Origin of the sequence: Mycobacterium sp. E342, from assembly GCF_001667665.1 — a bacterium.
Lineage (GTDB): Bacteria > Actinomycetota > Actinomycetes > Mycobacteriales > Mycobacteriaceae > Mycobacterium.
On record NZ_LZJM01000245.1, the window covers coordinates 1 to 41,876 of the forward strand.

The 41,876-nt window shown below is 67.3% G+C and carries 36 protein-coding genes and 1 pseudogene; 16 read left to right on the forward strand and 21 right to left on the reverse strand.

What is annotated here, in order from left to right; all coding sequences use genetic code 11:
* From A5692_RS19075 to A5692_RS19100, 6 genes are all read right to left on the reverse strand, one after another.
* Nucleotides 1–387, reverse strand: a 387-nt coding sequence (locus A5692_RS19075; protein WP_304528612.1) for a lipid II flippase MurJ, incomplete at its 3' end; no start/stop codon positions are given.
* Nucleotides 384–2,774: a hypothetical protein gene (locus tag A5692_RS19080; protein WP_068058648.1), complete on the reverse strand. Its 2,391-nt coding sequence runs from the start codon at nucleotides 2,772–2,774 to the stop codon at nucleotides 384–386. The genes A5692_RS19080 and A5692_RS19075, both read right to left, overlap by 4 nt.
* Entirely contained in the window at nucleotides 2,771–3,505 is a 735-nt protein-coding gene (locus tag A5692_RS19085) for an NUDIX hydrolase (protein ID WP_068058650.1), read from the reverse strand. Before A5692_RS19085 ends, A5692_RS19080 begins: the two co-directional genes overlap by 4 nt.
* Nucleotides 3,506–3,593: 88 nt before the next feature.
* Nucleotides 3,594–3,893 (reverse strand): hypothetical protein, encoded by a 300-nt coding sequence (locus tag A5692_RS19090; RefSeq protein WP_068058685.1) that lies wholly within the window; start codon nucleotides 3,891–3,893, stop codon nucleotides 3,594–3,596.
* An 11-nt stretch (nucleotides 3,894–3,904) separates the two neighbouring features.
* Nucleotides 3,905–4,231 (reverse strand): hypothetical protein, encoded by a 327-nt coding sequence (locus A5692_RS19095; protein WP_231984376.1) that lies wholly within the window; start codon nucleotides 4,229–4,231, stop codon nucleotides 3,905–3,907.
* Nucleotides 4,232–4,257: 26 nt separating this feature from the next.
* Nucleotides 4,258–5,745 carry a hypothetical protein gene (locus A5692_RS19100; protein WP_369830308.1) on the reverse strand — a complete coding sequence of 496 codons (1,488 nt, stop codon included), beginning with the start codon at nucleotides 5,743–5,745 and terminating at the stop codon, nucleotides 4,258–4,260.
* Nucleotides 5,746–5,937: 192 nt separating this feature from the next.
* On the opposite strand from A5692_RS19100, the gene A5692_RS19105 reads away from it, so the two are divergent.
* Entirely contained in the window at nucleotides 5,938–7,374 is a 1,437-nt protein-coding gene (locus tag A5692_RS19105; RefSeq protein WP_068058652.1) for a CCA tRNA nucleotidyltransferase, read from the forward strand.
* Nucleotides 7,375–7,380: 6 nt separating this feature from the next.
* Here the strand turns inward: A5692_RS19105 and A5692_RS19110 are convergent, their stop codons facing one another.
* The 3 genes from A5692_RS19110 to A5692_RS19120 are packed head-to-tail and all read right to left on the reverse strand — an operon-like array spanning nucleotide 7,381 to nucleotide 9,633.
* Complete coding sequence (locus A5692_RS19110) at nucleotides 7,381–8,094, reverse strand: hypothetical protein (RefSeq protein ID WP_068058654.1); 714 nt, start codon at nucleotides 8,092–8,094, stop codon at nucleotides 7,381–7,383.
* Between the two features lie 10 nt (nucleotides 8,095–8,104).
* Nucleotides 8,105–9,118, reverse strand: a complete 1,014-nt coding sequence (locus A5692_RS29190) for a hypothetical protein (protein ID WP_156766165.1) — start codon at nucleotides 9,116–9,118, stop codon at nucleotides 8,105–8,107.
* 17 nt (nucleotides 9,119–9,135) lie between these two features.
* Complete coding sequence (locus A5692_RS19120; protein ID WP_156766166.1) at nucleotides 9,136–9,633, reverse strand: hypothetical protein; 498 nt, start codon at nucleotides 9,631–9,633, stop codon at nucleotides 9,136–9,138.
* A gap of 126 nt (nucleotides 9,634–9,759) precedes the next feature.
* Here A5692_RS19120 and A5692_RS19125 point away from each other — a divergent pair, with 126 nt between their 5' ends.
* Together A5692_RS19125 and A5692_RS19130 are read left to right on the forward strand one after the other, a co-directional pair.
* Nucleotides 9,760–10,269 (forward strand): pullulanase, encoded by a 510-nt coding sequence (locus A5692_RS19125; protein WP_068058660.1) that lies wholly within the window; start codon nucleotides 9,760–9,762, stop codon nucleotides 10,267–10,269.
* Nucleotides 10,270–10,369: 100 nt separating this feature from the next.
* Nucleotides 10,370–10,699: a DUF2563 family protein gene (locus A5692_RS19130; RefSeq protein ID WP_068058661.1), complete on the forward strand. Its 330-nt coding sequence runs from the start codon at nucleotides 10,370–10,372 to the stop codon at nucleotides 10,697–10,699.
* A 40-nt stretch (nucleotides 10,700–10,739) separates the two neighbouring features.
* Here the strand turns inward: A5692_RS19130 and A5692_RS19135 are convergent, their stop codons facing one another.
* Together A5692_RS19135 and A5692_RS19140 are read right to left on the reverse strand one after the other, a co-directional pair.
* The gene (locus A5692_RS19135) at nucleotides 10,740–11,156 is read right to left on the reverse strand and encodes a hypothetical protein (RefSeq protein WP_156766167.1); all 417 of its coding nucleotides are present in this window, start codon (nucleotides 11,154–11,156) and stop codon (nucleotides 10,740–10,742) included.
* A 92-nt stretch (nucleotides 11,157–11,248) separates the two neighbouring features.
* Nucleotides 11,249–12,718 carry a serine/threonine-protein kinase gene (locus A5692_RS19140; protein WP_231984377.1) on the reverse strand — a complete coding sequence of 490 codons (1,470 nt, stop codon included), beginning with the start codon at nucleotides 12,716–12,718 and terminating at the stop codon, nucleotides 11,249–11,251.
* Nucleotides 12,719–14,038: 1,320 nt separating this feature from the next.
* Between A5692_RS19140 and A5692_RS28495 the strand changes: the two genes are divergently transcribed.
* From A5692_RS28495 to eccCa, 7 genes and pseudogenes are all read left to right on the forward strand, one after another.
* Nucleotides 14,039–14,557 carry a hypothetical protein gene (locus tag A5692_RS28495; RefSeq protein WP_082962888.1) on the forward strand — a complete coding sequence of 173 codons (519 nt, stop codon included), beginning with the start codon at nucleotides 14,039–14,041 and terminating at the stop codon, nucleotides 14,555–14,557.
* 1,474 nt (nucleotides 14,558–16,031) lie between these two features.
* A pseudogene (locus A5692_RS30460) lies at nucleotides 16,032–16,265 on the forward strand (DUF5632 domain-containing protein); the annotation flags it as partial.
* Between the two features lie 15 nt (nucleotides 16,266–16,280).
* Nucleotides 16,281–16,739, forward strand: a complete 459-nt coding sequence (locus A5692_RS30465) for a DUF5631 domain-containing protein (RefSeq protein WP_369830309.1) — start codon at nucleotides 16,281–16,283, stop codon at nucleotides 16,737–16,739.
* A gap of 93 nt (nucleotides 16,740–16,832) precedes the next feature.
* Nucleotides 16,833–17,777 carry a hypothetical protein gene (locus A5692_RS19150; RefSeq protein ID WP_369830306.1) on the forward strand — a complete coding sequence of 315 codons (945 nt, stop codon included), beginning with the start codon at nucleotides 16,833–16,835 and terminating at the stop codon, nucleotides 17,775–17,777.
* Between the two features lie 181 nt (nucleotides 17,778–17,958).
* Nucleotides 17,959–18,807, forward strand: coding sequence for a transglycosylase (locus A5692_RS19155; protein ID WP_068058693.1), 849 nt, complete (start codon nucleotides 17,959–17,961; stop codon nucleotides 18,805–18,807).
* Nucleotides 18,808–18,809: 2 nt separating this feature from the next.
* Complete coding sequence (eccB, locus tag A5692_RS19160) at nucleotides 18,810–20,297, forward strand: type VII secretion protein EccB (RefSeq protein ID WP_068058667.1); 1,488 nt, start codon at nucleotides 18,810–18,812, stop codon at nucleotides 20,295–20,297.
* 2 nt (nucleotides 20,298–20,299) lie between these two features.
* Nucleotides 20,300–24,505 (forward strand): type VII secretion protein EccCa, encoded by a 4,206-nt coding sequence (gene eccCa / locus A5692_RS19165; RefSeq protein WP_068058668.1) that lies wholly within the window; start codon nucleotides 20,300–20,302, stop codon nucleotides 24,503–24,505.
* Here the strand turns inward: eccCa and A5692_RS19170 are convergent.
* Both A5692_RS19170 and A5692_RS19175 read right to left on the reverse strand, forming a co-directional pair.
* Nucleotides 24,486–27,329, reverse strand: coding sequence for an RND family transporter (locus A5692_RS19170; protein ID WP_369830307.1), 2,844 nt, complete (start codon nucleotides 27,327–27,329; stop codon nucleotides 24,486–24,488). The two genes, eccCa and A5692_RS19170, sit on opposite strands and share 20 nt — an antisense overlap.
* Nucleotides 27,330–27,339: 10 nt before the next feature.
* Nucleotides 27,340–27,720 carry a hypothetical protein gene (locus A5692_RS19175; protein WP_068058669.1) on the reverse strand — a complete coding sequence of 127 codons (381 nt, stop codon included), beginning with the start codon at nucleotides 27,718–27,720 and terminating at the stop codon, nucleotides 27,340–27,342.
* A gap of 135 nt (nucleotides 27,721–27,855) precedes the next feature.
* Between A5692_RS19175 and A5692_RS19180 the strand changes: the two genes are divergently transcribed.
* On the forward strand, nucleotides 27,856–29,073 hold the full coding sequence (locus A5692_RS19180) for a sensor histidine kinase (protein ID WP_068058699.1): 1,218 nt from the start codon (nucleotides 27,856–27,858) through the stop codon (nucleotides 29,071–29,073).
* An 8-nt stretch (nucleotides 29,074–29,081) separates the two neighbouring features.
* Nucleotides 29,082–29,735 carry a response regulator transcription factor gene (locus A5692_RS19185; RefSeq protein WP_068058697.1) on the forward strand — a complete coding sequence of 218 codons (654 nt, stop codon included), beginning with the start codon at nucleotides 29,082–29,084 and terminating at the stop codon, nucleotides 29,733–29,735.
* A gap of 15 nt (nucleotides 29,736–29,750) precedes the next feature.
* Here the strand turns inward: A5692_RS19185 and A5692_RS19190 are convergent, their stop codons facing one another.
* The 7 genes from A5692_RS19190 to A5692_RS19220 all read right to left on the reverse strand — a co-directional run bounded on the left by A5692_RS19190 (nucleotide 29,751) and on the right by A5692_RS19220 (nucleotide 36,251).
* A complete protein-coding gene (locus A5692_RS19190) occupies nucleotides 29,751–30,032 on the reverse strand; it encodes a hypothetical protein (protein ID WP_156766168.1) in 282 nt (93 codons plus the stop codon).
* Between the two features lie 128 nt (nucleotides 30,033–30,160).
* Nucleotides 30,161–31,540, reverse strand: coding sequence for an SRPBCC family protein (locus tag A5692_RS19195; RefSeq protein ID WP_068058670.1), 1,380 nt, complete (start codon nucleotides 31,538–31,540; stop codon nucleotides 30,161–30,163).
* A 9-nt stretch (nucleotides 31,541–31,549) separates the two neighbouring features.
* A complete protein-coding gene (locus A5692_RS19200) occupies nucleotides 31,550–33,322 on the reverse strand; it encodes an amidohydrolase family protein (RefSeq protein ID WP_068058671.1) in 1,773 nt (590 codons plus the stop codon).
* Between the two features lie 117 nt (nucleotides 33,323–33,439).
* Complete coding sequence (locus A5692_RS19205; RefSeq protein ID WP_068058673.1) at nucleotides 33,440–34,576, reverse strand: phosphotransferase; 1,137 nt, start codon at nucleotides 34,574–34,576, stop codon at nucleotides 33,440–33,442.
* Nucleotides 34,577–34,672: 96 nt separating this feature from the next.
* On the reverse strand, nucleotides 34,673–35,293 hold the full coding sequence (locus tag A5692_RS19210) for a TetR/AcrR family transcriptional regulator (protein ID WP_068058675.1): 621 nt from the start codon (nucleotides 35,291–35,293) through the stop codon (nucleotides 34,673–34,675).
* 85 nt (nucleotides 35,294–35,378) lie between these two features.
* On the reverse strand, nucleotides 35,379–35,843 hold the full coding sequence (locus A5692_RS19215) for an ATP-binding protein (RefSeq protein ID WP_068058703.1): 465 nt from the start codon (nucleotides 35,841–35,843) through the stop codon (nucleotides 35,379–35,381).
* A gap of 30 nt (nucleotides 35,844–35,873) precedes the next feature.
* Nucleotides 35,874–36,251, reverse strand: coding sequence for an STAS domain-containing protein (locus A5692_RS19220; RefSeq protein WP_068058677.1), 378 nt, complete (start codon nucleotides 36,249–36,251; stop codon nucleotides 35,874–35,876).
* A 358-nt stretch (nucleotides 36,252–36,609) separates the two neighbouring features.
* Between A5692_RS19220 and A5692_RS19225 the strand changes: the two genes are divergently transcribed.
* The 3 genes from A5692_RS19225 (at nucleotide 36,610) to A5692_RS19235 (ending at nucleotide 39,330) form a co-directional block, all read left to right on the forward strand.
* On the forward strand, nucleotides 36,610–37,737 hold the full coding sequence (locus A5692_RS19225; protein WP_304528614.1) for a catalase family peroxidase: 1,128 nt from the start codon (nucleotides 36,610–36,612) through the stop codon (nucleotides 37,735–37,737).
* The gene (locus A5692_RS19230; RefSeq protein ID WP_082962880.1) at nucleotides 37,734–38,312 is read left to right on the forward strand and encodes a cytochrome b; all 579 of its coding nucleotides are present in this window, start codon (nucleotides 37,734–37,736) and stop codon (nucleotides 38,310–38,312) included. The genes A5692_RS19225 and A5692_RS19230 overlap by 4 nt, the downstream gene beginning before the upstream one ends.
* A gap of 124 nt (nucleotides 38,313–38,436) precedes the next feature.
* Nucleotides 38,437–39,330, forward strand: a complete 894-nt coding sequence (locus A5692_RS19235; protein ID WP_068058679.1) for a fructose bisphosphate aldolase — start codon at nucleotides 38,437–38,439, stop codon at nucleotides 39,328–39,330.
* A gap of 1 nt (nucleotide 39,331) precedes the next feature.
* Here A5692_RS19235 and A5692_RS19240 read toward each other — a convergent pair whose 3' ends face one another.
* Entirely contained in the window at nucleotides 39,332–40,408 is a 1,077-nt protein-coding gene (locus A5692_RS19240; RefSeq protein ID WP_068058681.1) for a DUF190 domain-containing protein, read from the reverse strand.
* Between the two features lie 771 nt (nucleotides 40,409–41,179).
* Between A5692_RS19240 and A5692_RS30470 the strand changes: the two genes are divergently transcribed.
* The coding region (locus A5692_RS30470) for a DUF732 domain-containing protein (protein WP_068058683.1) at nucleotides 41,180–41,876 on the forward strand (697 nt) is incomplete at its 3' end.

Consider the following 41,876-nt stretch of genomic DNA (forward strand, 5'->3'; position numbering starts at 1 on the left):
CGCCGCGCCGCCGTCGGGATCGCTCTGCTCGGCGCGGGCCAGCACCGGCACGAAGATGGCGGTGAAGGTCGCCTCGAGCACCAGCGCGGCCACCAGGTTGGGCAACTGGTTGGCCACCGAGAACGCGCTGGACAGCGCGGCGCCGAGGATGGCAGCCAGCAGCACGACCCGGGCGAACCCGGTGAGCCGGCTGACCAGCGTGGCGAAGGCCATCGCCCAGGACCGCGACACCAGGGCGGCGTCGGACAGCTCGGGCCGCCGGCGATCGATGCCCGCGGGGACGGGCGGCAGGGGACCCGTGGGCGGCGAGCCGGGAACCCGGGGCCGCCGCGGCGGCTGTGGCAGGGGGTGCTGTTGCGGTGCGGTCTGCCGGTGGACGGGTTTCATACTCGGTGCTCTTGTTCGACCCGATCGTCGGCCTTCGCGTGCTGGCCCGCGGATCTGGCGCCGGGTGGGTCGGGCCGGTCGAGGTCGGCCCGGTCGGGCTGGCCGCGGAAGCGGTGCCAAAGGCGGCGTCCGGCCAGCAGCACCAGCACGGCTGCGGCCGTCATGGTGATCGCGAACAGCACCTTGCCGTAGGCGTTGGAATGCACCGAAAGGCGCACGGGTTCGCCCAGCCGCAGGCCGTCGGGCGTTCGCAGCGTCACGTCGATGGCGACCCGCTGGGTGAAGTTCACCTCGATCGGCACCCGCAGCGGGAGGTAGCCCGGCGGTAGTTCGATCTGGCCGACGTCGGTGACCGTCATCCCGGGTGGGGCATCGACCTGCAGCCGCACGCGGATGGGAACCGCCAGGCCGTTGTGCAGCGCCAGCGGCAGCGGGCTGTGTTCGGTGGCCAGGGTGTAGGAGCCGCCCGGGTTGACGATGGTCACCGCGCCGAAGAGGTCGTTGATCGTCTTGCCGACGACGCCAAGGCGTTGCTGGGCCATCCCGTTACGGGTGTCGGGAGGCTCGGATTGGCTCAGCGCCCGCAGCATGTCCTCGCGCAGTGGGGCGGTGTACTGGATGCCGGTCAGCCCGGTGCGTTCGTCGGTGCTCAGCGCCGACGTCAGGCCCCACAGCCGGCCGACCTGGCCGGCGATGGCGCCGGTGACGTCGTCGCCGAATCGCCCGCGGGCGGAGGTGTAGGCGCCCACCGTTTCCGGCTGGTCGGTGTGGTCTTGTCCCGCCTGGTTGGCCTCGGCGATGACCGCCGGCAGCGGTCGCGGTACCGCCAGGCCCGACCGGATGGCGGTGGTGAGCGCCGTCAGGATGACGTGGGCGTCGTCGGCCTGCAGGTTCCACGTCGCCGGCGGGACCAGAAGCTGCGTACGCGGTGCATCGTCGTGGCGCAAGGCGTGCCAGAACATGGAGCCCAGGGCGTCCTGGCGGCGTGCGGTCGCCGAGTCGTGCGCGAGGCGCACGGTCAGCGAGGGGTCCAGGTAGGTCGGGATGGTCGGGGAGGTTCCCGCGCCGGCCAGCGCGGCGCCCACCGCCGGGTCGAAGGGGGCGACCACGACCTGCGGGGACAGCCGCCGCGGCACGGTGTCGACGGCGCCGTCGGAGGATCCCTGCGCATCGGCGGACAGGTCGGCGGCGGCGACGGCGACGGTGCTTTCGTTGGCGCCGAGCAGGTTGACCGCGCGGTTGGTCAACGGGCCGTCGGGCAGCAGCGTGGCGCCGCGGGCGGAGGGCACGTCCAGGATGCGGTCGACGATGCTGTTGACGGCGGTGGTGGCGGCGGCGCTCAGCCCGCGGTCGTTCACGCGTTGCAGGGCGTCCAGGTCGGCCTGGGCGTAGGGGAGCGGCGCGACACACGTGCGGTGGGCCAGCGCGCGCAACCGGTTGAGCCATTCGGTGGCGGCCGCCTGTCCGGCGCCGGGATGGGTTGGGGTGCCCGGCAGTTGGGCGGGACCCTCGGGCGAGTCGGACACCACGTAGCCGGCGGTCATCGCGTTGACCGTGACAAGCAGGTCGGGGTCGACGGCCAGACACAACGCGCGGCCGACGGCCCCGTCGGGGTCGACGTCGTGGCTGGTTGCGACTTCCGCCGCGGACAGCAGGATGTCCAGCCGGCCGCCGCCGGCGAGGGAGGTGGCGAGGTCGTCGTCGACCAGGCGCACCGGGATGGTGCCACCGGGCACGCCGGGGGCCAGCCTTGGCCTGTCGGCCAGCGGCCAGAGCATGGTGAGCCACACGGGTTTAGAGGTGTCGGGCGCGACGGCCGAGATCAGATCGGCGCCCTGGTCGGGTGGCACGCCAACCGCGGGCAGCAGGAATCGCGCGTTGTCGAGCCGGGCGGGGGCGCCGTAGTCGGGTGTGCCGTTGACGTTGACCAGGACCGGGTAGATGCCGGGTTTGTCGATGCCCAAAGACTGCTTGGTCAACGAGCGCAGCGGCGCGGACAGCGTGAAGCCGACTTCCTGCCCGCGTTGGAGCTCGGGAGCTACCGTGAGGAAGTCGGCGGCCGGTTGGTACTGGTCGGTGTCGCCGTCGAGGGTGGTCCGCAGGCTCGCGGATGCGGTGACCGCACCGGCGTGTTCGAGGCGGACCATCACGTCGCGGACGGGGCGGTCGCCGATGTTGGTCACCATGCCGCTGACGGTGACGACGGGCGGGCTGGACGTGGTGATCACGTCCGGGGTGACCTGGTCGATGCGGACCCGGACGAACGGCGTCACGCCGGGTTCGCCTGCGGCGGCACGCGGCATGACGGACGCGGTCAGCATCGCGAAGCCGGCCACGATGCCGATCACCGCCGCGAGGCGCAACAAGCACAGTCGGGATGCCGTCACGGCCCGGGCCCGTGGCCGTTCTTGCGGCTGGTCGCCGGCTTGTCGGCATGCCGGGTGCGCGAGTGTGTTTGCGGTCGGCGCCGCGGAGACGTGGGTGGCAGCGGCGGCAGGGCGGCCGGACCGTCGTTCTGCAGTTTGTCGATCAGTTCGTCGGCCACGCGGGCCAGCCGGCGTTCGTCGGCGTAGGCCAGTTTCGACGGCAGCTCGTGGATGGGCACCCAGGCCACCTCGGCCACCTCGAGGTCCTCGTCGGACAGTTCGCCGCCGGAGAAGCGCATGAGGTAGTGGTGCACGGTCTTGTGGACCCGGCGGCCGTCGGTGACGAACCAGTAGTCGATGCGTCCCAGCGCGGCCAGCACGCTGCCGCGGATGCCGGTCTCTTCGGCGACCTCTCTTATAGCGGTCTGTTCGGCGGTCTCACCCTGTTCAATGTGGCCCTTGGGCAGCGACCAGAGCATCCGCCCCCGCCGATCGACGCGGCCGATCAGCGCAGCGACCTGGGAGTGACGCGGGCCGTCGAGGCCGTCGATGACGAGCCCGCCGGCGGAGGTTTCGTGCACGGTGCGCAACCGGTCCGGTCCGCGGCGAGACGAACGGGATCGGCGCGAATTCGTCGTCGCCGGGTCGGCGGGCGCTTGGCCGTTGGTCTGGTTCTCGGTCGAACTCGCAGCGCCACGACCGCGCCGCCGCCCCCGGCGTCGACGTGGCTTGTGTTGTTCGCCGTCCGACACCCAAGCGATAGTAGCTGGCACGACATCGTCTCCCAGGACATACTCGCCGCTGGACGGGCCCGCGACGGCGCAGGGCGTATGTCTCTGGTCAGCTCGGGCCGATTGCATGGGCGATCGCCCAGGCGGCACCAAAGATGATCAGGGAAAGTGGCCCGGACACGCTACCGATGAGCATCCCCCGCCCGATCTGGCCCATTGTTCGGGGAGCGCGCATGACGACGGCGGCGATCGCCATGTAGATGGCGACCACCGGGAGGACGAACACGATTGAGTACGGCATGAACAGCCAGGTGGCGAACTCGACGACGAGGATATGTAGCACCGCCATCAAGAAGGTGATCGGACCGTAGGGAGACTTCGCTGCCCCGATCACCGATTCATCGGCCATCACGACACCTTTCAGCGCAAGACCAGGTAAGCGTAGGCGATCCCACCGATGAGAACGACCGCGGAAGATCCCGCAATGCTTAACGCGAGGCCATGATTGCGGGCCTTCGGCGAGCGCAGCAACGCGGCGGCGAGCGCAAGAGACACCAACGTCGTGATCACTGCGGCGGTCAGCATCCAGCCGCGTTCACCGTGTCCACTCTCCGTAGTGAAGAGGCCCTCGCCTAGCGCCCACATGGTGGCGAGCAGCACACCCAAGACGATCTGAACGACGAACGGCGCCGACAACGTCGCCGTGCGCCAGGCTTGGGCGTCGAAGTCACGAACTCGAAAAGGCATCCGTAGCCGCTTTCAGTTGTTCACGGTCATGCAGGAACTGCACTGCCTGTGGGCAAGGGAGGCACCGAGGGAATCTCGGTGACCGGGCCGAAGTCCGTGGGCGGCAGCGGAGCCGGCACGTCGTATTTCGGGTTCCACCCGCCGGTGTCGAATGGCGCGAACGCCTTGCCGCCCAGCGGACCGACATCGTGGTGCCCGGGCAAGTTGAACGCCGGTCCCCAAGATCGGCCAGACTGGGCGGGGTCGATAAGCACCGTGTGGGTGGCGCCGTTCGGCAAGTCCTGATACACCTCCAAGGAGGGGTAGTCGGTGCGCGTTCCGTTAATTTGCACCCCTCCTTGGCCGGGCGTGAAAACGAGGTCGCCATTGACCGTCACTGTATGGTCTGCAAACGGCCCGTTCGGGTCACTGGTAATGCCGGGCGCAAAGGGATTGCCCGCGTCGTATTTGATCCTGACCGATCCGTCTGGGAGTTGGGTCACGCTGCCTTTGGGTATGCCGACCTTCACCTGGCCTGGCCCGCCGGTCGAGGTTTCCTCCACTGAAGGATTCTGCCTTAAGACCACAATGCCGTTTTCATAGTCGATGTATGTGGTCACTTTGGTGTCTTCCGGGTCGAAATTGGGGTTCGGCCCCCGGTTGTTCCCGAGATCTCGGTTCCATGGCGGAAAGCTCGTCACGTCCCGTTGTTCGATCCATTGCGAGACTCGGACCACTCCTTGGCCTGGTACGGGGCGAATCTTCACCACTCGTACCTCCGACTTAGCACCCTTGAATTTCGGGTCGTAGGTTTGCGGGTCTAGAGCCGCCGCGGTCTCCCAGTCAGCCGCCGACGTCGGTTCCCGACCAAAGGCTTGCTTGAACGCCTCGATCTGGTTGCGACGCCGTTCTTCTGCGTCGTGCGGGGGTGCTTCCGGGATGTCGCCGTAGAGGGCTTGGACTGGTGGCTCGTATCCGTCTTGCTTGCGTAGGTTAGCCATCGACAGCTTCAGCTGCCGCGAATATTGATCGCGGACTTGAGTCAGTTTGTCGACCGACGACTGGGTGTCGTCGATCGCGTGCTTCTCGAGCCCGTTGATGTAGAGGTTCAGTAGCTGCCGTTCTGACTCTGTTAGCCGGGGATCCTTCTCCAGCTCGACGGCCTCACCGATTTGATCGTCGAGACCTTGCAGTAGTCCTTCCAGCGCTGAGATTTCGCCCCGTCCGGACCGTTGGGCCTCGGCTAGCGCAGCCGCGACATTCTCGAGATCGGCGCCGATCTTGGGCAATTGAGCAGCTTGCACTCCGAGTGACCGAGTGGTCCGCTGTACCTCGACCGCGTCATTGATCGGATTGCCGCCGCCAGGATGGATCCAGGCCTCATCGAAACGTTTTCGCGCCAGGTTGAATGCGGCTCCTGCTTCCCCCGTGGACTGGCCCGCATCATGAAACGCTTGCGCAAGATTCGAGACCTGGGCTGGCCGACCGATCTGCAATGTGTCGTTGATTTTCCACGGGTCGCCGCCCGCGAACATGATCAACGCGCCCTTGCTTATGTATCGGAGATGCACCGCATTACCCCGCCGTTCCACCCTTCCCGTAGCGCGTAACGCTACTACCGCACTTCGGTGGGTCAATTCACCGTCGTGCGTGCCAGCGACTTCCATGAGCACCTGCGGGGCTCCTCACACGGGCTCTTCGGCCCCGGCCTACTAGGCTGATCGAACGTGCCCGAAGCCGACGTGGAGCTGCTTGCCGCCGCCGCAGTTGCCTTGAACCAACACGCGCCGATGCTGCGCGAGTTGGGTTCGGCGTTTCAGGCCGCGGGGAGTGAGCTGTATCTCGTCGGCGGTTCGGTGCGAGATGCCGTGCTTGGCAGGCTGAGCCCCGACTTGGACTTCACCACCGACGCTCGCCCCGAGCAGGTGCAACAGATCTTGCGGCGCTGGGCCGACCACTTGTGGGACACCGGCATCGAATTCGGCACCGTCGGTGTCGGCAAGGGCGAACATCGCCTGGAAATCACCACGTTTCGCGCCGACGCCTACGACCAGGTCTCGCGCAAACCGGCGGTGCAATACGGCGAGCGCCTCGAGGACGATTTGGTGCGTCGCGACTTCACCGCGAACGCGATGGCCGTGCGCATCACGCCTGACGGGCCGGGCGAATTCCTCGATCCCCTCGGGGGGTTGGCGGCCCTGCGCGATCGGGTGCTCGACACTCCGGCCGCACCGGAGGTTTCCTTCGGCGACGACCCGCTGCGGATGCTGCGTGCCGCGCGGTTCGTCTCGCAGCTCGGGTTCGCCGTCGCGCCGCGGGTGCGCGACGCCATCGAGGCGATGGCCCCCGAGCTGTCACGGATCAGCGCCGAACGGGTGGCCGCCGAGTTGGACAAATTGCTCCTCGGCGACGACCCGGTGTCCGGCATCGACCTGCTGGTGCAGACCGGGATGGGCGAGGTGGTGCTACCCGAGGTCGGTGGCATGCAGATGGCCATCGACGAACATCACCAGCACAAGGACGTGTACCAGCATTCGCTGACGGTGCTGCGGCAGGCGATCGCGCTGGAGGACGACGGCCCGGATCTCGTTCTGCGCTGGGCCGCTTTGCTGCATGACATCGGCAAGCCCGCCACCCGGCGGCACGAAGCCAACGGCGGCGTGAGCTTTCACCACCACGAGGTGGTCGGCGCCAAGATGGTGCGAAAGCGGTTGCGGGCGTTGAAGTATTCCAAGCAGATGGTCGACGACGTCTCGCACCTGGTGTACCTGCATCTGCGGTTCCACGGGTACGGCGAGGGGAAGTGGACCGATTCCGCGGTGCGCCGCTACGTCACCGACGCCGGGCCACTGCTACCGAAACTGCACAAGCTGGTGCGGGCCGACTGCACCACCCGCAACAAGCGCCGGGCCGCCCGGTTGCAGGCCAGCTACGACCGGCTGGAGGCACGGATCGCCGAGCTGGCCGCCCAGGAGGATCTGGCGCGCGTGCGTCCCGACCTGGACGGCAACCAGATCATGACTCTGCTCGACATCCCCGCGGGCCCGCAAGTGGGCGAGGCGTGGCGATTCCTCAAAGAGCTGCGATTGGAGCGCGGGCCGATGACGACCGAGGAGGCGACCGCCGAACTGCTGAGTTGGTGGGGCTCGCGGGGGAACCCGTAACGGCGGTTAGGCGTCCGGCGCGTGCTGGGCGTGACGGCCCCTACCCATGGGCCAGCGTTGGCCCGCCCGGTAGCCGATGTAGTAACAGATGGGTGGTGCCAACCACAACAGGATGGACGCCACTGACGCGAGGAAGGCCTGTATGTGTTGACCGCGCGCGATCGGCAGCTTGCGGGAGCCGTCGTCGATGCCGGCTGAGGCCCCCATGACGGTGAGGAGTGCGGTGCCGAGGATCATCTGCCAAGTCCAGCCCACCACATAAATCCCTACGGACACGATGCACGTCATCGCCACCAAGATCCACCACATGTTGCGGGCGGATAGTGACCCCATTGCAGTCGGATAGCCGTCGTCCTTTGCCGCGGATCGCGGGTACTGCGGGGCGCCTTTTGACGCCTCCTCGGTACGGGCGATTGCATACACCCGGCTACCGATTTTGAGGAACGGAGTACGCAAATACGCGTAAACCATCGCGGCGAACAGCGCTAAGAACCCGATGCCGAAGCTTCCCGGCCATCCTCGTGGCAGGACCGCCAAGGCAAAGCACAGCGCCGCGCTCAGCCAACCGAGCCAGTAAATTCTTCGCTGCACATCGCGATCGTCGACAACGACACTGGCGACGGCTGCGACGAGCCCGACGCAAATTCCGGCTACCAGCAGAGCCGTGGCCCACAGCGGGCTGCTGGACGAAACCGATGAGCCTGAACCGTAGGTCGTCATCTGCGGTGCGTCATTTATCGAAAAACCCACCAACAGCCCCGCCTAACTGCTCGCCGCCGAACCCGACTATCGCCGCTCCGAGTATGGCACCGACGAAAGCTCCCTCCGGTCCGACAACGGAGCCCGCCAAGGCGCCGCCTCCTGTCGCTCCCAACCAGCCGCCGGCAATGCTGCCGCCGGCCTTTCCTATGGTGGTGCCGAGCCCAGCGCCGTGCATGTAGTCGTTGGCTGCCAACGCCACCTCAACGAGCGTTCCTCCTCGGCCGAGTGTCTTGCCCACCTTCTCGAACGCCTCGATGTCGGTCGGCGTGAATGCGTCGACCGCATGGCGGCCGCCTCGCGCGGCGACTGTGCCGTCGACACCAGCGGCACCCAGGGTCATGACCTGTCCTTGCTGCTTGACGATTTCTGCCCACGGGACCCCGCGTGTCACGCCGTTGGCAACCGACATGGCCGCGGAGGGCGACATGCCTTTGGAGACAAGGCCTCTCACTGCTTGTTGCGTCACGACGGCGCGGGCTTGTTGTTCGCCGTTGTCGAGCATCTGGGTGACCTGGTCGGGGGTCATCCCGGGCGCTCCGGAGAATCCTTGCTCAAGTCTTCTCTGCCACTCCAGCCGCATCTGTGCGCGGGCCCGCGCGTCGCTGCCCAGAACGCGGTCGACTGGCAGCGGGCCGTTGAACTGTGCCATGGCGAAATCGTCGAGACGCTCACTGGCGAGTCGGCGAGTGTCGGCATCAGCGGTGGGATTGGTAGCCGTGGCGTAGTCGCGTAAACGCGCTGCGGCATCGGCCTTTTCGGGCGTCATCCCACCGACGCTGTTGACGAGAGCTTGGTCCAGCGGCCGTTGTTTCGCGTTGTAATTGTCGACGGCCCGCTGGTCGAGGTCACGATGGCTTGGTTGGCCGTCGGCGTCCGCGCCTTGGATTGGCGCGGGGTCGTAGCCGTCTTGAGCACGCAGCGTGGTCAGCGACTTCTGGAGTATGTCGGAATAGCCGCTGCGAAGCGCTTGTAGTTGTGCCACAGCTGATTTGGTGTCTGTCATCGCCTCTTGGCCGAGGTCGTGAATGTGTTGGTCGACGGGGTTTTCTCGGCGGCCGTCAGATGACAGGTGTTTTCCAGGTCGATCGCTTTGCTGAGTTCGTTGTCGATGTCGTGTAGTTGGTCATTTAGGGTCGAGGTCAATCCTGCCCCTGTCCGCTGTGCTTCGGCCAATGCCGCCGCGATGTTTTCCAGGTCAGTCCCGATCTTGGGCAGCTGGTCGGCCTGCACACCCAACGCTGTGACGGCGCGTTGCACTTCGGCGGAGTCGTTGATTGGGTTGTCGCCGCCTTGGCGGTTCCAGGCGGCCTCAAAACGGCGGCATGCCTGATCGAACGCGGCACTCGCCTCGGCGGTGCAACGCCCCGCTTTGTGGAATGCCAAGGCCAGATTCGAAATCTGCAGCGGCTGACCAGCTTGCAGGCTGTTGTTGATTGCCCACGGATCGGCGCCGGCTGCGCCAATCAGCGCCCCAACGTCTATGTGCAGGAACTGCATCGGATCCTCCACGACTCAGTGCACGCCGAATCCGCTTGCCGTCAGGCTACTGGAAGCAAGGTCGTGGCGAGGTCGCTTGTTCGGTGCGGGGGAACCCGTAGGGTTGATTACGCGTCGGATCTAATCATGGATTACTGCTCAAGCGGCGACGACGGTACGGCGGATATCTGGCACCACGACCTCGACCTTGATCTGGACGGTGACGGCCGGCTCGATGCCTTCGGGCTGGACCTCGATGGTGATGGCTTGCTCGACGACGCACTGGCGGATCTGGACGGAGACGGCATCGCCGATCACGCGGTGCTCGATCTGGACAACGACGGAACTCCCGAGGCGTACTTCACCGATGACGGATCCGGGACGTGGGGGGTGGCCACGGAACAGGGCCGGCAACTGCGGTGGTTCGGGCTCGACGGCGCCGAGCACACCGGCGGCCCGCTGGTCGACTTCGACGGTCACGGTGGCGTCAATGACCGACTTTTCGATATCGACGGCGACGGGGTGGCCGACCGGGTGCTGTGCGCGGATGAAGGCGGCGTCACCGGATACGTCGACACCGACGGTGACGGGAAGTGGAACGTCCGGCTGAGTGATAGCGATGGCGACGGGCTGGCTGACGGCGCCACCGCCTTGTAAGGCGTGCTGGATGTTAGTTGACACGACGTGAATTGACCGCCGCCCTTCACGTATTTAGCCTGGTCAATACGGTTGCGTGGTCAGTTCGAGAGGGGTGGCAATGTTCGTCGACACCGCGCTCTTGCACTCCGGAGGTAACGACTCACACCGCGCGGGAGGCCATGCCCAGGAGGGGGCCGACCAACTGGCGCGGGGGCCGCTGGCGTCGGGAATGTTCGGTGACTTCGCCGCCGCCGATTCTTTCCATGAGGCCGTCACCGCCGCCCATACGCAGCACGTGCAGAACCTCCAAGGCCACAAGCAGACGCTGACCGATGTCGGCGCGAAGGCGCACTACGCCGCCAACGGATTCACCGATATGGACCAGCACAACGCCGGCGAACTGCGGGCGGTGCGGCCGGGATTGAACGGCTCGTCGCCGGCAGTCTGACCGCCTCAGCGTGGTCAACTCCAACCAGGCGAGTCATCTGCTACACGCGATGGAAGCTATCGATCAGCCAGGCACCGTTTACCTTAGCCAGACCCACGCGCACCGAGCTGCTTGTATTTTCGGGAGCCGGCTTCGCAAGGGTTGTGGTTACCTGGTTAACGAAGACGAGGATCGATGCCTTCTGATTATCCAGGGTTTCAACGCCTGCGAGATCGGCCGTGGCCTTGACTGTCACACCATCCCGGGCGGCGGGGATGACAGTTTTATCAACGAATCCTTTGTAATTGGCGAGGAAGTCACCGGTTAGCAGGGCCTCTGCTGCACTAGTTTCCTTCTCCACGGTGGCTGGGGAGTAACTCAAGAGCTTGACAGCCCCCGAACTCGCCGCTTGCGTCGCCGCCGTGCGTTCATCTTGTTGGTCCGCGAGGGGCGGCAGTTGGCGATCCTTGATAATCATCTGCCAGCATCCCAGGCCAGAGGCAGCCGCTACCCCGCCAGCGAGCACCAAAATCGTTGTCCACCATGCGATCCGCCGTCCAGGCATACGGGTCACACAAACTCTCCCTTCGCCACTTTGTAAGCGTCGCCAACCTTCCGAACTTGTATGCGGAGGCGCAGGTTTCGTGGCGGCTCTGACGAGCCGTCAATACCGGTTGCAGTTGAGGTGACCGCGATAAGAACGGAGGCGGCGGTCCCCTGAAAAGATTCCAGGCCTGCGGCGTTGACCGTTCCGCGCGTCGCCTTCTTTCCGTCCAAGATCGCTTGCTTGAAGACGGTTTCGTTGCTGGCGAATGATTCGTGGAATTCGTCAACTGAACCATCGAGGACGCGCTGAACATCACTATCGATCGACGCGGGGTTGAACGTCGTCATGATGACCGCGAACTGCTCAGCGTCGTCCACATATGGCTGCCAATCGGGCGGCGCCGTGGAAGGATGCGGATGCGGCCGCGCAAACTGCGTCACTGCAAAAACGACCGCTCCAAGCAGCAGTACTAACAGAATTGTCGGCACAACAGTCGCAGTCCGGAGGCGAGAACGCGTCGCCGAATTCGTGGGCAGGTCCTGAACCGCACCCTGAGCGGGCGCCGTTGGGGCCGGGGGTTGGCCGTGGTCGTGCCAGACGGGCGGAGGATACGAACCACCGCACATCGTTGGGGCGGCGTTCCGTTCTGACGCCGGCGGAGCCGCCAAGGCATTTCGGGCGGCCGCGGCCAGTTCCTGGGCGCTCGGGTATCGATGCTGGGGGTTCTTGGCCATGCCCCTCGCGATCACCTCGTCAAATCCCGGGGGCAAGCCAGGTCGCTGCTGGCTTGGCCGCGGCGGTTCGACCGTCAGGTGACCGGCGATTTGTTGTTCCATGCCTTCGCCGGGATAAGGGCGGCGGCCGGTCAGACACTCATGCAACACACACGCGAGTGAGTAAATGTCGGAGCTGATGTCGGCGACGTCGGATGTGAAGCGTTCCGGCGCCATGTAGAACATGGTGCCCACCACGACGCCCGTACTCGTGAGCGCGCCGGCCGCCGTATCGCGGGCGATACCAAAGTCAATTAGGTATACAAAGTCGCGCGGCGTGACCAGCGCGTTGGAGGGTTTGATATCCCGGTGAACCAGCCCCGCGGTATGCGCTGTGTCGAGCGCTGCGGCCAGTTGTTCAATGACGTGCACCGCCCGCTCCGGCAGCATCGGCCCATCGCGTTGCAGCAGAGCGCCAAGGTCCACGCCGTCTACAAGGGGCATCACGAGATAGAGGCGGCCGTCGACCTCGCCTGTGTCAAAGACGGGAATGATGTGGGCCTCGGTTAAGCGGGCGACGGTGTGGGCCTCGCGGCGGAACCGCTCCACATAGCCGGGCTCCGAGCCGAGCGCACCCGCTAACACTTTGACGGCAACATCGCGGCCGATGATGGTGTCGTGAGCCTTGTAAACGGTGCCCATGCCACCCTCACCAATCACGGAGAGCAATTGGTAACGACCAAACGGCAGGGGTTCGAAGGGCTGACCTGGCTCATCCACCGGTCAGCATGTTAGTGGAATGAAGAGACGAAGAAGCTTGGATTGACAGCTACGGGGACCGCGGGTGATCGAGGGTCCTGGCCTGCTATCGAAAACCATGAATCCTGCGCACTAACTAGGTGCACGTTGCTGCGGCGCGTTGCAAGGTGCCATCCAGGCGAAGGATCCGTTTTCGATTAGACCGGAGAGGACTACATACCGGAGTTGCTTAGGCACCGCGGCCCGGCACCTGGCGCATCTTCGGGGCGTCGGTCCACGTTGAGGGGCGCAGGGCAGGGAGATAATGAACAGATTCGCTTCTACGGTATGGGGCAACGTGAGGAGGGCTTGATGGGGGAGATGCCTCCAAACTACGGAGGTGGGGAACCACCAATAGGGCCGCCAGCGGGTCAGTGGCAGCCGGCCTACGCGCCTCGAACCATCAAGCGTCCAATTGCTTGGCCGGCGGTAGCCATTGCGTCGGTTGGCGTTCTGCTTGGTGGCGCAGCACTGGTTGTGGCGCTCACAAGGCCGGCCAATAATCCCGCCATCGGCTCCGCGACCACATCTGCAGCACCTACGTATACGACCGCGGAGGCCGCCGCCGCGCACAAAAAGCTCTGCGATCTCTATGGCGTGGCCGCGCGCGCTGTCCAAATCGATACGAATGGCGACAACGCAGCGTTGGCTGGCGTCGCCACTGTTAATGCGGCACTTATGCTCCAGCAGGCGGTCGACTCAGCTCCGGCGTTAGCGGCTGGCGATCGAGTGGCCGCTCTCACACTCGCCACTGCGTACACGCATGCCACGGCCATGGGAAGCCAACTGCAGCGCACGGACCCCGCATGGCAGTCAGTAGTCGACGATGTCAACGCCAAGGACTCTGAGATGAAGAGAGTTTGCGGTAGCGGGTGACCGCGGCCGCAGGGTGCGCGGATGGCTAGCTTGGTACGAATGGTGTGACGAACCACGTTCGCGTCAAGCCGGGGCTGGAGTGGGGATCAAGAGTCGCCGACACTCCTGTGTGCCCGAGCGAACTCCGTAGGACCAGGGTGCTAGTAGGGTAGGACCAGGGTGCTAGTAGGCCGGTTCCTCGGATACAGCTAGAGCTTTGGAACGCTTTGATAGCCCTTGCCGCCCTGGTGGCTGGCAACGAAGAATAGCCGCGTTCGAACCGAGGGTGTAGAGAAGCGCGCAGCAAACGGTGAATTGCTCGCCCCGCCGTTGCCTGTTCCACTATGAAGTGGAAGAGGGCACGCATAATCGGGGAACCGTGTCCATCGAGTTTCGTCGGCTTTGCAGAGGGGGTGGACGGTGGGGAACCAGCTTTCGGGATCTGGCATGGGGCCGGGTGGGCAGGCGCCTATTGGAAACTGGTCGCCGAACTATTCCGGACAGCCGGCGCCGCGTCCACGTCCGTGGCAGGCGATTGTCTTAGCCGTGACGGCTGTTGTCGCCACCGCTGCTTTGATCGTTGCGCTGGTACGGCCGACAGAGTCGCGATCCCCAACAACCGCTTCTACGCCGACCTACGGCGCTGCGGAGATCACGGCTGCTCAGCAAGAACTTTGCGACACATACAAGCTGGCCGCACTGGCGGTACAGGTCGACACCAATGGCGGTGACAAAGCATTCGCACCTATCGCGCTAACTAATTCGGCTGTCATGCTTAGCAATGCGGCCACTGATCCGGCTCTCGACGCCGAACACCGTAATGCCGCGCGAGCTCTCGCGGCGGCATATTTGACGGACACCGCAAAGAGCAGCGAGTGCGCCGCCACCGAGGCCGAGTTCCGGGCGGCGGTCCATGACGTGAATGCCAAGGACGCTGTAACGAAGAGGATATGTGGTGGGGGCTGACCTCCCGCCTGGAAAGTGGACGGCGGCGCTGATCGGGCCCTGGTGGCCAGCAGCATCGACGACTCTCCGTGCCGGCGCCCAATATTGGAGCCAGGCCTGCGCGGAGCAGCAAATGTTTTCGGAAGCCCTGCGCAATCAGTGGGCGGTTATTGCGGCACACAATCAGGGCCACACGGCGGACGACCTGATTTCGAGGTACCAGCAAGGCGAGAAGTTTCATCTGGATCTGGCTGAGAAGTACCAGGCTAAGGCCTCAGCCTTCGATTCAGGCGCTGACGCGATCGATTACCTTCGAAGTCGATTGTCGGACATAGCAAATACAGGTAACCAAGAAATCGACCAAATCCTCGCGTCAAAAAAGCCGCTTCCGGAACAAGTTGCAGAGGTGCAGGCCGTTCAGTTGCGCTGCAATGGGGATGCGGCCAATGCGAGTCTGAATACGGGCGACAAACTCATGACTGCGACCCAAAAGATACTGGATGCCGAAGGCGTAGGCGGCGATGCCCGAACTTGGGCGCGCGAGAATGGCTTCAACTCTGGAATTCCTTCATCGCCGCCACCGCTCAGCGAGGCTGACCTGAGAGCGCCGCAAGGCGGGACGGGTTTCGGTGGCGGCATTGGTCACGGCGGCCCAACGCTTGGTGGCAGCGGCGGTCCGACAGCGGAACCGGCGGGGTACGGGGGCGGTCCTGGCCACGGTGGCCCGACAGCAGGTGGTAGCAGCGGTTCGACGGCGGAACCGGCGGGGTACGGGACAGGCTTTGGGCACGGAGGTCAAGTCCCGGGTACCAATCCACCCGGTATTTCGCCTGGCTTGCCAACGGCAACTGGTGTAGCTCCGAGTGCTCCACTGATGAATTCACCGATCCATGGCGTTGGCGGAGGAATGTCGCCTACCGGTCTCGGGCAGGGCGTCTCGCCTAACCTGGCGCAGTCGTTCGCATCCGGGATGGCGACGGGGCAGCAGGCAGGCGCTGGCGCACAGGGGTTGTCGTCAGGCGCGATCAACGCGATGGAGCCGGGCGCCGGTACGCCTCCGCAGGCCGGGCCACCGGCGGGGACGCCGCCCGTGGCGCCAACTGCACCTAGCGCCGGGGTCTTCGTGTCGACGAGCGGTCCGGTTGATACACCCCCGCCAGCCGCTCCCGCGCCACCGGTAAGCGGCGGAGCTGCGCCGGTGACGCCAGTAATGACGGGTGGATCGTGGTCTGGATCGACGCCCGCGGGTGTCGCCCCGAGTGTTCCCGCTGGGCCGTTGCCCGCCTATGGCTCCGATCTGCGCCCATCGGTCGCGACGCCACCTGCCATGCCTTCGGCTCCGGCGGGACCCGTCTCGGGCGCGCCGGTCGCGCCCTCGCCGGGATCCTCCCCGTCCGCGGGCGGACCGCTTGTTTCTCCAGTGGAGCGTGGGACAGCGGGAGCGGCGCCCGGACAGGCGAGCGCCAACTCGTCGAGCATGGTCGGCGCGTCAGTGATGTCAGCGGCAACCGGCGCTGCCGCCGGCTCGGTATCTAGCAGGGCAGTCGAGCAGCAGCGGCTGCAGCGGCTGGTCGATGCGGTCGCCCGACAGGAGCCGCGAATTTCGTGGGCGGCCGGGCTGCGTGACGACGGCACGACCACCCTGCTCGTTACGGATCTCGCTGGCGGATGGATTCCGCCCCACGTGAAGTTGCCCGCGCACGTGACCCTGCTCGAGCCAGCCCCACGGCGCCGAGACGCGACGGTGGTCGACCTGCTCGGTGCCGTCGTGGTAGCCGCCGCCCACGAGCACAACACCTACGTCGCCGAAGCGGACCCCGAGGCGCCCCCGCTGACCGGCGACCGGCCGGCCCGGTCCGCCGCACCGCAGGTAGACGAGCTCGGGCCCGCCCTCGTGGAAGCCGTGCGCCGCCGCGACGGACTACCTCGAATCGCGCAGGCGATCGCGGCGCCGGCCGTACGGCGTACGGGCGTACTCGAAAACGAAACTCAGCTCCTGCGCACGTGCATCGCCGATATCCAGAATTTAGTGCTTACGGCTTATCCGAATCATGACCCTGGCGCCGTGGGCGATTGGACGTTGCTCGCCGCAATTGAGGCCATGATCGATGGGCATAAGTACCTCGCGAATTACCACATGGCCTGGTTCGACGTCATCAGCCATCTCGCTGGCGCCGAGGGCATTGCCCAAAATCCGAGGTGAATACCAATCTCAGCCTGCTATGCCAAACTGATGGCGTGCGCTTACGCGCACTAAGCGCTTGCACGGGTTTGCAGGCGGGGTGGAGGTGAGGATATGACCGGGGGCGGCGACACAATTAAGAGCGCTCCAGCCGTATTGGGAGGGTTGGTTGGTGCACCGGAAGCACCACCGCCTATGCCTTTCCCCGCTTCCGTGGGCGGGACCGCCCCTGCCGACATTCTTCAGGCGCTGCTGCATTCGACGGGCAACGCCGGTGTACCCAAGGACGCCGCCGACGCCGCAGCCGCAGACGCGGACCGCCGTGCGCACGCCGCGGACGCGGCCGCGAAATTTCCCGAAAACGAAGCTCAGTCAGCGCAGCAGATGCAAAACGTCGGTCAGCAAGCGCCGCAGATGATGCAGCAGATGCTGCAAAGCATCACGGGCGCGCTCGGCGGCGCGGTCGGCGGCATCATGCAGCCGCTGACACAGCTCCCGCAGCAGGCGATGCAGGCCGGCCAGAGTGCCATCCAGCCGCTGATGAGCGCGGTGCAGGGCGGCGCCCACGGAGCCGGACTGGCGAGCGACGCGCACCTGGTCGACAGCGTCGGCCCGGGCTCCGGAGCCGGCGGCGGCCTGGGCTCGGGCGGTGGCGGCGCGGGCCTCGGCGGCGGCGGCACCACCCCGGCCAGCTCGTTGGGGCCGCCGCCGGTGCCGACGTCATCCCCGCCGACGACCCCCGCCGGGGCGGCTAAGGCGGCCATGATGCCGCCGGTCAGTGGCGCGCCCACCGTGTCGGGGCAGACCGGCATGGGCGGCATGGGGATGATGCCGCCCGGAGCGATGGGCGGCCACGGCGAAGGCGGCAACAAGGAGAAGCCTCCGGAGAAGCGGATCTCGGCGCCCGGCGTGCCCAACGGCCAGCCCGTCAAGGGCCGCCTGACGATGCCGCCGAGCCCGCCGGGGCCCAAGCCCGGTGAGGAGAAACCCACCGTGGTCACCAACCGGCCGAATCGCCGGATCGTCATCATGCCCACCGAGGACGAGGCAAAGGAATAGGCGGCACGGCAAGCCATTCGCGCTTCGCCGGAAGGTGAGTGGTCGGTCCACGCGCCCGGCAGTAGGGTCGCTACGTAATCGCTCGTTATTGACAGCGCAACTGCGGATTCGTGCATGCTATTGAGTACGGATTTGCGCGGCCAGAGGGTGTGGGAAAAAGGGGACCAGGGTGGGGCAGTCATTGACTGATCCGCTGACGAGGCACGCGGTGGCGGTCTTGGCCCGCGGCCACGCCCTGTTCGCCGGTGAGGCCACCGCCGCCCGGGTCGACAACACGCGGCAGCCCGGCGAGGTGAGCACCGACGGCCTGCCCGCCGCCGCGGCGCAAAGGTCGATAAACACGCTGAACGAACTCCGCCAGGCGAGCACCACGGACCGCGCGCTGGCACGAATCATGGCGGCGGCGCGCGCCGGCCACGCGGAAGCGAGGGTGGCCACCCGGGCGAACCTCGACGACGCCAAAACTGACGCCGCGTCGACGCCCGATACCCCGATGGCGCGTCGTGAAGCCATGGTCCGGATGGCGGCGAGGCTGCGCGCCCAGCACCGACACGTCCTGAACTCGCGCCGGCGGGCACGACTCCTGGCGCTGCGGCTGCGGCGGCTGCGCTACCGACAGAGGCGGGCGGCGATGCGAGGCGATCAGGGCAACGGGCGCGGGGCCGTCATAGCGGCGATCCGTAAAGCATTGGATATCAAGGGGATTCATAACCCGGCTGCGCGTGCCCGCTGGGAACGCGGCATGGATTTGGTCGCTCGCCGCGAGTCCAATTACAACGCCAACGCGGTCAACGGCTGGGATTCCAACGCCGCGCGGGGGACACCGAGCAAGGGTGCCTGGCAATTCATCGCGCCCACATTCGCGGCCTATCACGAGCCGGGCACGTCACGCGACATCCACAACTTGGTGGCGCAGGCGTGCGCGTTCATCAACTATGCGATGGGCCGCTATCACGTCGCCGGGGACGCGTCGAATCTGGCCGATCTGATTCAGCAGGCCGATCCTCGCCGATCACCGAAGGGGTATTGAGCATGCCGCTGAGTTTGTCGAACCGTGACCAGAATTCCGGTCACTTGTTCTACAACCGACGGTTGCGCGCGGCGACCACCCGGTTCTCAGTCCGAATGAAGCACGACGACCGCAAGCAGACCGCCGCGTTGGTGTTGTCGATCTTGCTGGTGGCCATCGCCGCCGGGTGGATGATGCTGCTGAACGTGTTGAAACCGACTGGCGCGGTTGGCGAATCGGCGATCATCGGCGACCGTGATTCCGGCGCGATCTATGCCCGCATCGACGGCCGGCTCTATCCGGCCCTCAATCTGACCTCCGCCCGCCTGGCCACCGGCACGGCGAACCCGCCGACGTGGGTCAAGCGCAGCGAGATCGCCAAGTATCCGACCGGGCCGCTGATCGGTATCCCGGGCGCGCCGGCGGCGATGCCGGTGAACCGGGGCGCGATCTCGGCGTGGGCCGTGTGCGATACGGCCGGGCGCCCGCGCAGCGGGGAGAAGCCGGTCGTCACGTCAATCGCGGGCGCGCTCAACGGCGGTGACCGCGCGGCACCGCTGGCCGACGACGCCGGCGTGCTCGTGACGTTCGAGGGCAACACGTACGTGATCTGGGGCGGCAAACGTTCGCAGGTCGATCCGGCCAGCAGAGCGATCACCCTGAGCCTGGGCCTGGATCCGGGAGTGACGTCACCGGTGGAGATTTCGCGCGCGCTCTACGACGGGCTGCCGGCGACCGAGCCGCTGCGCGTCCCGGACGTCCCGCAGGCGGGCACGCCGTCGACCTGGGTCTCCGGCTCGCAGGTGGGCGCGGTGCTGCAGGCCCAAACCGCCGGCGGCGGCAAGCAGTTCTACGTTTTGCTGCCTGACGGCGTCCAGAAGATCACCAGCTTCGTCGCCGACCTGCTCCGCAGCGCGAACTCCTACGGGTCGACGGCCCCGCGCGTGGTGACCCCCGACGTGTTGGTCAACATCCCCCAGGTGAACTCGCTGGACGTGGACTATTACCCGACCAAGCGACTGAATTTCGTTGACACCGCAGCGAATCCGACCACCTGCGTCGGATGGGAGAAGGGTTCGACGGACCCGCAGGCCCGGGTCGTCGTCTACAACGGGCGGGGCCTCCCGGTGTACTCCTACCTCGACGACCGGATCGTGCACCTGGTGCGCGACGACCGGGACCCGGCGTCGGTGGTCGCCAACCAGGTGCTGGTGCTGCCGGGGGCGGCCAACTTCGTCACCTCGACCAGCGGGGTGATCACATCCGATTCCCGCGAATCGCTGTTCTGGGTGTCCGACAACGGTGTCCGTTTCGGCATCGCCGCCAACGACGACACGCTGCGCGCGCTCGGACTCGACCCGGCCTCGGCGGTACAGGCGCCGTGGCCGTTGCTGCGCACGTTCGCTGCCGGCCCGGCGTTGTCGCGGGAGGCGGCACTCGTGGCGCGCGACACCGTGCCGGCGCTCGGCAAGGCGGCTGTGGTGACGACATCGGCGAAGGCGGGAGGCTAGGGATGTCCAAGAAAGCGTTTCCGATCAACCGGGTCAGAATCGAACCGCCGAAACCCGTTCGGGTAGCGCCGAGTGCGCCTATCGCCCTGCCCGAGCGCGAGCCCCGCAACATCTGGGTGATGATCGGGGTGCCGGCGTTGATCGTCGCGCTGATCGGCACCATCGTCATGCTCTACGTGTCCGGCGTGCGCAGCCTGTCGACGGGGTTCTTCCCCTTGATGGGCATCGGCGCGTTCAGCATGCTGGCGTTCTCCGGACGCTTCGGGCGGGCTCGCAAGATCACTTGGGGCGAAATGGAAAAGGGCCGCCGCCGCTACCTGCGCGACCTGGACTCCAACCGTGACGAGATTCAGACCGCGGTGTGCGCGCAGCGCGAATGGCAGCACGCGGTGCACTCCGATCCGCGTGGGCTGGGGGCGATCATCGGCGGCCCGCGGATGTGGGAGCGCGGCCGCGGCGACGCGGATTTCTTGGAGGTGCGGCTGGGCACCGGCGTGCAGCACGCCCCGGACTCCGTCTTGTCGGTGACGTGGCCGGACATCGCCTCCGACGAGGAACTTGAACCCGTCACCGGGCAGGCGCTGCGCGATTTCATCTTGGAGCAGCGCAAGATTCGCGACATCGCCAAGGTGGTCAACCTGCGGTCGGCGCCGGGCTTCAGCTTCGTCGGCGAAGACCTGGACCGGCTGCGCTCGCTGATGCGGTCGGTGTTGTGCTCGCTCGCGGTGTTTCACAACCCGCGCGACGTGAAACTGATGGTCGTCACCCGCAACCCCGAGGTGTGGTCGTGGATGGTGTGGTTGCCGCACAACCTGCACGACGAGCTGTTCGACGCCTGCGGCTGGCGACGCCTGATCTTCGCCACCCCGGAAGAGCTGGAGGAGACCCTCGGCGCCGAGCTGCATATGAAGGGCAAGCGTGGCGCGTGGACACCGCTGGCGGCGGCCAGCCCGACCGCGATGGGTTCGGCGCTCGAGACCGGCGGCGACTCCGTCGATCTGGGACCGCACCTGGTGATCGTCGACGACAACACCGGCAGCCCCGACGCGTGGGAGAGCGTGGTCGGGCAGGTCGGAAAGGCGGGAATCACCCTGCTGCGCCTCGCCTCTCGCATCGGCACCGGCGTGGGCTTCGCTCAGGACCAGGTCTTCGAGATGGGCGAGCGGCACACCACACCGGTCAACGGCAACGTCAAATTCGGCTGGAACGGCTCAGACGCCGACGGCGAAGACGGGCGCCCGGCGCCGCTGTTACGGGTGCGCGGCAAGTTCTTCGCGCACGCCGACCAGCTGTCGATCCATCGCGCCTACCGGTACGCCCGGGCGATGGCGCGGTGGTCACCGACCAGCCGCAGCGAGATCACCGATTCGACCGGCGGCGCGGCCGAACTGTTGCGCGGACTCGGCATCATCGATCCCCGCGAACTGGACGTCGACCGGTTGTGGGCCGAGCGGCGCGGCCGCGGCGACGAGCGGTGGTGCGAGATCCCGGTCGGCGCGAAACCCACCGGCGAGCTACAGAACATCATCATCCGCGCGAAAGACTTCGGCGGCTTCGGTTTTCACTCCGTGGTCATCGGCACCAGTGGTTCGGGAAAGTCGGAGTTCTTCCTGTCGCTCGTCTACGGCATCGCGCTGACGCACTCGCCGGAGACGTTCAACGTCATCTTCGTCGACATGAAGTTCGAATCGGCGGCGCAGGACATCCTGGGCATCCCGCACGTGGTGGCCGCCCTGTCGAACCTGGGCAAGGACGAGCGGCATCTGGCGGAGCGGATGCGCAGGGTCATCGACGGCGAGATCAAGCAGCGCTATGAGCTGTTCACGTCGGTGGGCGCGCGCGACGCCAACGACTACGAAGAGATCCGGCTCGCCGGCCGGGACCTACCGCCGGTGCCCGTCCTGCTCGTCATCGTCGACGAGTACCTCGAACTCTTTGCCAATCACGAGAAGTGGATCAACCTGATCATCCACATCGGCCAGGAAGGCCGCGGCGCCAACGTGTTCTTCATGCTGGGTGGTCAGCGGCTGGACCTGTCCTCGTTGCAGAAGGTCAAGTCCAACATCGCGTTTCGGATAGCGCTGCGCGCCGAGTCCGGTGACGACAGCCGCGAGGTGATCGGTTCCGACGCCGCCTATCACCTGCCGTCGAAAGAGAACGGCTTCGCGCTGCTGAAGGTGGGGCCGCGCGACCTCGAACCGTTCCGCTGCTTCTACCTCTCGGCTCCCTTCGTGGTCCCGAAGGGCAAGGAGGTCGCTACCACCGTCGACATGACCCTGACCAAGCCGCGCCTCTACAACTGGCAGTACCAGCCGCTGGACGCCGCCGACGCCGCGGCGCTGGAGGCCGCGGCCGCCGTCGACACCGAGCCCGACGAATTCCTCTACCACGACGACGGTTTCAAGCGGAAGAAGATCGTCGACGTGCTGCGGGAATCGTTGCAGCATGTCCCGCACCGGTCGCCGCGGCGGCCCTGGCTCGAGCCGCTGGAGGACCCCGAGCCGGTCGACGTCCTGGTGTCGGCCTACCGCGGCAAGCCCTGGCATGTGGACTACGGCCAGAACGCGGGCCTGATGTTTCCGGTGGGCGTGATGGACATCCCCGAGGAGTCCAAGCAGGTCGTGCACGCGATCGACGCGCTGCGCAGCAACGTGATCGTGGTGGGTGCCAAGCAGCGGGGCAAGACGACCACGCTGATGACGCTGATGTGCTCGGCGGCGGCGATGTACAGCCCGGCGCGCGTGACGTTCTTCTGCATCGGCGGTGCCACCCTGGCGCAGGCGGCGTCGTTGCCACACGTCACCGACATCGTGTCACCGAAGGATGCCGAGGGCATCGAGCGCATCCTGAGCAGCATGGACGCGTTGATCGACGCGCGCGAGAATTCGTTCCGGCGCTTGAAGATCGACCTCGACGGCTTCCGCGAACGCCGGTTCGCGCCGGGCAGCGACGGGCTGGGCGGTACCGACGCCAACGACCCCTTCGGCGACGTGTTCGTGGTGGTGGACGACTACGACGACGTGTACTCGAAGGACACCGTCTTGGGGGATCGCATCATCTCGCTGAGCAGCCGCGGCCCCGAGTACGGGGTCCACGTGATGTGCAGTGCCGGCGGCTGGATTCACGGGCAGCGGCAGAGCCTGTTGCAAAATGCCACGGCGCGAATCCAATTGCGACTGGCCGACCCGAGTGAAAGCCAGATGGGGCACTCGTCGCTCGAGTCGCGTGACGCCGCGCGGCGGACGCTGAACCGGCCGGGCTTCGGTCTGACCGACAGCCTGCACGAGCTGCGGGTCGGCATCCCGGCCCTGACCGAAGCCGCGACCGGGGCACTGGTTAGCATCGTCGACGTCGGCGCGCGGATCGCCGACGTGGCGGGCGTGACCAAACACGCGACGTTGCAGCGGCTTCCGCAGCGGGTGGAGCTGCGGGCGATCCTCGAATACGAGGCAGCGCATCCCAGTGGGGACGACCTGTCGATCGCCTTCGCCATCGGTGAGCGACACGAACTGGGCCCGGTTCCGCTCAAGCTCCGGGAGAGCCCGGGGCTGATGATCCTGGGCCGGCAGGGTTGCGGCAAGACGCTGTCGCTGGTGTCGATCGGCGAGGCGATCATGAGCCGGTTCAGCCCCGAGGAAGCGCAGCTGACGCTCATCGACCCCAAGACCGCGCCGCATGGGCTGCGGGACCTAAGCGGGCCGGGCTATGTGCGCGCGTACGCCTATGACCAAGACGAGATCGACGAGGTGGTAACCCAACTTGCGCAGCAGATCTTGCTGCCCCGGCTACCGCCCAAAGGCTTGAGTCAGGAGGAGCTGCGTGCGCTCAAGCCGTGGGAGGGTGCGCGGCATTTCGTGCTCATCGACGATGTCCAAGACCTCCGACCCGATCAGAGTTACCCACCCAAACCCCCGGTGGGGGCGGCGTTGTGGAAGCTGATGGAACGGGCCCGGCAGATCGGCCTGCACGTGTTCACCACCCGCAACAGTGCGAACTGGGCGACGCTGCAGATGGATCCGTGGATGAGGTTCCAGAACTCGGCGAAGGTCGCGCAGCTCTATATGGACAACGACCCGCAGAACCGGATCAACCGCGCGGTGCGCGCTCAAGCGTTGCCGCCGGGACGCGGCCTGATGGTCAGCGCCGACGGCGACGTGGAAGGGGTGCTGGTCGGGTTGCCGTCGACCGTCACCATCCCGCAGCAGTAGCGGCCGGAACTGGCGGCGCCGCAACGGGTTCCACAGCGGCATCAGCCCGGCGGGGGAGGGTGCGCGGCCACCAGAACCAACGGCCCAGCAGCGCCACGATGGACGGCACGATGAACGCCCGCACGACCAGGGTGTCCAACAACAGCCCCACCGCAATGGTGGTGCCGATCTGGGCGATGCTCAGCACGCTGCTGCTGAGCAACGCCAGCATGGTCAGCCCGAAGACGATGCCGGCGACGGTGACCACACCGCCGGTGCCGCCGAACGCGCGAATGATGCCGGTCCGCAGGCCCGCTGCGGCTTCCTGTTTGATGCGCAACGCCAGCAGCAGGTTGTAGTCCGCCCCGACGGCGATCAGCGCGATGAACGCGATCGGCGCGACCGCCCAGTGCAGATCGTGGTGCAACGCGTGCTGCCAGATCAGCACGCTGGCGCCCACGGCCGATGCGTAGGAGGTGACGACGGTCCCGACGACGACCAGGCCGGCGACCGGGCTGCGCAGCATCGCCGTGACGATCGCGAAGATCAGCACCAACGCGGCGCCCACGAGCAGCTTGACGTCCCCGGCGACGAAGCGCTGCAGGTCGGCGGTCACCGGGCCGACGCCGGCGAGGTCGACCTCGGTGGGGGTCAGAGTGCCTTCCTTGGTGGCCTCCTTGATGGCGGCCCGCACCTGGTCCGCCCGCTTGGCCCCGTCAGCACCCCACTCCGCGCCGTCGCCGTAGACCAACAGGTAAGCGGCACGGCCGTTCTGGGAAATCAGCTGGGCCAGCGCGGCGGCGTAGCGCGGATCGGTCAGCGCCCGCTGGGGCAGGTAGAAGTCGGCCGCCGCGCTGCCCCGGAACTGCGTCGCGATCTCGTCCAGGTAGTCGGTGAACTGCCGCAACTGGGGCCCGAGCGTGTCGCTCAGGCTGAGCAGGTCGTGGGTGGCCGAACGCGCCTGTGCCAGCGCGCCTTTCATGGACGCCACACTCTGCGGCAGACCGGATATCGCAGTGGCGGCCGTGCTCGAGCCGCTGGTCAGTTCCGCGGCGCCGGCGCGCAGGCGGCTCGAGGTCTGCACCAGGCCGTCGACCGGCTGGAGCACGCGGTCCACCGTCGAGCAGATCGGGTTGGCGGCGCAGTCGGGGGTTTGCCCGACGAAGTCCCGGAGCGGGTCGAGGTAAGCCGACACGGTCGTGACGTTGCGCTGCAATCCGTCCATCCCGGCGCGCATGTCTTGCGCGGCGCCGGACACCTCGGCCAGTCCGGCACCGCCACCGCGCAATCCGTTGCCGAGGCCCTCCACCGCACGCTGGGTCTGCGCCAGCGCGTCGTCGAGTTCGGAGACCCGCCCGAGGCGCTGGGTCAGCGAATCCATGGTGTCCCCGAACTGGCGGCCGAGCACGCCGGCCTGATAGCTCAGCGTGGCCTGGTCGGGCACCGTGCCGTCGGGGCGGCTGGCGGACTGCACCGCACGCACGCCCGGTACAGCCATGATGTGGCGGGTGATTCGCTCGATGGCGATCAGGCCGGCCGGGTTGCGCAGGTCGTGGTCGGCTTGGATCGCGATGACGTCGGGCAGCAGTGCGTTGGCCGCGAAATGGCGTTCGGCGGTGACGTATCCGCGATTGGAGTCGGTGGCCGACGGCGTGGCGGCGGGTTCGTTGAAGCCGATCCGCATGCTCGCCAGCGGTAGCGCGGCCAGCAGCGTCAACGCGCCCGCCGTGACCAGGATCGGCCCCGGCCACCTGGCGACGGCCGTCCCGACGCGGCGCCAGCGCCGAGCCGTGCGCGACGGGCGCGGTTCGAGATAGCCCCGGCGTATGGCCAGGCTCATCAGGGCCGGCGTCAGGGTCAGCGCGGCGAGCATGGTCGCCAGAATGCCGATGGCACAGGGCAGCCCGGCGCTGCGGAACGAACCCACCTGGGCGAACACCAGGCAGGCCAGCGCCACCGACACGGTCAGTGCCGACCCGATCACGACGGGCGCGATGGAACGGTAGGCCTCCGCCAGTGCCCGGGGTGGTGGGACGCCGTGGCGGCGCCCCTCCTGGTAGCGGCCGACCAGGAAGATCGCGTAATCGGTGCCCGCGCCGAGCGTCATGGCCGCCATGAGCGCCACCGAAAACAGCGATACCTCAACCACATCCGCCTGTCCGAGGGCCGCGACGACGGCGCGGGCCAGCGCGAGCGCCAGGCCGACGGAGATCAGCGGAATCACGGCCGCGATCGGCGATCGGTATACGACCAGCAGCAGAAGCAGAATGAGGCCGATGGTGGCGGCGGTGATGCCGAGCATCTGTCGATCGATCGCGGAGAACTCATCGACGATCGTCGCGCCGGGCCCGGTGACATGGACTTCCAGGCCGGCCGGCAGTGAGAGGCTCCGCACGGTGGCGCGGACGGCGTTGACCGAATCGCGCGCCTGGGCCGTGCCGAGCATGCCGGCCAGCCGCACCATGACGCTGACGGCCCGCCCGTCCCGACTCTGCGCGCCGGCGGCCGTGGTGGGCTGCGACCACAGGTCGGTCACCGCGTACACGTGACGCCGGTCGGAACTCAGGGCCGCCGTCATCGCGTCATAGAACCGGCGGTCGCCCGCCGTCAGCGTCTGATCGCGTTCCAGCACAACGTATACGAAGTTGTTGCTCGGCGTCTGACCGAACAACTCGGCAGCCCGCGACGCGGCGACCGCGCTGGGTGCGTCGGTGGGCATGAACGACCGGGCGTGCGAGTCGACGACCCGCTCCAGTTGCGGGACAACCACATTGGCGGCCGCCGCCGCCAGAACCCACAGGCCGACGATCAGAACCGCGTAGCGGCCGGTGAGCCGCGTCAGCATTCCCCGTCCGTCATGCAACGGTCTGCCGATCACCGGACGGCCCACCGAAGAGGCCCACGGCGACGTGCTCGCCCCGGGACAGGGAACGGAGCCGCAGCGATTGCCGCGAGCCGATCCGCACCAGGGCGTGCAGGCCGGGCTCGGCGGCCTCGAGATCGGCCCGCACCTGCTCGGCCGCCACGCCCTCGTGTGCGGCCTGGTCCAGCTTGGCCACCAGCATGGTGATCCAACGCTGTCCCAGCGAAAGCAGCAGGCCCTCGTCGTCGCCGAACAGCCTGGGCACCTCGGGTGAGGCGGCGACCGACGCGAGCGCCGCCTCGGGATCGGTCTCGGCGGCTTTGATCACTTCGGCCATGAAGGCCATCCGGTCGTGCAGCAGTGTCCATGTCATGACTGGAACGTTAGGAAGGCGACCGGGTGGTGCGCGTCGTGCCGAGGTGGAGTCTTTGTCTCCTACCACGGTAGGAGGCGATTGCCCGCCCACGGCATGGTGTGCGCTGGTGTCGCGCTCTTCTACGATTGGACGATGTTGCGTGCCGCAACGAGATACGTGCGGGAACAGCTTCGCCGGCGGGGCGAGCTGATTCCCGTCGGTCTGACCTGGGCGTCGTTCATCGCCGTTGATGTGAGCCATGTCGGTGGCGCGGTGATCGCGATCCTGCAGCGCCCCATCGCGGATCTGCCCGTCGGTTTGGCCGCGTTCGCGGTGTCCATCGCGCCGACACTGGTGTTCTTCTTTCTGAACACGAAGCTCAGCCCGGGGCTGATGTGGGCGACCTGGATGACTGCCACCGCCATGATGCTGTTCGGCACGTCGACACCCATTCACGCGGATTTCGCCCCGGCGCTGCTGGTGCTGCTGGTGTTGTCTATCGCCACGTTGAGCTCCATTGCGGTCGGCCTGTTATCCGCCGCGTCGGTGGCCGCGCTGCTGCTCGCCGCGTCCGCACTGCACCGGCTGGACGCGGTGGGGCTGTACCTGGCTTTCGTCGGGGCGGGGTGGCTCCTCGGTTACGTGATGCGCACCCAACGGCTGCTGCTGGCCGAACAGATCGAGGCGCAGAAGTTGTTGGCCGAACACGCGGCGGCCGACGAGCGGCGGCGCATCGCCCGCGAAGTGCACGACGTCATCGCCCACTCGCTGAGCATCACCCTGCTGCATGTGACCGGCGCGCGCCGAGGGCTGCAGCAGGACCGCGACGTCGATGACGCGGTCGAGGCGCTGGAACAGGCCGAACGCCTGGGCCGGCAGGCGATGGCCGACATCCGGCGGACCGTCGGGCTGCTGGACGGCTCCCCGACGAAAGCCGCGCAGACGACGCCCGAACCCGGCATCGATGACGTCGGCGGGCTCGTCGCGGACTTTCAGCGCGCCGGGCTGAACCTCACGCTGCGCGCCGAGGGGCCCACCGACCGCGTGTCGGCGGCCGTCGGCTTGGCGCTGTATCGCATCACCCAGGAATCGCTGGCGAATATCGCCAAACACGCCCCCGACTCGAAATCGACGGTGGTGCTTCATGTCTCAGCGGCCTCGGCCAGCCTCGCGGTCGAGAATCGATTGCCGGTGGCGATCGCCGCCCCGCTGTCCGCTGAGGGGCGCGGGTTGCGCGGCATGCGCCAGCGCGTCGAGCTGCTGGGCGGGGCTATCGACGTCGGCCCGACGCCGGAGGGATGGTCGGTGCGCGCCGACATACCGCTGCACGAGGGCGACGCGGGCTGGCGGCCGTGGTGGTGCAAGGCGTGATCCCAAATATGCCCGAGCCGCACGAGATCACCGTCCTCCTCGTCGACGACCAGGACCTGGTGCGGTCGGGGCTGCGCCGGATCCTGCGCCGCAAGGACGGGTTCGTCATCGTCGCGGAATGCTCCGATGGTGACGAGGTGCCCGCCGCGGTGGCCGAACACCGGCCCGACGTCGTCGTGATGGATCTGCGCATGCGGCGGGTCGACGGGATCGAGGCGACGCGCAGGCTCGGCGGGACACCGCCGGTGTTGGCGCTGACCACATTCAACGAGGACGAGTTGCTGTCCGAGGCACTGCGCGCCGGGGCGGCCGGCTTCGTGCTCAAGGACTCCTCCGCCGAGGAACTGATCCGCGCCGTGCGGGCGGTCGCCCGGGGCGACAGCTACCTCGACCCGGCCGTCACCGCGCGTGTGTTGACCACCTATCGCAAAGCCGCGCCCGGGCCCCGCGGCACCGCGATCGCCGAGTTGACCACCCGCGAGCTCGACGTGCTGACGTTGATGGGCCGGGGTTTCTCCAACGCCGAGATCGCCGACGAACTCTGTATTTCCGGCGTGACCGTCAAGAGCCACATCGGCCGGATCTTCGGGAAACTCGACCTGCGGGACCGCGCGGCGGCGATCGTCTACGCCTACGACAACGGCATCGTCGTCCCGCGCTGACGGGGTCTCAGCGAATCACAGAGGCGCGCCCTGCTCGGCGAGGTTGAGCAAGAAGTACGCCATGCACATCAGGAAGTTCAACACCACCAGGACCAGCCCGGCGAACATCAGCGAGCGGGTGCCTTGTCGCTTCAGCCGCTTGTAGCGGGCGGCGCGCGTTTCCCGGTCGATTCGCAGCGCGATCAACGCGAATTTGACATCCATCGCTTCATGGGCAGCCAGCGGCGCCCCTGCCAGCATCTCCTGCAGCCGGTCGGGCGCCGTTCGGACGCCGACCCGCTCGAAGCTCTGGCACATTCGCCGCGCGCGTCTTCGCGCGAGTGGTTGGTATCGCATCTGTAGCTGATGCGCGAGTCGCCCTCGGTCGTCCCCCCACGGGTTTGACGGGGTCATCACGAAACGGATTCTAAATCGCATCGGACCGATTACGGCGTGTCTAACACGAATTCTGTCGCCGGCGATGCGGCCGCGCCGCCGCGCACTTGCTCGGACAGGGGCAGGTCGAGATAGCGCTCGAGGTTGCGGTGCATGTTGATGACCCGGCGCTCCTCGCTGGACAGCACCAAGTGGGTGAAACCCGGTTGATGCATGCCGCGCTGGAGTCCGGCGAGTATCTGGATGTCCTGGGTGAGCACCACGCCCGGCTCGGCCTCACCGGCGCTCATCCGCACATCGGTCGGCTTGGCCCGCGCGGCACCCGGCGGCATCCGCGTCATCAAGAACATCACCAGCTCGCCTTGATCGGGGGTGGCGGCGGGATCGCGCCGGGGCCGTGAACACATGACGGTGAGGTGGTCGGCGTTGGCCAGCAGCGTCATGTTGGGGAAGACGTTGTACTGGTGCAGCCGGGTGACGCGGTCGGTGTCGGCCCAGTCCAGGTCCACCCCGCGCGAGACGGCGAACGCCCGGGTGTGCGCAGCGATCAGATCCTGGACGGTCTGCCCGTCCCGTCGTTCGTCCGCGGGGAAGGGGGTGCCTTCGCCGGCCCCCATGAGAGCGCCCTGCGTGTAAACGTAAGCGTCCCAGACCTCTTCGTCGCTCAGCGCGCCGCCGAAGCGTGGGCTCGGCACACCGTAGGGTTGGTCGGATTTGCCGGTATGCCCCCAGATCTGTTGGGGAGCATGGACGTCATCGACACAGCGGAGCAGTTCGGGGTGCAGAGTCTGGATGTGGTAGGTCTCGCTGTAGCCGTCGGCGATCGTCTTCCAATTGGCGTCGACCTCGACGGTCAGCGTGGCGTAGCAGTGAAAGTCGCTCAGCCGGCACCAGGCGATATCGTCGGGCACCGCCTCCAGGTAGTCGAGCAGCGGCACCGCGTCGAGGTCGAGATTGATGAAGACGATCCCCTCCCACGTGTCCACCCGGGCCGGCACCAGCGGGAAGTCGGACAACTTGAGCGACCCGAAACCCTTTCGGTCGGGCACCCGCTTGAGCGCGCCGGCCAGGTCCCACGTCCACCCGTGATACCCGCACTTGAGTTCCTGCAGCCCCGAGCCCGAGCCCACACACACGGAGTTGCCGCGGTGGCGGCAGGCGTTCTGGAAGGCGCGCAGCACCCCGTCGTCGCCGCGGACGATCAGCACGCCGTACGGTCCGCACCGGTGCTCGAAGTAGTCACCCGGCTCGGCGACGTGGTCGACCATGCACGCGAGTTGCCAGACCTTCGGCCACATCCGCTCGACCTCGAGCGCGGCGAACGCCGGCGAGTAATACCGCTCCGCCGGCACCAACGCGGGCGTCTCCGGCGGGGTGCCGATCGCGTCCTCGTCGCGGCTGCGGGTCGGGTTGCCGGCGGGCGCCTTCATCCCGGAGCCTTAACGCGCCCCACGCACCAGGCGTCCGGGGCGGGCCCCGGTGTCGACGTCGTCGCGCCGGGTGACCGTCCCGCTGACGATGGTGGCCGCATAGCCGCTGGCTCCCTGCAGGATCCGGTTCCCGCCGGCGGGCAGGTCGAAGGCCATCGCCGCGGGGTGCAGCGTCAGGGCGTCCAGGTCGATCACGTTGATGTCGGCCTTCTTGCCGGGCTCGATGGTCCCGCGGTCGGTGAGACCGAAAAGGTGTGCGGTGTCGCGGGACTGCTTGCGGATCACGTACTCCAGCGACAGTTTCTCGCCCCGGCGCCGGTCGCGCGCCCAATGCGTCAGCAGGAAGGTGGGATACGAAGCGTCGCAAATCATTCCGCAGTGGGCGCCGCCGTCGGAAAGCCCGAGCACGCCGGCGGGGTGCAGCAGCATCTCCCGGATCGCGTCGCAGTTGCCGTCGGCGTAGTTGAACAGCGGCAGCATCAGCATCGAGGTGGCGTCCGACTCGAGCATGAGGTCATAGAGGGTGGACAGCGGGTCCTCGCCGCGGGCCTGGGCGATGGCCGCGACGGTGCGGTCCGGGGTGGGCTCGTAGTCGGGTGGATCGCCGAGCGCGTACAGGCGGTGCAGGGAGTGTTGGACCAGGGCGAACATGCCGTCGAACAAGAGGGTGGGGTCGGCGGGCAGGTCCTCCTCGGACAGGATCGCGGCCTTCACCGCGGGATCGGCCAGGCGACGCGCGAGTTCCTCCCGGCCGAGTTCGGCCTTGAGCCGGCGGTAGGTGGGCCGGTGGCTGAAGCCGTGGTGGCCCTGGAACCCGATCATCATGCCGAACGGACGCGCGGCGATCTGGGGGTATAGCCGAGCGCCCGCCGCGTGCGCGTCCGCCGAGAGGTCGAGCATCTCGCGCCACAGCTTCGGGTCGGCGTCGACCTGGATCAGAGCGAACGACACCGGCCGGTCGATCTCGCCGCCCAGTCGCCGCATCCACTCCAATTCCTTCTTGGGCGCGACGATGTCCTCGCCCGCGGCGCCCTGCGGGGCGAGCTCGAACACGGCCTGCCCGCCGGCCGCCATGGCGCGGCCGAGGCCGAACAGCTCTTCTTCGGCGGCGAAGGTGCCGGGTACGGGTTCGCCGTCCATCGCGCGGTGGCCCATCGTGCGCGACGTCGAGAAGCCCAGCGCGCCCGCCTCGATCGCCTCGCGTACCAGCCGGCCCATCGCGGCGATGTCGTCGGGGGTGGCCGGCTCGTTGCGAGCGCCGCGGTCGCCCATCGCGTAGGCGCGGATGGCTCCGTGGGCGACCTGGCTGCCCACGTCGATCGCGAACTTGTGCTCGCCGATGGCGTCGAGGTACTCGGGGTAACTCTCCCAGCCCCAGGTGATGCCCTCGGTGAGGGCGGTGCCGGGAATGTCCTCGACGCCCTCCATCAACTCGATCAGCCACTGCTCGGTTCCGGGACGAACCGGGGCGAACCCGACACCGCAGTTGCCGGTGACCACGGTGGTGACCCCGTGACCGCTCGACGGTTCCAGCAGGCTGTCCCAGCTCACCTGACCGTCGTAGTGGGTGTGGATGTCGACGAAGCCGGGGGCGACCACACGCCCTGTGGCATCAATGGTTTCAGTGGCCTGCGCCGTCTGCAGGCCCCCCGTGTCAGGGTCGCCGTCCCCGGGGCGGACCACGTCGACGATCTTGCCGTCTTTGATCCCGATGTCGGCGCGATAGCGCTGTGCGCCGGTGCCGTCGACGACGGTGCCGCCAATGATCTTCAGGTCGAACACGAGACTCTCCTTGCCGCCATGGGCCGAAGACGCACCAGACGCGTCGGCATTACGCTACGGGAAGTAGCGTAACCCTTACGGCGCCCATGCAACAGGTTCGGCGCAAACTGGGTGGCCTCAGAGCGAACTCTTCAGCGCGGCGACCGTTTCCAGGTCGTCGAGCGCCGCAACGCCGCGGCGCAGCCCTTCCATGGCGATGTCCTCGACTTGCATGCCGCCCATTCCAGCGGTGATCAGGGGAGCGACGTAGGCGTACAGCGCGGCCTGGCGGTAGCGCAGCCACAGGTCGTCGCGGTCGAGTTCGGGTCCGCCCGCCGCGGCGAGCGCGCGGCGGTAGTCGTCGAGCAGTTCCCGCTGGTTCGCCCGGCGATCCTCGGGCGTGAGGCTGGTGATCAGGGTGTAGGCCAGTTCCCGGGCCGGGTGTCCGCGCCGCACCGCCTGCCAGTCCAGCAGACCCGCCTTGCCGCCGTGGAAGTACATGTTGCCCGGATGGGCGTCGCCATGCATGACGGTGTGTGGGGGAGTGTCGATGAGGGCGGCGACCGCACGGTAGTTGTCGGCGATGAATCGGCCGTTCTCCAAAGGGATTTCGGTGCGTTCGGCAAGGCGCCTGATCGAGGCGTGCATCAGCGAGCCGGTCAGCAGGGAGGTGACGTCGCCGGACGGGGTATAGAGCCAGGCCAGCGGGCCGCGCCCGCCGCGGGGCAGTCGGTCCCAGAAGGTGGCGTGCAGGTCGGCCAGCAACTCGACGATCAGGCCGGCCTGCTCCAGGGACAGGGGGTGCAAGGTGTCGGGGAACTCGCACGACTCGGCGGGGAGGTCTTCGAGCACCAGCAGGTAGCGGCCCGTCCATGGATCGAATGCCGCACCGTAGGCATAGGGGACGCCGATGACTTGCGGGGCCAGCTGGTTGTAGAACCGGACCTCCGTGTGTCCGAGCCGGCCCAATTCGCCCATCAACCGGGTGACCGCGGTCGTCGCCGCGAGCTTGACGAACACCGAGCTGGGGACGTTCTTCCCGGTCAACACCAGCCGCGCACGCGCCGACGTGCCGGCGTCGCTGCCGAGGACGCGGGCCGATCTGACGGTGGTGCCCATCACCCGGGACAGCACCGCCGCGTCGATGTCCCGCACCCGGCGGGGCAACCCCAACCGGCCGCCGATCACCGCGTCGGTGGCCACCCGGCGCACGCCGCGGCCCAAGTGAGCCGCCAGGCCTGCGGCCGAAAAAACCTGCGACACAGGACTATTCATGTCCGCTCGATTCCTGGGTGCGGGATGTGCCACCGGGGCGGCGAGCCACCCGGGCGCCGGGGAGTCAGAAAAACGCCGACATCAGACAATACGCCTTTATTGTCTGATCCCTGGCACGAGGGCCCGCACCACGAACTGATCGACGAACTCGCGTTTGTCCGCGGCCGTGCGGTATCGCCAGGACGGCGCCAGGAGGAACAACGTGGTCGCGTGCAGCCACTGGACCACCGACCTCGGATCGAGGTCGGCGTGCAGACGGTCCGCCGACCTCCACCGCTCCAGCAGGGGCTGATAGTGCCGCAACAGCGTGTCGACAATCGGTTCCGAACCCTTTTCCAGGGCCGTCGCCACGGCGGTGCTCTCGGCGGCGAACAGCGCCTCGTTCAGCGGATCGCCGTCCACCGACTCGACGCGGGCCAGCACCATCTCGGGCACGGACCGCACCGGATCGTCCGGGGCGGGCAGCGAGCGCACCAGCTCACCGAGCGCGCGGTCGACCCGCGCCAGGATCAGGCCCAGCAGCACGTCGTCGCGGCCCGGGAAGTAGCGGTAGACCGTGGAACGTGACACCCCCGCCTCGTCGGCCACCTCGCCCATCCGGAACTGGGTGTTCCCGCGTTGCACGATGCAGCGGCCCGCGGCGTCCAGGATGCGCCGGCGCGCCTCCTCGTCGTCGAGGATCGCGCGGTCGTCACCCCACCGACGGCTCGGCTCCACGGGGCAGATGTTACGGGATCGACGGTGCGGAACGGCGAAATCGGTTGCGAATCAAGCGGATCGCCTACGGCTCGGAGTCGACGCCCTACGGCCGCCGTGTGAGGCCGGTCCAGATCATTGCGACACGGGTTCCGTGCGGCGTGCGGTCGATCGCCACTTCATCGGCGAGTGCCCGCATCAGCGGGATACCGCGCCCACGGAGCTGCTGATGGTGCTGAACGGGCACCTTCTCGCGCCAACGGCCGCGATCGTCGACCGTGACTGCCAGGGTGTCGGACTGGTGGTCGTAGGACGCGCTGAGGTCCAGCGTCCCGTGCCGCGCGGCGTCGCAATAGGCGAATTCCGCGGCGTTGGCGATGGCTTCGTTAACGGCCAGCACGACGTCGCTGAACCGGTCGGCACCCAGGGCGAAGTGTGTCTTTAGCCAGACCCCGAAGTCGGCTCGGACCCGCGCAGCGCTGCGCGGGTCGGCGGCGACACGGTGCCGCACGAAGCGGGACCGGTCATCGGGGTTCGACGCGTTGTACGGCTGACGATCAGAGCGCCCCATCGTTTCCAGCTGTGCCCCCATCTGAAAGGTTCACCCAGCAGTAATGCCGCTCAGCGCGTCGTCGAGCGAGCTGTAGAGCGCGAGCACGCTGTCGATTCCCATCAGTTTGATCGGCCGGCTGGTGGCCGAGCCGTTGGCGACGACCGCGAATTGGGTGGGCGGCTCGGTCTCCGCCTGCGCCGTGACCAGGACGGTCATTCCGGCCGACGCCAAGAAGTCCACCTTCGACAGGTCGACGATCAGCGCGGCGGGCTTCGTCGCCAGCGCGGTCTGGATCGCTTCGGCCAGGTGGGGCGAGCTCAGCATGTCCACTTCGCCCGAGACGTTGAGCACGACCGCCTGATCGACCTGCTGCTTTCCTACTGAGAAAGCGGTCGGATCGATTGGATCGCCGGTTAATTCACCCATGGTCTATCACTCACATTCGGTCCCTTGGTGGGACACCCTTAGCTCTCAAATCAGGCTGCCAAGCCCGGGGGCTGCTTGTTCAACCCCACGGAAGGCGCTTGCCGTCGGAGGAGGCACACTCCGTCGATCTGCGCAGCTAGCCACAGATGCAGCCGCAAGTTCTTTATCCGATGGTATGTCACTCGGCGGACCACTCTCAAAACGAGTGAACGATTCGCCACGCCGCACCGTCCTGTGAGTGTGTCCGACGGTCCCCGCAGAAGTTGCGCCTGGCGCCCGCCCATGCGTGAATTAGCTCGACTGAATACCTTTCTGGTTTGGGCCCCGCGGCCTGCGCAAACAGCCGAGGACGGTGGGCGTGGAGTCCGGTGATCGCGGTGGCGAGCAGGACGACCCGACCGACGCCGCCGAGCCCTCCCGCTTCCTCGCCGACGCGCTGTCACGGCGGCGTGCGTTGCTGGGCATGGGGGCGGTGGCCGGCATCGCCGCGGTCGATGTCGGCGGGTTCGCATATGCCGGCGGCTGGCTGCGGCCCGCGGCGCTGACCCCGTCCCGATTCGCCGACCGCTTCGAACACGTCTACGGACGCCACGACGGCTTTCGCCGCAATCACGCCAAGGGCCTCAGCGCGGTGGGAACCTTCGCGAGCACGGGCGCGGGGGCGGCGATCTGCCGGGCCGCGGTCTTCCGGAAGGGCAGCGTGCCGATCATCGGCCGGTTCTCCCTGTCGGGGACCCTGCCGGATCAGGCGGACGCGTCCACCACGGTCCGCGGACTGGGCCTGCTCTTCCAGGGCCCCGAGGGCCAGCAATGGCGCACCGCGATGATCAACATCCCCGTTTTCCCGGACAGCACGCCGCAGGGCTTCTACGACCGGCTCCTGGCGTCCAAGCCGGTGTCCGAGACGGGCAAACCCGACCCGCAGAAGATGGCCGCCTTCCTCGACCGCCACCCCGAGACCGTCGCCGCGATGAAGATCATCAAGCAGGCCGCGCCCAGCGCGGGCTTCGCCGACAGCGCCTTCTACGGCCTCAACGCGTTCCGGTTCACCAACGGCGCCGGGGTGACCGTGCCGGTGCGCTGGGCCGTCGTTCCGCAGGAAGGGGCGACCCCACCGGCCCCCTCGACCGGCAAGGACTACCTGTTCGACGACCTGATCCGCACGCTGGCCCAGCGACCGCTGAGCTGGCGGCTGGTGCTCACGGTCGGAGAACCCGGTGATCCGACGCACGACGCCACCAAACCCTGGCCGCCGTCGCGCCGCACCATCGAGGCCGGCACCATCACCGTCACCGCCGTGCAGACCGAGGCGCCCGGCAACGCCCGCGACATCAACTTCGACCCGACTGTGCTGCCGAACGGGATCACCGCCTCCGACGACCCGTTGCTCGCCGCGAGATCGGCCGTCTACGCCCGCTCGTTCACCCGCCGCGCGGAGGAACCCAAGACACCCAGCGCCGTCGACGTCTCCCGGGTGCTCCGGTGACCCGAGGCAACGCCGCGACGCGTTTCGCGCTCCCGTCCCGCCTGCTGCACTGGCTGATGGCGCCGATGGTGATCGCGCAACTGCTCATCGGCGTCACCATGGTCGCCTCCCTGACCTACTACCCGCTGCTGCTGGCCATCCATCGGCCGCTGGGTGTGCTGATCCTGGCGTTCGCCGTGGTGCGGTTGGCCAATCGGCTCAGGCACCGGCCGCCGCCGTTCCTGTCCACGATGAGCGGCGCGGAACGGCGGATCGCGACGTGGTCGGAGCGCTTGCTCTACGCCCTGCTGCTGGTGCAGCCCCTGACCGGTTGGGCGATGCTGTCGGCGGCGCGGTTTCCCGTCACGCTGGTGGGTCCGCTGCGGCTGCCCGGCATAGCGCCGCACAGCATCGATGCCTTCGCGGTGCTCCGCGAGTGCCACGGCGTGTTCGCGTTCCTGCTGTTCGCGACCTTTACCGCCCACATGTGCGCGGTACTGTTCCACACGCTCGTTCTGCGCGACCGGCTCCTTGATCGCATGGCGCTGTGGCGCGTCAGACCCGCGGCCCCGCAGCCAGACCAAGCCGAGCTGTGACGGCCTGCCTTCAGGGGCTTTGATCGGCCGAATATGATCGGCACGATTATCTCAGGGGTGCGCGGCACCGCGGCACCGCAGCGACGTGACCTTGACGCCGACCACGAAGGAGTGGGGAACTTCCATGCCGAACGAGAAGCAAGCGGAGCGGATGACGTCGGGCAAGGGATTCATCGCGGCGCTCGATCAGAGCGGCGGGTCCACTCCCAAGGCACTGCGCCTCTACGGCATCCAGGACGACGCGTACTCCTCCGAGGAGGAGATGTTCGACCTCATCCATCAGATGCGGTCGCGGATCATCACCTCCCCGGCCTTCACCGGTGACCGCGTGCTGGCCGCGATCCTGTTCGAGCAGACCATGGACCGTGAGATCGAGGGCCGGCCGTCGACCACCTACCTGTGGGAGACCAAGGGCGTGGTGCCCATCCTGAAGATCGACAAGGGCCTGGCCGAGGCGTCCGACGACGTGCAGCTGATGAAGCCGATCCCCGGATTGGACGAGCTGCTGGAGCGCGCCGTGAGCAAGGGTGTGTTCGGCACCAAGGAACGGTCGGTGATCGGCGGCGCCAACCCCGAGGGCATCGCCGCCGTGGTCGCCCAGCAGTTCGAGCTGGCCCATCAGGTGCTCTCGCACGGCCTGGTGCCGATCATCGAGCCCGAAGTCACCATCTCGATCTCGGACAAAGCCGAGGCCGAGTCGATTCTGCGCGACGAGATCACCAAGCAACTCGAGAACGTGCCCGACGGACAGCGCGTGATGCTCAAGCTGAGCCTGCCCAGCGAGGTCAACTTCTACCGTCTCCTGATCGAACACCCGAAGGTGATGCGGGTGGTCGCCCTCTCCGGCGGCTATTCGCGCGAGGAGGCCAACGAGCTGCTGGCGAAGAACGCGGGGTTGATCGCCAGTTTCAGTCGCGCCCTGACCGAGGGGCTGACGGTCGACCAGTCCGACGAACAGTTCAACGCCACGCTCGACAAGGCGATCCAGTCGATCTACGACGCCTCGGTCGCCGGCTGATTCAGTACCGGTGCTGGGCCATGTGCGGGGGCCCGTCGCCGTCGCGTTCGTCCGACACCACCGCGGGCACCATCTCGCTCGTCACCAGCCCGTCGTCGCGCGTCAATTCGTCTATCACGTCGAAGGTTTCGGCGATGTTGGCGGGCGTGTCAACGACGATGGTCACCACCGGAACGTCGCGGCGCAGCGAGAGAAATCTATCTCCATGCGGTCGATGGTCCCCGTGGTATCCCCAAATGCCCCGCAGCACCGTCGCTCCGTCGGGCGCTTCGCGCTGACGCAGCCGCCGCACGATGGCGCGGTGAATGGGCACGCCGTCGTGCAGGGCCGACTCGGAGGTGTAGATCGTCAACTTCTGGAATAGCGGCAAACCGCGTTCGTCAACGCCCGGCAGGGCGTGCGGCCGTTCCAAGAGTTCGCCGCCGCGTTTGCACAGGCGGACCCGCTCCAGCGTGAACATGGGGCTGCGGAGCAACTGTGCCAGCTCCGGCAGAACCCCCGCGATACGCTCGCCCGACCCGACGGCGAGGATCATCATCGGCACGTTGGCGTTCCGGCCGATGAAGCGGGCACGGTGCCGCCGCCCGTGGGTGACGCCGTCGACCCCGAGCAGCACCGACGCGCCGGCTATCCGGCGCCGATGCAGGAGGTCACAGACGGCGACGTAGACCGGGACCCCGTTGACGCGTTCCTTGCGCCCGACGTAGACGGTCAGCTTGACGGCTTCGCGCAATTCGTCCGGCAACCGCACCGGCCCGACATCCTCGCGCAGCAGCCGCGCCCGCTCCAAGGTGACCAGGCCGCGCTGCTTCACGGCCAGTACCGGGTCGAGCAGGGCTTCGATCTTCGCCTTCGTGTCGACCGCGACGATGGCGACCGGCGGGTCTTCCGACAGCGTCAGCGACTCGTCGGTCCGCAGGTGGCGTCCGCTCCCGAAGCCGCCGATGCCGCGCAGGACCACGCCACAGGCAATGCGATGCCGCGCATAGAGGTCGAGCAGGACGTCGGAGACAAACCCTTCGTCGGTTCGCCGACGCTCGGCCAGATAGGTGGTGAGCTTCAGGCAGTCCTCGTCCATGGCGCTCCTAAAGTGTTGCCCTGCAGGAGTCTTCACGCGCCGCTGGCAACGTGCAACCTCTGCGCCCGACGCCATCCTGTCACCCTGCGGTGATCTTACGCGGTGGTGCAGATGCCGAGCTCTCAATATGTTGTGGCCTTGGTCGACATGCCACCTACCCCGAGAGCGCGGAGCCTGACGCCCGTGAGGACACCGTGACGCCGAATGAGCCTTGGCGTGCGCGTTTTTCGCGTATCCCACCCTGCTTCGCAGGCCAGCTGACAGTCAGTTTGCCGGCGTAAACGCAGGACTTGCCCCTACCGCAGGTCGTTACGGCGGCGGTACGCTCCAGGCATGCCGTGTTCAAGCGGCGTGCCCACTGCTGGACTCTTCATCCAGCGACTGTTGGGATCTGGCGGAATGAGCGAGGTTGCAACCTCGCCCAACCTTCCGGGCTGCCCTGCCGCGGAGCGCCCATGATATTGGCCACTGACCCTCTCGTCGACGTCCGCCGCCGACGATTCGTTTCAGTGGCGACTCGGGCGCTGTGGCATCCAAACACATTGCGCGTCGACGATTGAGGCGAGTTCAACGGATAGTCGGGCCTTTCGATCGGTTTCTTCGGCGGAGCCGCCGCGGCGAGCCGGCCGCGGGGCCGTTGCCCGACCGGAACGCCAACGCTCGCTGATCTCGCCGACGCGCCGGAGGGCTTGGTCAGATACCCACGCACGCGGCGTAATTCACGATTCGGAGCCCGTCAAATGACGGCACTACCAGGAATGGAAACTCCTCATGTTCACCCGCATCACCGGCCGCGCCAGCGCTGTCGTCGCCATGAGCGTGGTGCTAACCGGCGGCACGACGCTGCGCGAGGGCGCAGCAGCGGCCGACCCCAACCAGGACGAAATTTTCAAGGCGCTTCTCAACCAAGAAGACATCCCCGCCATCGAGGGCGTCCCAAGCCTGATCGACACCGCCCACAAGATCTGTCTTGTGCTCGATCGCGGCATTCCGGTGAACACCGTCGTGAGCGCAATGTTGAAAAATGCGTACGCCAAGGATCCGGCCGAGCGCCTCTACCCCCCGGCGCGCCTCGAATCCACCATGACCCGATTCATCACCGCGTCAGTGGAGGCCTACTGCCCGCACGATCAAAGCAAGATCGCTCCCATCCTGATAAATCCCGCGCCGGCATCGAATGGGCCGACGCACCCCGCGGCGTACCTGCACGGCGCGGCAAGCGACCCGGGTCAGCAGTTCACCGGCACCGGAGCCGGGGACTTGCCCACCACGGCGCTCGCCTCGGCAATCACGGCGCTTCCCTCCGGAGACATGGTCCCGCCCAGCCCACCGGAGATTCCGCCGCCGCCACCACCACCGGCGCACCTTCAGACTCCGCCGAGCCCGATCGCTGCGCCGATATTCATCGTCGGCCAGCCCCGCACCGGGACCACCATCCTCTACGACCTGCTCGCCCAGGATCGAGGGT

Coding starts and splice junctions, on each gene's coding strand:
- A5692_RS19090 (WP_068058685.1), bottom strand. CDS start 3,893: ATGGCCGATGAATCGGTGATCGGGGCAGCGAAGTCTCCCTACGGTCCG.
- A5692_RS19095 (WP_231984376.1), bottom strand. CDS start 4,231: ATGCCTTTTCGAGTTCGTGACTTCGACGCCCAAGCCTGGCGCACGGCG.
- A5692_RS19100 (WP_369830308.1), bottom strand. CDS start 5,745: ATGTTCGCGGGCGGCGACCCGTGGAAAATCAACGACACATTGCAGATC.
- A5692_RS19110 (WP_068058654.1), bottom strand. CDS start 8,094: ATGACGACCTACGGTTCAGGCTCATCGGTTTCGTCCAGCAGCCCGCTG.
- A5692_RS19120 (WP_156766166.1), bottom strand. CDS start 9,633: ATGCAGTTCCTGCACATAGACGTTGGGGCGCTGATTGGCGCAGCCGGC.
- A5692_RS19125 (WP_068058660.1), top strand. CDS start 9,760: ATGGATTACTGCTCAAGCGGCGACGACGGTACGGCGGATATCTGGCAC.
- A5692_RS19130 (WP_068058661.1), top strand. CDS start 10,370: ATGTTCGTCGACACCGCGCTCTTGCACTCCGGAGGTAACGACTCACAC.
- A5692_RS19135 (WP_156766167.1), bottom strand. CDS start 11,156: ATGATTATCAAGGATCGCCAACTGCCGCCCCTCGCGGACCAACAAGAT.
- A5692_RS28495 (WP_082962888.1), top strand. CDS start 14,039: ATGGGGCCGGGTGGGCAGGCGCCTATTGGAAACTGGTCGCCGAACTAT.
- A5692_RS19150 (WP_369830306.1), top strand. CDS start 16,833: ATGACCGGGGGCGGCGACACAATTAAGAGCGCTCCAGCCGTATTGGGA.
- eccB (WP_068058667.1), top strand. CDS start 18,810: ATGCCGCTGAGTTTGTCGAACCGTGACCAGAATTCCGGTCACTTGTTC.
- eccCa (WP_068058668.1), top strand. CDS start 20,300: ATGTCCAAGAAAGCGTTTCCGATCAACCGGGTCAGAATCGAACCGCCG.
- A5692_RS19170 (WP_369830307.1), bottom strand. CDS start 27,329: ATGCTGACGCGGCTCACCGGCCGCTACGCGGTTCTGATCGTCGGCCTG.
- A5692_RS19175 (WP_068058669.1), bottom strand. CDS start 27,720: ATGACATGGACACTGCTGCACGACCGGATGGCCTTCATGGCCGAAGTG.
- A5692_RS19180 (WP_068058699.1), top strand. CDS start 27,856: ATGTTGCGTGCCGCAACGAGATACGTGCGGGAACAGCTTCGCCGGCGG.
- A5692_RS19185 (WP_068058697.1), top strand. CDS start 29,082: ATGCCCGAGCCGCACGAGATCACCGTCCTCCTCGTCGACGACCAGGAC.
- A5692_RS19190 (WP_156766168.1), bottom strand. CDS start 30,032: ATGTGCCAGAGCTTCGAGCGGGTCGGCGTCCGAACGGCGCCCGACCGG.
- A5692_RS19195 (WP_068058670.1), bottom strand. CDS start 31,540: ATGAAGGCGCCCGCCGGCAACCCGACCCGCAGCCGCGACGAGGACGCG.
- A5692_RS19205 (WP_068058673.1), bottom strand. CDS start 34,576: ATGAATAGTCCTGTGTCGCAGGTTTTTTCGGCCGCAGGCCTGGCGGCT.
- A5692_RS19215 (WP_068058703.1), bottom strand. CDS start 35,843: ATGGGGCGCTCTGATCGTCAGCCGTACAACGCGTCGAACCCCGATGAC.
- A5692_RS19220 (WP_068058677.1), bottom strand. CDS start 36,251: ATGGGTGAATTAACCGGCGATCCAATCGATCCGACCGCTTTCTCAGTA.
- A5692_RS19235 (WP_068058679.1), top strand. CDS start 38,437: ATGCCGAACGAGAAGCAAGCGGAGCGGATGACGTCGGGCAAGGGATTC.
- A5692_RS19240 (WP_068058681.1), bottom strand. CDS start 40,408: ATGGACGAGGACTGCCTGAAGCTCACCACCTATCTGGCCGAGCGTCGG.